Source organism: Nocardia sp. NPDC003979, assembly GCF_053605015.1.
In genome coordinates, this window is the sequence record NZ_JBSGIJ010000028.1 from 1 (window position 1) to 56,938 (window position 56,938).

General features: G+C 67.5%; 54 protein-coding genes (1 of these 54 cut by a window edge). 33 read left to right on the forward strand and 21 right to left on the reverse strand.

The window, feature by feature from the left end; all coding sequences use genetic code 11:
- Positions 1-228 precede the first annotated feature (228 nt).
- A complete protein-coding gene (locus ACWEVR_RS31430) occupies positions 229-1,683 on the forward strand; it encodes a CCA tRNA nucleotidyltransferase (protein ID WP_452469862.1) in 1,455 nt (484 codons plus the stop codon).
- Here ACWEVR_RS31430 and ACWEVR_RS31435 read toward each other — a convergent pair.
- Entirely contained in the window at positions 1,680-2,534 is an 855-nt protein-coding gene (locus ACWEVR_RS31435) for a hypothetical protein (protein ID WP_439266972.1), read from the reverse strand. The genes ACWEVR_RS31430 and ACWEVR_RS31435 overlap by 4 nt on opposite strands.
- A 98-nt stretch (positions 2,535-2,632) precedes the next feature.
- Between ACWEVR_RS31435 and ACWEVR_RS31440 the strand changes: the two genes are divergently transcribed.
- The 7 genes from ACWEVR_RS31440 (at position 2,633) to ACWEVR_RS31470 (ending at position 8,275) form a co-directional block, all read left to right on the forward strand.
- Positions 2,633-3,031, forward strand: a complete 399-nt coding sequence (locus tag ACWEVR_RS31440) for a TOBE domain-containing protein (protein ID WP_452469863.1) — start codon at positions 2,633-2,635, stop codon at positions 3,029-3,031.
- Positions 3,028-3,768, forward strand: coding sequence for a molybdate ABC transporter substrate-binding protein (gene modA / locus ACWEVR_RS31445; RefSeq protein WP_452469864.1), 741 nt, complete (start codon positions 3,028-3,030; stop codon positions 3,766-3,768). Before ACWEVR_RS31440 ends, modA begins: the two co-directional genes overlap by 4 nt.
- A complete protein-coding gene (locus ACWEVR_RS31450; protein ID WP_452469865.1) occupies positions 3,765-4,595 on the forward strand; it encodes an ABC transporter permease in 831 nt (276 codons plus the stop codon). Before modA ends, ACWEVR_RS31450 begins: the two co-directional genes overlap by 4 nt.
- A complete protein-coding gene (locus ACWEVR_RS31455) occupies positions 4,592-5,845 on the forward strand; it encodes a sulfate/molybdate ABC transporter ATP-binding protein (protein WP_452469866.1) in 1,254 nt (417 codons plus the stop codon). The genes ACWEVR_RS31450 and ACWEVR_RS31455 overlap by 4 nt, the downstream gene beginning before the upstream one ends.
- A gap of 65 nt (positions 5,846-5,910) precedes the next feature.
- Entirely contained in the window at positions 5,911-6,666 is a 756-nt protein-coding gene (locus ACWEVR_RS31460) for a LamB/YcsF family protein (RefSeq protein WP_067644304.1), read from the forward strand.
- A gap of 14 nt (positions 6,667-6,680) precedes the next feature.
- The gene (locus tag ACWEVR_RS31465; RefSeq protein WP_067644301.1) at positions 6,681-7,364 is read left to right on the forward strand and encodes a 5-oxoprolinase subunit B family protein; all 684 of its coding nucleotides are present in this window, start codon (positions 6,681-6,683) and stop codon (positions 7,362-7,364) included.
- A gap of 53 nt (positions 7,365-7,417) precedes the next feature.
- A complete protein-coding gene (locus ACWEVR_RS31470) occupies positions 7,418-8,275 on the forward strand; it encodes a 5-oxoprolinase subunit C family protein (RefSeq protein ID WP_452469867.1) in 858 nt (285 codons plus the stop codon).
- A 25-nt stretch (positions 8,276-8,300) separates the two neighbouring features.
- Here the strand turns inward: ACWEVR_RS31470 and ACWEVR_RS31475 are convergent, their stop codons facing one another.
- Entirely contained in the window at positions 8,301-9,557 is a 1,257-nt protein-coding gene (locus ACWEVR_RS31475; RefSeq protein WP_452469900.1) for an MFS transporter, read from the reverse strand.
- Between the two features lie 167 nt (positions 9,558-9,724).
- On the opposite strand from ACWEVR_RS31475, the gene ACWEVR_RS31480 reads away from it, so the two are divergent.
- Complete coding sequence (locus ACWEVR_RS31480; RefSeq protein WP_452469868.1) at positions 9,725-10,498, forward strand: pirin family protein; 774 nt, start codon at positions 9,725-9,727, stop codon at positions 10,496-10,498.
- On the opposite strand, the gene ACWEVR_RS31485 is transcribed toward ACWEVR_RS31480, so the two are convergent.
- Positions 10,495-11,019, reverse strand: a complete 525-nt coding sequence (locus ACWEVR_RS31485; RefSeq protein ID WP_220139377.1) for a hypothetical protein — start codon at positions 11,017-11,019, stop codon at positions 10,495-10,497. The two genes, ACWEVR_RS31480 and ACWEVR_RS31485, sit on opposite strands and share 4 nt — an antisense overlap.
- 134 nt (positions 11,020-11,153) lie before the next feature.
- Here ACWEVR_RS31485 and ACWEVR_RS31490 point away from each other — a divergent pair, with 134 nt between their 5' ends.
- The 3 genes from ACWEVR_RS31490 (at position 11,154) to ACWEVR_RS31500 (ending at position 13,527) form a co-directional block, all read left to right on the forward strand.
- Positions 11,154-12,005, forward strand: a complete 852-nt coding sequence (locus ACWEVR_RS31490; RefSeq protein WP_452469869.1) for a helix-turn-helix domain-containing protein — start codon at positions 11,154-11,156, stop codon at positions 12,003-12,005.
- 10 nt (positions 12,006-12,015) lie between these two features.
- Positions 12,016-12,381 carry a DUF397 domain-containing protein gene (locus ACWEVR_RS31495; protein WP_067495043.1) on the forward strand — a complete coding sequence of 122 codons (366 nt, stop codon included), beginning with the start codon at positions 12,016-12,018 and terminating at the stop codon, positions 12,379-12,381.
- A gap of 84 nt (positions 12,382-12,465) precedes the next feature.
- Complete coding sequence (locus ACWEVR_RS31500; protein WP_452469870.1) at positions 12,466-13,527, forward strand: RNA polymerase subunit sigma-70; 1,062 nt, start codon at positions 12,466-12,468, stop codon at positions 13,525-13,527.
- 90 nt (positions 13,528-13,617) lie between these two features.
- Here ACWEVR_RS31500 and ACWEVR_RS31505 read toward each other — a convergent pair whose 3' ends face one another.
- Entirely contained in the window at positions 13,618-14,202 is a 585-nt protein-coding gene (locus ACWEVR_RS31505) for a dihydrofolate reductase family protein (RefSeq protein ID WP_452469871.1), read from the reverse strand.
- Positions 14,203-14,353: 151 nt separating this feature from the next.
- On the opposite strand from ACWEVR_RS31505, the gene ACWEVR_RS31510 reads away from it, so the two are divergent.
- The 3 genes from ACWEVR_RS31510 to ACWEVR_RS31520 all read left to right on the forward strand — a co-directional run bounded on the left by ACWEVR_RS31510 (position 14,354) and on the right by ACWEVR_RS31520 (position 18,497).
- Entirely contained in the window at positions 14,354-16,369 is a 2,016-nt protein-coding gene (locus ACWEVR_RS31510; protein ID WP_452469872.1) for a M13 family metallopeptidase, read from the forward strand.
- A gap of 61 nt (positions 16,370-16,430) precedes the next feature.
- The gene (locus ACWEVR_RS31515; RefSeq protein ID WP_452469873.1) at positions 16,431-17,183 is read left to right on the forward strand and encodes an MBL fold metallo-hydrolase; all 753 of its coding nucleotides are present in this window, start codon (positions 16,431-16,433) and stop codon (positions 17,181-17,183) included.
- 120 nt (positions 17,184-17,303) lie between these two features.
- The gene (locus ACWEVR_RS31520) at positions 17,304-18,497 is read left to right on the forward strand and encodes a Fic family protein (protein WP_452469874.1); all 1,194 of its coding nucleotides are present in this window, start codon (positions 17,304-17,306) and stop codon (positions 18,495-18,497) included.
- 1 nt (position 18,498) lies between these two features.
- Here ACWEVR_RS31520 and ACWEVR_RS31525 read toward each other — a convergent pair whose 3' ends face one another.
- The 7 genes from ACWEVR_RS31525 to ACWEVR_RS31555 form a co-directional block, all read right to left on the reverse strand.
- Positions 18,499-19,575 (reverse strand): ABC transporter ATP-binding protein, encoded by a 1,077-nt coding sequence (locus tag ACWEVR_RS31525; protein ID WP_452469875.1) that lies wholly within the window; start codon positions 19,573-19,575, stop codon positions 18,499-18,501.
- Between the two features lie 59 nt (positions 19,576-19,634).
- A complete protein-coding gene (locus ACWEVR_RS31530; protein ID WP_452469876.1) occupies positions 19,635-20,963 on the reverse strand; it encodes an ABC transporter substrate-binding protein in 1,329 nt (442 codons plus the stop codon).
- A 20-nt stretch (positions 20,964-20,983) separates the two neighbouring features.
- Positions 20,984-21,850 carry a carbohydrate ABC transporter permease gene (locus ACWEVR_RS31535; protein WP_067643970.1) on the reverse strand — a complete coding sequence of 289 codons (867 nt, stop codon included), beginning with the start codon at positions 21,848-21,850 and terminating at the stop codon, positions 20,984-20,986.
- Positions 21,847-22,797: a carbohydrate ABC transporter permease gene (locus tag ACWEVR_RS31540; RefSeq protein WP_181698606.1), complete on the reverse strand. Its 951-nt coding sequence runs from the start codon at positions 22,795-22,797 to the stop codon at positions 21,847-21,849. Before ACWEVR_RS31540 ends, ACWEVR_RS31535 begins: the two co-directional genes overlap by 4 nt.
- A gap of 148 nt (positions 22,798-22,945) precedes the next feature.
- Positions 22,946-23,815, reverse strand: coding sequence for a L,D-transpeptidase (locus tag ACWEVR_RS31545; RefSeq protein WP_357393299.1), 870 nt, complete (start codon positions 23,813-23,815; stop codon positions 22,946-22,948).
- Positions 23,816-24,101: 286 nt separating this feature from the next.
- The gene (locus tag ACWEVR_RS31550) at positions 24,102-25,427 is read right to left on the reverse strand and encodes a cytochrome P450 (protein WP_452469877.1); all 1,326 of its coding nucleotides are present in this window, start codon (positions 25,425-25,427) and stop codon (positions 24,102-24,104) included.
- Positions 25,428-25,463: 36 nt separating this feature from the next.
- Positions 25,464-26,726, reverse strand: a complete 1,263-nt coding sequence (locus ACWEVR_RS31555) for a serine hydrolase domain-containing protein (protein ID WP_452469878.1) — start codon at positions 26,724-26,726, stop codon at positions 25,464-25,466.
- 83 nt (positions 26,727-26,809) lie between these two features.
- Here ACWEVR_RS31555 and lppU point away from each other — a divergent pair, with 83 nt between their 5' ends.
- A complete protein-coding gene (gene lppU, locus ACWEVR_RS31560) occupies positions 26,810-27,436 on the forward strand; it encodes an LppU family putative lipoprotein (RefSeq protein ID WP_067495011.1) in 627 nt (208 codons plus the stop codon).
- Between the two features lie 63 nt (positions 27,437-27,499).
- Here the strand turns inward: lppU and ACWEVR_RS31565 are convergent, their stop codons facing one another.
- Complete coding sequence (locus tag ACWEVR_RS31565; protein WP_181698550.1) at positions 27,500-28,174, reverse strand: S1 family peptidase; 675 nt, start codon at positions 28,172-28,174, stop codon at positions 27,500-27,502.
- 490 nt (positions 28,175-28,664) lie between these two features.
- Between ACWEVR_RS31565 and ACWEVR_RS31570 the strand changes: the two genes are divergently transcribed.
- The 9 genes from ACWEVR_RS31570 to ACWEVR_RS31610 all read left to right on the forward strand — a co-directional run bounded on the left by ACWEVR_RS31570 (position 28,665) and on the right by ACWEVR_RS31610 (position 38,167).
- A complete protein-coding gene (locus ACWEVR_RS31570) occupies positions 28,665-29,519 on the forward strand; it encodes an MlaE family ABC transporter permease (RefSeq protein WP_067495005.1) in 855 nt (284 codons plus the stop codon).
- Between the two features lie 2 nt (positions 29,520-29,521).
- Complete coding sequence (locus ACWEVR_RS31575; protein WP_067495001.1) at positions 29,522-30,385, forward strand: MlaE family ABC transporter permease; 864 nt, start codon at positions 29,522-29,524, stop codon at positions 30,383-30,385.
- Between the two features lie 6 nt (positions 30,386-30,391).
- Entirely contained in the window at positions 30,392-31,879 is a 1,488-nt protein-coding gene (locus tag ACWEVR_RS31580; RefSeq protein ID WP_452469879.1) for an MlaD family protein, read from the forward strand.
- Entirely contained in the window at positions 31,876-32,901 is a 1,026-nt protein-coding gene (locus ACWEVR_RS31585) for an MCE family protein (protein WP_452469880.1), read from the forward strand. The genes ACWEVR_RS31580 and ACWEVR_RS31585 overlap by 4 nt, the downstream gene beginning before the upstream one ends.
- Entirely contained in the window at positions 32,898-33,893 is a 996-nt protein-coding gene (locus ACWEVR_RS31590; protein ID WP_452469881.1) for an MCE family protein, read from the forward strand. Before ACWEVR_RS31585 ends, ACWEVR_RS31590 begins: the two co-directional genes overlap by 4 nt.
- A complete protein-coding gene (locus tag ACWEVR_RS31595) occupies positions 33,890-34,996 on the forward strand; it encodes an MCE family protein (protein WP_452469882.1) in 1,107 nt (368 codons plus the stop codon). The genes ACWEVR_RS31590 and ACWEVR_RS31595 overlap by 4 nt, the downstream gene beginning before the upstream one ends.
- 8 nt (positions 34,997-35,004) lie before the next feature.
- Positions 35,005-36,096, forward strand: a complete 1,092-nt coding sequence (locus ACWEVR_RS31600) for an MCE family protein (RefSeq protein ID WP_067643948.1) — start codon at positions 35,005-35,007, stop codon at positions 36,094-36,096.
- Positions 36,093-37,271: an MlaD family protein gene (locus ACWEVR_RS31605; protein WP_439266928.1), complete on the forward strand. Its 1,179-nt coding sequence runs from the start codon at positions 36,093-36,095 to the stop codon at positions 37,269-37,271. The genes ACWEVR_RS31600 and ACWEVR_RS31605 overlap by 4 nt, the downstream gene beginning before the upstream one ends.
- A gap of 128 nt (positions 37,272-37,399) precedes the next feature.
- Positions 37,400-38,167, forward strand: coding sequence for a hypothetical protein (locus ACWEVR_RS31610; protein ID WP_452469883.1), 768 nt, complete (start codon positions 37,400-37,402; stop codon positions 38,165-38,167).
- A gap of 82 nt (positions 38,168-38,249) precedes the next feature.
- Here ACWEVR_RS31610 and ACWEVR_RS31615 read toward each other — a convergent pair whose 3' ends face one another.
- The 6 genes from ACWEVR_RS31615 to ACWEVR_RS31640 form a co-directional block, all read right to left on the reverse strand.
- Positions 38,250-38,786: a ribonuclease H family protein gene (locus ACWEVR_RS31615; protein ID WP_067644290.1), complete on the reverse strand. Its 537-nt coding sequence runs from the start codon at positions 38,784-38,786 to the stop codon at positions 38,250-38,252.
- A 10-nt stretch (positions 38,787-38,796) separates the two neighbouring features.
- Positions 38,797-39,273 (reverse strand): SRPBCC family protein, encoded by a 477-nt coding sequence (locus ACWEVR_RS31620; RefSeq protein WP_452469884.1) that lies wholly within the window; start codon positions 39,271-39,273, stop codon positions 38,797-38,799.
- Positions 39,274-39,296: 23 nt separating this feature from the next.
- Positions 39,297-40,520, reverse strand: coding sequence for an L-2-hydroxyglutarate oxidase (gene lhgO, locus ACWEVR_RS31625; RefSeq protein WP_452469885.1), 1,224 nt, complete (start codon positions 40,518-40,520; stop codon positions 39,297-39,299).
- Entirely contained in the window at positions 40,517-41,152 is a 636-nt protein-coding gene (locus ACWEVR_RS31630; RefSeq protein WP_452469886.1) for a hypothetical protein, read from the reverse strand. Before ACWEVR_RS31630 ends, lhgO begins: the two co-directional genes overlap by 4 nt.
- A gap of 319 nt (positions 41,153-41,471) precedes the next feature.
- A complete protein-coding gene (locus ACWEVR_RS31635) occupies positions 41,472-42,263 on the reverse strand; it encodes a TIGR03084 family metal-binding protein (RefSeq protein WP_452469887.1) in 792 nt (263 codons plus the stop codon).
- 102 nt (positions 42,264-42,365) lie between these two features.
- Positions 42,366-43,721, reverse strand: a complete 1,356-nt coding sequence (locus ACWEVR_RS31640) for a hypothetical protein (RefSeq protein WP_452469888.1) — start codon at positions 43,719-43,721, stop codon at positions 42,366-42,368.
- A 206-nt stretch (positions 43,722-43,927) separates the two neighbouring features.
- Here ACWEVR_RS31640 and ACWEVR_RS31645 point away from each other — a divergent pair, with 206 nt between their 5' ends.
- Together ACWEVR_RS31645 and ACWEVR_RS31650 are read left to right on the forward strand one after the other, a co-directional pair.
- A complete protein-coding gene (locus ACWEVR_RS31645; RefSeq protein ID WP_452469889.1) occupies positions 43,928-44,794 on the forward strand; it encodes a 3-hydroxyacyl-CoA dehydrogenase family protein in 867 nt (288 codons plus the stop codon).
- A gap of 3 nt (positions 44,795-44,797) precedes the next feature.
- The gene (locus ACWEVR_RS31650) at positions 44,798-45,685 is read left to right on the forward strand and encodes a hypothetical protein (RefSeq protein WP_452469890.1); all 888 of its coding nucleotides are present in this window, start codon (positions 44,798-44,800) and stop codon (positions 45,683-45,685) included.
- Here the strand turns inward: ACWEVR_RS31650 and ACWEVR_RS31655 are convergent.
- The gene (locus ACWEVR_RS31655) at positions 45,671-46,183 is read right to left on the reverse strand and encodes a YceI family protein (RefSeq protein ID WP_452469891.1); all 513 of its coding nucleotides are present in this window, start codon (positions 46,181-46,183) and stop codon (positions 45,671-45,673) included. The genes ACWEVR_RS31650 and ACWEVR_RS31655 overlap by 15 nt on opposite strands.
- Entirely contained in the window at positions 46,180-46,515 is a 336-nt protein-coding gene (locus ACWEVR_RS31660; protein ID WP_357150766.1) for a hypothetical protein, read from the reverse strand. Before ACWEVR_RS31660 ends, ACWEVR_RS31655 begins: the two co-directional genes overlap by 4 nt.
- Before the next feature lie 121 nt (positions 46,516-46,636).
- On the opposite strand from ACWEVR_RS31660, the gene ACWEVR_RS31665 reads away from it, so the two are divergent.
- The gene (locus tag ACWEVR_RS31665) at positions 46,637-49,597 is read left to right on the forward strand and encodes a helix-turn-helix transcriptional regulator (protein ID WP_452469892.1); all 2,961 of its coding nucleotides are present in this window, start codon (positions 46,637-46,639) and stop codon (positions 49,595-49,597) included.
- A 37-nt stretch (positions 49,598-49,634) separates the two neighbouring features.
- Positions 49,635-51,374 (forward strand): protein kinase domain-containing protein, encoded by a 1,740-nt coding sequence (locus ACWEVR_RS31670; protein WP_452469893.1) that lies wholly within the window; start codon positions 49,635-49,637, stop codon positions 51,372-51,374.
- Positions 51,375-51,675: 301 nt separating this feature from the next.
- Here the strand turns inward: ACWEVR_RS31670 and ACWEVR_RS31675 are convergent, their stop codons facing one another.
- Positions 51,676-52,296 carry a TetR/AcrR family transcriptional regulator gene (locus ACWEVR_RS31675; protein WP_452469894.1) on the reverse strand — a complete coding sequence of 207 codons (621 nt, stop codon included), beginning with the start codon at positions 52,294-52,296 and terminating at the stop codon, positions 51,676-51,678.
- A 92-nt stretch (positions 52,297-52,388) separates the two neighbouring features.
- On the opposite strand from ACWEVR_RS31675, the gene ACWEVR_RS31680 reads away from it, so the two are divergent.
- From ACWEVR_RS31680 to lon, 4 genes are all read left to right on the forward strand, one after another.
- The gene (locus tag ACWEVR_RS31680; protein WP_067497329.1) at positions 52,389-53,165 is read left to right on the forward strand and encodes an Rv1157c family protein; all 777 of its coding nucleotides are present in this window, start codon (positions 52,389-52,391) and stop codon (positions 53,163-53,165) included.
- Between the two features lie 29 nt (positions 53,166-53,194).
- Positions 53,195-53,365 carry a DUF2613 domain-containing protein gene (locus ACWEVR_RS31685; protein WP_084457534.1) on the forward strand — a complete coding sequence of 57 codons (171 nt, stop codon included), beginning with the start codon at positions 53,195-53,197 and terminating at the stop codon, positions 53,363-53,365.
- Positions 53,362-54,423 carry a DUF3068 domain-containing protein gene (locus ACWEVR_RS31690; RefSeq protein WP_452469895.1) on the forward strand — a complete coding sequence of 354 codons (1,062 nt, stop codon included), beginning with the start codon at positions 53,362-53,364 and terminating at the stop codon, positions 54,421-54,423. Before ACWEVR_RS31685 ends, ACWEVR_RS31690 begins: the two co-directional genes overlap by 4 nt.
- Positions 54,424-54,591: 168 nt before the next feature.
- On the forward strand, positions 54,592-56,938 hold the 5' portion of the coding sequence (gene lon / locus ACWEVR_RS31695; protein ID WP_452469896.1) for an endopeptidase La. Its footprint extends 134 nt past the window's final position; 2,347 of the gene's 2,481 nt are visible here — the first part of the coding sequence; its start codon is at positions 54,592-54,594; its stop codon lies beyond the right edge, outside the window.

Consider the following 56,938-nt stretch of genomic DNA (forward strand, 5'->3'; position numbering starts at 1 on the left):
GACTTGCGCTTCGCGCGTGCGCTTCGAGCGCTGTTCGCGCGGCCGGGCCGCTGCGCCGCTTCGCGGCGGACCCTCCTCGAGGTCGGGTCGTGCGGGGCTGGGAATGCTGTCATGGCGGACTTAAGTGGTGCCGTGTGGCCGGGAGCCCGGTAGGTGGCGGACTCGAGTGGTGCGGGGGGGGCTGGGAGCTCGGAAAGTGGTTCGACGGGCTCGGTAAGCTCTGTACTCGTGGTTTCCTCTGATGTTGTCGCGGATCGTCGTGCTCGGCTGCTTGCTGGTGCGGCGGTGACGTTGGGGCAGCTGTCCGAGGTGCTGGTGCCGTTGGGGGCCATGTTCGCCGCGCGGGGGCATTCGCTGTATCTGGTGGGGGGCAGCGTGCGGGACGCGGTGCTCGGGCGGTTGGGCAACGATCTGGATTTCACCACCGATGCGCGGCCGGAGGTCGTGCAGGAGCTGATGCGGGGGTGGGCCGATCAGTTGTGGGACACCGGTGGGCTCGCGTTCGGGACGGTGAGTGCGGCCAAGGGGGATCACCAGCTCGAGATCACCACGTTCCGGGCCGATACCTATGACCGGGTGTCGCGCAATCCGGAGGTGACCTTCGGCGACACGCTGGAGGGCGACCTGGTCCGGCGCGATTTCACGGTGAACGCGATGGCGGTGAAGATCGCCGAGGATGGGTCGCTGGAATTCGTCGACCCGCTCGACGGACTGGATGCCCTGCTCGAAGGCGTGCTCGATACGCCTGCGGCACCGCAGGATTCGTTCGACGACGACCCGTTGCGGATGCTGCGCGCGGCCCGCTTCGTCGCGCAGCTCGGTTTCGAGGTGGCGCCTCGGGTGCGCACGGCGATCGTGGAGATGGCCGAGCAGATCGACCGCATCACCGCCGAACGGGTGCGCACCGAACTCGACAAGCTGATCGGTGCGGAGCATCCGATCGACGGCATCAACCTCATGTGCGATACCGGTCTCGCCCAGCGGGTGCTGCCGGAGGTGCCCGCGATGAAGCTCGAGATCGACGAGCACCACCAGCACAAGGACGTCTACCAGCATTCGCTGACGGTGCTGTCGCAGGCGATCGACCAGGAGGAGGGCGACCCCGACCTGGTGTTGCGCTGGGCGGCGCTGCTGCACGACATCGGCAAGCCCGACACCAAGCGCAACGAGCCGGGCGGTGGCGTGAGCTTCCACCATCACGAGGTGGTCGGCGCGAAGATGGTGCGTAAGCGCATGCGGGCGCTGAAGTATCCGAAGGCGTTCACCGAAGACGTTGCGCGCCTGGTGTTCCTGCACCTGCGGTTCCACGGCTACGGCAAGGGTCAGTGGACCGATTCGGCCGTGCGCCGCTACGTCACCGACGCCGACGACCTGCTCGATCGCCTGCACAAGCTGGTCAAGGCCGACTGCACCACCCGCAACAAGCGGCGGGCGGCGGCGTTGCGCGCCACCTACGACGAGCTCGAGCAGCGCATCGCGGCCCTGCGTGAGCAGGAAGACCTCGCGCGGGTGCGCCCGGATCTGGACGGCAACGCGATCATGGAGCTACTCGGTCTCGAGCCGGGCCCGCAGGTGGGCAAGGCGTGGAAGTACCTCAAGGACCTGCGCCTGGACCGTGGCCCGATGACCCGCGACGAAGCCGAGGCCGCCCTGCGCGAGTGGTGGGCGACCCAGCAGTCCTAGAAGACGATCAGTGTTGTCCCGGCGATGATGGCGTCGCGGATCTGGGTGAGGTCGAACGAACCGGTGGTCTCGGGCAGTTCGATGCGGAATTTCACCACGTCGCCGCGGCGGTGCGCGTAGGAGATGCTCGCCCGGTTGGGTAGGTCGTCGAGCAGCAGCGCGGGCGCTTGGACCACCCGGCGCGGCAAGCGGATGCGGTACCAGCTGGCGCGGCGGATATCGATGGTGAGCAGGTTGTCGTAGACCTGCGCGTCGACGACGGCGCTCATCTTGCGGGTGCGATGGGTGGCGACGATCCGGCCCTGCTCGTCGAGCCGGAGCTTCCAGTCCAGGTTCTGCTCGTCCACCCAGTCGATGAGGGCACCGATGCCGATGCTGCCCTCGATGTCGAGCTGCTGCACGCGAATCTTGGTCGGCACACCGGGAATGAGACGAACGCCGTGCGCGATCACGGTGACGGTATCGAACGGATGCGTGTCCCAGACCAGGTCCGACAGCACCGTCTTGCTCTGGAAGTGGGCACCGCGCCTGCGCACCTTGAACGTGTCGAGGGTGGCGGTGAGGTCGTGGCCGAGCAGGGTGGCCGACACTTCCCGCCCGCCGAAGCGGCTGAAGATGCCCTCGCTGAGCACGGTCATCAGGACGTCGGGCATCAGCGCGGTGACCGTGCCCGAGCCCAGGTCGGCCACCGGGTCGGCCCAGGACGTGGTGAAGCCGAGCCACTGGTCGATCCACGAGGGGTCGAGCAGACGTTTGCCCAGGTCGACAGCGCCCGCCAGTGACCAGGACTTCGGATCGAAATACGTGGCCATGATGGTCCGAGCGTACTTGCCCGCGGCGTCGGCGGCCATGCTCGACGGCGTGTCGAGCGGGCATCACAGCCGGATGTTTCCGCATGTGCGGAGGATTTATCTATGTATCGCCGTATCTGCGGAACTATCCTGGTCGGGTGGCACTACTGCGAATCAAGGAAGCCGCCGATCTGCTCGGCGTCAGCGACGACACCGTGCGCCGGTGGATCGACTCCGGCGCGCTGTCGGCGAGCAAGGACAGCGCGGGCCGGCTGGTCATCGAGGGTCGTGAGCTGGCGGCTCTCGCCGTCGAGCAGGCGCGCACGCCGCACACCGAGGTCGGCAGTGCCAGTTCGGCCCGGAATCGGTTCCCCGGCTTGGTCACTCGCGTCGTGTCCGACAAGGTGATGGCACAGGTGGAGATGCAATGTGGTCCGTTCACGATTGTCTCGTTGATGAGCAGCGAAGCGGTGCGCGAGCTCGGGCTCGAGCCCGGGAGTGTGGCGCTGGCGACTGTGAAGGCCACGACGGTCGTCGTCGAACGGGCCGCCGGATGAAGCGCGCACTCGCCCTGGCGGCCACGCTGACCGTGCTCACCGCCTGTGGTTTCGAAACAGATTCGGCGACAAGCGATTCAACGCTCACCGTGTTCGCCGCCGCCTCGTTGAAGAAGGTCTTCACCGATCTGGAGGACGACTTCGAAACCGCGAATCCCGGTGTGGATGTGCAGTTCTCGTTCGCCGGATCGTCGGATCTGGCCGCCCAGTTGCAGGCCGGTGCGCCCGCCGACGTCTTCGCCTCGGCCGACCAGCCGACGATGGACAAGGTGATCGCCGACGGACGCATCGCCACTTCGCGCCCCTTCGCCACGAACGTCCTCACCATCGTCACCGCGCCCGGCAACCCGAAGGGAATCAACAGTTTCCGCGATCTGAGACGAGACGGGTTGTCCGTGGTGGTGTGTGCGCCGCAGGTGCCGTGTGGCCGGGCGACGCAGAAGGTCGCAGGAGCGGCTCAGGTGACATTGCGGCCGGTGAGTGAGGAATCGTCGGTGGCCGACGTGCTCACCAAAGTGACCTCCGGACAGGCGGATGCGGGCCTGGTGTACGTCACGGATGCGGCGGGTGCAGGCGCGAAGGTGAGTACGGTCGCGATCCCCGAGGCGTCGGCGGCGGTGAACACCTATCCCATCGGGGCGGTCGGGGATTCCGCCGATGCCGGGAAGTTCATCGACCTGGTGACCGGCCCGACGGGTCGGCAGGTGCTGACCGAAGCCGGCTTCGGTGTGCCGTGAGAACCGGCGCCGCAGGGTTCCCCCGCTGGTTGTTGCTGCCCGCGCTGATCGGATTCGCCCTGGTCGTCGTGCCGCTCGGCGCGTTGGCCTGGGGCGTGGAATGGGGTCGGTTCGGTGCGCTGGTGACCACCGAGGCCTCGCGCGACGCACTGTGGTTGAGCCTGCGGACGGCGGCGGGCAGCACGCTGCTGTGTGTGCTGCTCGGTGTGCCGATGGCTGTCGTCCTGGCCAGGGCCCGATGGCGTGGGCTGCCGGTGTTGCGCGCACTTGTGTTGCTGCCCTTGGTACTACCACCGGTGGTCGGCGGTATCGCCCTGCTGTACACCTTCGGGCGGCGTGGGCTGTTGGGAAGCCACCTCGAAGCCCTCGGCGTGCAGATCGCGTTCAGCACGACGGCGGTGGTGCTGGCGCAAACCTTTGTGGCGCTGCCGTTTCTGGTCCTCACGCTCGAGGGTGCGTTGCGGACGGCGGGTCACCGCTACGAGCAGATCGCGGCCACCCTCGGTGCCGGGCCGAGCACGGTGTGGTGGCGGATCACCCTGCCGCTGATGCGCCCCGCGCTCATCTCCGGTGCGGTGCTCGCCTTCGCCCGCGCGCTCGGTGAATTCGGCGCCACCCTCACCTTCGCGGGCAGCCTCCAGGGCCGCACCCGCACCCTGCCCCTGGAGATCTACCTCCAGCGGGAAGCCGATCCCGATGCGGCCGTCGCGCTTTCGGTGGTGCTCATCGTCGTCGCGATCCTGATCGTGCTGCTGGCCTACCGGCGCACCAGTCCCATCCCCGGCACCCAACTCGGCCGCACCCGAAGCGGAGGAAGGGTCGAATGAGCCCGCAGGACGAATCGCCGAGAAGTGTGCCGTCGCCCGCCGATCAGGCGGCACATTCGGCGGGATTCTCCGCGAGCGCACTCGACGAATCGTCGGGGAAGTCGTCGCGTCCGGCGGGCCTTTCGGTGGCCGCACGCATCGCGGATCGCGATCTGGACCTGGCGATCGAGGTCGCACCGGGCGAAGTCCTCGCCGTCCTCGGCCCGAATGGTGCGGGTAAGTCCAGCCTGTTGCAGGTGATCGCGGGCCTGCTCGTCCCCGATGCGGGCCACGTGCGCCTGGGCGCCGATATCCTCACCGAAACCGCGAAACGTGTTGCGCTCCCGCCGCATCGACGCGGCATCTCGCTGCTCGCCCAGGAGCCGTTGCTCTTCCCGCACCTCACCGTCGCCGAGAATGTCGCTTTCGGCCCACGCAGCCGTGGTAACCGCGACGCGAAGACCGTCGCCGCCGAATGGCTGGAGGCCGTCGACGCCACGCACCTGGCCGACCGCTACCCCGCCGCCCTCTCCGGCGGCCAGGCCCAACGCGTCGCCCTGGCCCGTGCCCTCGCCGTCGACCCGCACCTGCTCCTGCTCGACGAACCCATGTCGGCCCTCGACGTCGATGTCGCTCCCGCCATGCGCTCGCTGCTGCGCCGCGTTCTGCGCGACCCAGCCCACCCGCGCTGCGCGGTCCTGGTCACCCACGACATCATCGACGCCATCACCCTCGCCGACCGCCTCGTCATCGTCGAATCCGGCCGCATCGTCGAATCCGGCCAGGTCACCGATGTGATGTCGCACCCACGCAGCCCCTTCGCCGCCCGCATCGCGGGCCTGAACCTCCTGCACGGCACCGCCACCGCGCCGCGCGGGTCCGACCCGGCCCTGGCGGCGGTGTCGATCGGTTCCGACCGACGTGGCGAACCGTCGCCCGGCCCCACAGCGCCGCCCGATGACGAATCGGCGGTCGACGGTTGTGTCGTCGGTGATGTCACCGCGGGCACGCACGCGGCCGCTGTCTTCTCCCCCGCCGCGGTCTCGGTTTTCACCCGGCCTCCCGGCGGCAGCCCACGCAATGTCTTCACCGTCGACATCACCGAGATCACCGATCGGGGCGGCATCGTCCGGGTGCGTGGTGACGCACCGAACGCGCCCGGCCTGTGCGCCGATCTCACCCCGGCCGCCGTGGCCCAGCTCGGCCTCACCGTCGGCGCGCGGGCGTATTTCGCGGTCAAGGCCACAGAGGTGCGGGTGTACTCCTGCTGAAACGTGGCCCCGGTGCACGGCGCACAATGAGGGCGTTCATGCACGCGCGCAAACCGGAGGGCAGCATGCCGCTGGACCTGAACAGTGATCTGGGCGAGGGTTTCGGCCCGTGGCGGATGGGTGAGGACGCCGCCATGCTCGACATCGTCACCAGCGCCAACATCGCGTGCGGTTTCCATGCCGGCGACCCGACGATCATGCGCCGCACCTGCGAATTGGCCGTGGCCAAGGGTGTGCGGATCGGCGCGCACGTCGGCTACCGCGATCTGGTCGGCTTCGGCCGCCGCGATATCGCCATCGCGCCCGCGGAACTGCGCGACGAGGTGCTGTACCAGATCGGCGCCCTCGCGGCGTTCGCGCGCGCGGCGGGCGACCGGGTGCGGTATGTGAAGCCGCACGGCGCCCTCTATCACGCGGCCGCTCGCGATCGTCTGCTCGCCGACGCGGTCGCGACCGCCGTCGCCGAGGCCGAAACCGGTCTCGCCCTGCTCGGCCCGGCCGGAACCGAACTCGAACACGCCGCGAACCGGGCGAAAGTGCGTTTCGTCGGCGAGGGTTTCGCCGACCGCGCCTACACCGCCACCGGCACGTTGGCGCCGCGCGGGGTTGCCGGTGCGGTGCTGACGCCCGACGACGCCGTCGCCCAGGCGGTATCCCTTGCGTTGTCGGGGACCGCGCGTACCGTTGACGGTCCGGGTGCGGTCGCTGTGTCCGTGGCCAGTGTGTGTGTCCATGGTGACTCGCCCGCGGCCGTGGAGATGGCGCGCCGCATCAGGGGGGCGTTGGACGAGGCAGGCGTACCTGTCGAACCATTCGGTTGAGGGTGGGAGGCGCGATGGTGACCGACTGGAGCACGCGGATCAGGCCCGCGGGTGACCGCGCCATGCTCATCACCCTCGACGATCCGCGACCGGTGCAGCGCCTGGCGTCGGCGCTGCGGGTGCATGCCATCGCCGGTGTCCAGGACGTGCTGCCCGCGGCGGAGACCGTGCTGGTCACCCTGCATTCGGTGAACTACGGCACGCAGGTGCGCCGGGAATTGCTCGCGCTGCTCGACCGCCTGGATTCCGAATCCGCACAGCCGGATTCGCTCGATGTTTCCCGTGGAACACTGTCCGACCCGGACTGCCCCGACGAGGTGGTCGAGGTGCCGGTGCGCTACGACGGGGTCGACCTGCCCGAGGTCGCCCGGCTGCTCGACCTGTCTGTCGCGGAGGTGATCGCGGCCCATACCGGTACCGTCTGGCAGTGCGCCTTCGTGGGTTTCGCACCCGGTTTCGGATATCTCGTCTCGCCCGACGGCAGGCTCACCGTGCCGCGCCGGGCCCAGGCCCGCACCGCCATCCCACCGGGTGCGGTGGCACTGGCCGGTGGGTACTCGGCGGTATATCCGCGTGGCACACCGGGCGGATGGCAACTGATCGGAAGTACCGATCTACGCATGTGGGCGGTCGATCGCGACCCACCCGCACTGATCCGGGCGGGAACGGCGGTGCGGTTCGTCGACATCGCGCAATAGGCAAGGGCTGCTCAATGGTGCGCCGCCTCGACAGATAATCGGGGAGAGATCGCATGGTGATCTTCATCGAGCGGGTGGGGCCGCTCGCGACGATCCAGGACCTGGGCAGACCCGGCTGGTTCGATTCCGGCGTGGGTCCGGCCGGCGCCGCCGACCGCGCCTCGCTGCGGCTGGCGAACCGGCTGGTCGGCAATCCGGAGGACCACGCGGGCATCGAGGTACTGCTCGGCGGGCTCGTAGTGCGCACCGATGCGCACGTCACCGTAGCGGTCACCGGCGCACCGGCGACGGCCACGGTGGACAGCACACCCGTCGGCCATGCGAGCGTTCTCGAACTCGAGGCGGGCCAGACCCTTCGCCTCGGCATGGCAGGCACCGGTTTACGCACCTACCTCGGTGTACGTGGCGGCATCGACGTGCCGAAGGTCCTCGGTTCCCGCAGCCGCGACACCCTCTCCGGTATCGGCCCCGACCCGCTGCGACCAGGCATGCAATTGCCCGTCGGTCCCCCGCCGCGCACCTTCCCGACCGTCGAGTTCGCGCCGGTCCCCGTGCCGCCTGAGGTGCTCGTCGTCCGCGCTCGTCCCGGCCCGCGCGAAGACTGGTTCACCGACCCCACCGCCCTGTTCCGGGGCTCGTGGCAGGTGAGCAGTGAGACCGATCGCGTGGGCGCCCGCCTCGACCGGGTCGCCGGGCCGCCGCTCACCCGCTCGATCACCCGCGAACTGCCCGCCGAAGGGGTCGCCCTCGGCTCGGTGCAGGTGCCACCGAGCGGTCAGCCGGTGGTCTTCCTCGCCGACCATCCGATCACCGGCGGCTACCCGGTGATCGCGGTCGTGCTCGACGCCGACGTCGACCGCGTCGCCCAACTCCGTCCGGGTGAAAGCCTGCGCTTCGAACCCGACGACTGACCGCGCGCGGACGCTCTTCGACGGATCAGCGTGCCCGCCGCGAATTCAGCGCGATCGCGACGATGCCGAGCGCGTACACCCCGGCTCCGACCAGCACCACCGGCAGCGAACGCCCGTCGGCCGGGATCACCAGGGCGGTCGCGGCGATGGCCAGCACGAAGGTCATGTTGAAGACCGTGTCCTGCAGGGCGAAGACCTGCCCGCGCCGGTCGTCGTCGATGTCGATCTGCATGCTGGCGTCGCCGGTGAGTTTGATCGTCTGGCCGGCCAGCCCGAGCCCGAACGCGCCGATCAGCAGCAGCCGGTGGGCGTGGTCGGTGGCCGATTCCGAGGACGCGAGCGCGGTCGGTGTCACCAGGGTGAGCTGCACGACGACGGCCGTCGCCAGCCCGACGAGCACGGTCCGCGGCCTGCCGAGCCGGGGAATCAGCACGGGCGCGAGGATCGCGGCGAGCAGCATGCCCGCCGCGGCCGCGCCGATCGCGACCCCGAATCCGACCAGCCCGCCGCTCATTTCGCTCTGCCCCCCGGGCTGACGCAGTACGAGCACCATGATGAGCGTGTTCATCCCGAACACGATGCGATGCGCTCCGATGCCGATCATCGCGGTTGTCACCTGCGTCGATCGCCAGACGGCCCGCGCACCGGTGACCAACCCGGTCGCGATCGCACGCACAGCGCTTTCCGCTCCCGCCGAACCCTTTTCGGGCCCGAGGATGTGCGGTGCGAAACCGACGGCGAGCAGCGCGCCGACCACCGACCCGACCCCGCTGAGCGCGACCGCCACGGCCGAGGCCGAATCCCCCGCCCCCAGCACCGCGATCACCGCCACCGACGCCGCCGCGCCCACACCCGCGCAGGCGGACGCCACCGTAGCCAGCACGGAGTTCATCGGAACCAGCCAGCGCTGTTCGAGCACCCTCGGCAGCGCGGCCGACACCCCGGCAAGCACGAACCGGCTGATTCCGACGGTCGCCAGCGCGAGCACGAGGAGCACGCTCTCGCCCGCCCCGGCGAACAGCGCCAGCGCGGCCGCCGCGATCAGCGTCGCCCGCGCGATGCTCGCCACCAGCAGCACATTGCGTCGATCCCAGCGGTCGAGCAGGGCGCCCGCGTAGGGGCCGAGCACCGAATACGGCAGCAGCAGCACCGCGAAACCGGCGGCGATGGCCAGGGGGTCGGTTTCGCGTTCGGGGTTGAACAGGATGGCGCCCGACAGCGCCGCCTGGAACATGCCGTCACCGAATTGGGCGGCCAGGCGCAGCAGCGCCAACCGCGGCATCCGTGGATTGCGCCGCACCACACCGCGACTTTCGCGCAGCAGATGTCGCAGCGAGATCGGCCGCTCATCCGCCGGATTCGAGCCGTCAGCGCGATGGGTCGACACGTCGTGAGGATAGTGGTGCCAGAATTGAGGTGGCGGTACGGGTGCAGCGCAGGAGGAGGGTCATGTCCACATCGACGACACCGCGCATCGAGGTGCATCGGGCCGGTGACCGGATGAAGACCAGGATCTCCTGGCTCGACTCCAAGCATTCGTTCTCCTTCGGCGAGCACTACGACCCCGACAACACCCATCACGGCCTGCTGCTGGTGAACAACGAGGACGTGGTGCTGCCCGGCGAGGGTTTCGACACCCACCCGCACCGCGACATGGAGATCGTCACCTGGGTGCTCGGCGGCAGCCTGGTGCACCAGGATTCGCTCGGCCACAACGGGGTGATCTATCCCGGTCTGGCTCAGCGGATGAGCGCGGGCACCGGCATCCTGCACTCGGAGAAGAACGACTCCTGGCGCCTGGACGGCAAGCTGCCCGAGCACGACGAGCCGGTGCATTTCGTGCAGATGTGGGTGGTGCCCGACGAGCCCGGTGTCGATCCGGGCTATCAGCAGCTCGAGATCGATGACGAACTCGCCCGCGGCGATCTGGTGACGGTGGCCTCGGGCCTACCGCGCTACCGCGACCGCACCGCCATCTCGATCAATTCCTCGCACGCGGCGATGCACGTGGCCCGGCTGACCGCCGACAGCGCCCCCGTGACGCTGCCCGATGCCCCTTACCTGCATGTTTTCGTCGCACGCGGCGAGGTGGACATGGAGGGCGTCGGCACCTTGGCCCAGGGCGACGCCGTGCGGCTCACCCGCTCGGGTGGTCAGATGATTCGCCCGCACGGTGACGCCGAAGTGCTGGTCTGGGAGATGCACGCCCGGCTGGGCGGTTAGGCCGAGCCGGGTTCGCGCACCAGGGCGGTGGTTCTGGCATTGGCGCGGGTGGCGGCGACGATCTGCGCGAAGTCGGGACGGTAGTCGCCGTCGGGTGGTTGCAGCCAGATGCGGTAGCCGCTGCGTTCGTCGGCCGGGGAGGGCAGCACCACGTCGCTGCCGGGCAGGGCGACCGATGCGCACACCCGGAACATCTCGGCGAACAGTTCGGTGTCGAGGTAGGAATTGTCGGTGGGTCCGGTGAGGAAGGTCCAGCGGCCGGACCGGGGGTGCCCGATGATCGGCCCGCAGCGTTGACCACGGCTGAGCAGCTGACCGCGCACTCGTTCGCCCAGCGTGGAGGGCATCACCACGGCTCCGACGGCCCCGATTTCGAGCACGATGCGCCCGAAGGTGGCTTCGACCACGGCATAGAGACCGTTGTGCTTGCGATAGTGACGACAGCGCGCGAGCGCGTCCTGGGTTTCCGAGTATTCCTCGGCGGCGGCATAGCCGCCCTTGCTGTCAGTGCGCTGGCTCATCACTACCTCGTCTCCGTCGACGGTGTGGAGCTTGCATTCGCTAGATATTTGCCGCTATCTACAGCCTAATGCGACACAACGACGCTGACAATAGTCAGTAGCAGGTGTGTTCACCCGGAGTACGATCAGCGCCCATGGCACCCGTTTCGCCTACCGCCGCGCGCTGGGAGCTGGTCCTGCGCCTGCGTGACCTGCGCGAACAGCGGGGTTTCGACTCCGCGGGTTTTGCCAAGCGGGTCGGTTTCACCCCCGCCAACTGGTCCCATGTGGAAAAAGGCCGACGGGTTCTCACACGCACGACTATCGAACCGGTGCTCGATGTTCTCGACGTGCCCGCCGACGAACGCCGGGAATTGCTCGCGCTGCTCGAGGCCAGCAAACAGCGCGGCTGGTGGTCCACTTCGGCCGCGCTGATCGGCCCCGAACTGCAGCGTTTGTACGGCATGGAGGCGGGGGCGCAGAGCATCCGCAGCTACGACAGCCTGATCGTGCCCGGCCTGTTGCAGACGGAGGCGTACGCGCGGGCGCTCATCAGTGCCGACGTGATGATCCGCCCGGTACAGGTGGACCAATTAGTCGCAATCCGGTTGCGTCGCCAGCGGCGGCTGCGGGAACCGGGACCGCTGGAACTCACGGCCGTACTCGGTGAGGCGACGCTGCGTCAGCAGACCGGTGGCCCCGAAGTGTTGCGCGGGCAGTTGCGTCACCTGGTGGAGCTGATGCGCGAACTCGACACCGTCGACGTCCGGGTGATCCCGTTCAGCGCGCCCGAGGGTGCGGTGCTCGGCGGTTCCAGCTTCCATCTGCTCGACTTCGCAAGCGATCAGCTACCGACCTTCGCATGGGCCGAGAGCGCTGTTTTCGGTGGTCACGTCGACGACGCCGAACAGGTCCGCGATCTCGGTTACGCCTTCCTGCGGGCCAGGGAACAGGCCATGCCGAGATCCGAATCCCTTGCCCTGATCAGCGACTATGCCAGAGTGTAAGATTCGTGTTATGTCGATCACAGCTCGCCGCCGCCCGGCCGATCACGGCTGGTTCACCTCGTCGCGCTCCAACAACGGTAACCAATGTGTCGAGGTTCGCTTCGAAGGTGACGCCGTCCAGATACGAGACAGCAAATTTCGGCGCAACCCGATGAACCGTGGCCTCGACGAGCCGATCATCACCGTCCCCGCCTCCGTGTGGAACGCCTTCCTCGACTGCCTGCTCGCCCAGCGCCCGCACCCGTCCCTCACCACCCAGCACGCAGCCGACGGCGCCACGACCCTGCGCCACGGATCAACCGCCCTGCACTTCACCCCCGCCGAATGGGAGGCCTTCGTCGCCGGCGTCCGCGACGACGAATTCGCCTGCGTCTAAGGCGGATTCGGCCGCCACCGATCAGAAATCCTCCGCCGCGTCGTCAGTTCTGATGTCCCTCGCACCGGTGGAAGGAATGCCGACATGACCGACGCCGGACCGCTGAGCGCCGACGAGGCCACGTTCCTCGACGTCGTCCGCTCAGGCGATCCGGCGCGGTTCGCGGTCCTCACCGAGCGTCACCGGCGTGAGCTGCAGGTGCACTGCTATCGGATGCTCGCGAACTACGAGGACGCGCAGGACATGACGCAGGAGACATTCCTGCGTGCCTGGCACAAGCGGGAGTCGTTCAAGGGCAACGCCGCTCTGCGCACCTGGCTGTACCGGATCGCGACCAACGCCTGTCTCGACTTCCTGGACAAGCGCACGCCCATACCCTCGGAGCTGCCCGGTTCCGAGACAGCGCACCTGCAGCCCTACCCCGACCGGATGCTGCCCGAGGACCCGCAGGAATCGGCGGTCGCGCGGGAGACGATCGAGCTGGCGTTCATCGTCGCCGTCCAGCATCTGCCGCCGCGGCAGCGGGCGGTGTTCATCCTGCGCGACGTTCTCGGCTGGCCCGCGTCGAAGGTGGCCGAGGCCCTCGACATCACCGTCGCCGCGGTGACCAGTGGCCTGCAGCGAGCGCGCGGGACGATACGCGAGCAGCTACCCGACCGCCGCCTCGACTGGCAGATCCCCGCACGTCACGAACTGTCGAACGACGAGCGCGGTGTGGTGCGGTCCTACATCGACGCCCACCAGCGCAACGACCTCGAAGGACTGATCGCCCTGCTGCGCGAGGACCTGCGTTTCGTGATGCTGCCCGACTCGGGCATCGTCACCAGGACAGCGAAGGACGCGGTGGACGGTTGGGTCGCCGGCGGGCTCTTCCAGCCCGGCCACGACGATTGGCGCGGGATCGCCACGACGGTCAACCGCATGCCTGCCGCCGCGCTGTACCTACGCACCCCCGATGCCCCCGAGTACCGATTGTTCGCCGTCGCGGCCCTGCACATCGTCGACGGGAAGATCGCCGAGCTCACCGGGTTCGACGTCACCGGCAAGCCCTGGTTGGACGTGCCGACGACACTGCCCGTCGGCGACGAGTCCCGTGCGCTGGTCGGCCGCACCGAAGGCACCGTGGAACAGACATCCCAGCCCTGACGGAACGCGTCGGTTCGGTGCACGCTGTGGAGCCGACGCCCACACCCAGCAGGCCCGAGCTCGCCACGAGGCGATCGGTGCGGCCCGCGCTCACCGCCTCGTCTCGTATCGGGTCAGCACCACGCCGCCGGAAAATGTCCGGGTCTCCAGCAATTTCAGGTTCACCCAGCTGTCCAGCGCGCTGAAGAACGGCGTACCGCCGCCGACCAGCACCGGGTAGGTGACCAGCAGGTATTCGTCGATCAGCCCTGCCCGCATGGCGGCCCCGGCGAGCGTCGCCCCGCCGATGTCCATCGGACCGCCCTCCTCACCCTTGAGCCGGCCGATCTCACCGACCGCATCGCCGCTGACCAGGCGGGTGTTCCAGTCGACCGCGCCGATGGTCGAGGAGAACACCACCTTCGGCATGTCCCGCCAGCGGCGGGCGAACTCGACCTCCGCCGCTGTGGCGCCCGGCTGCTCGTCGGCGGTGGGCCAATGCGAACTCATCGCCTCCCACAACTTGCGCCCGTACAGCGACAGCTCCGTCGCCGCCACCCGGTCGGACCACCACTGGAACAGTTCGTCGCTCGATGAGGAATCCGGCCCCTCACCCCCGCTCCAGCCGAGGTCGTCCCCGGGTGCGGCGATGTAGCCGTCCAGAGTCACATTCATCCCGAAGATCAATTTCCGCATGTCGTCTGCCTCCTGTGAGTCGATCTCCCATGTACAGACGGCCGCGGAGCGAAAAGCTGATCGGGCGCGATCGGTGAGCGGCCGGTCCGGTCGGTGCGGCGCCGTCCGGCACGCCCCCGGTTCGCAGGGATGTTTCGGCATACTGGAGCGCGTGACTTCGGATCTGAGCAGCCCCTCCGGTATCGACCTGTCCTTCCGTGATCAGGATGTGCGGGTGCAGGACGATCTGTTCGCGCACGTCAACGGGCGGTGGTTGGCCGACTACGAGATTCCGGCCGACCGGGCGGTGGACGGTGCGTTCCGGACGTTGTACGACCAGGCCGAGATCGATGTGCAGACCATCATCACCGAGTGCGCCGATGGCGCGGCCGACAGCGCGGACGCCCGCAAGATCGGTGACCTGTACTCGAGCTTCATGAACACCGAGCTGGTCGCCGCTGCCGGGCTCACCCCGGTGGCCGACGAACTGCGCGCCGTCGCCACCGTCACCGACGCGAGCGCGTTCGCCGCGCTGCTCGGCAGCTTGCAGCGCACCGGCGTGCGCGGCGCGCTCGCCTACTACGTCGACACCGACGACAAGGACTCCACCCGCTACCTGCTGCACGCCACCCAGTCGGGCATCGGCCTGCCCGACGAGTCGTACTACCGGTCCGACGAGTTCGCCGAGATCCGCGACGCCTACCGCGCCCACATCACCAAGATGTTCACCCTCGCCGCGTCCGACCCGGCCCTGGCCGGCCTCGTGCCGACCGATCCGGCCGACGCCGCGAACCGGGTGTTCGAGCTGGAACGCACCCTGGCGGCAGGCCACTGGGACGTGGTGCGCCGCCGCGATGCCGAAAAGAGCTACAACCTCACCACTTTCGACGAGCTCGCCACCGCCCACCCCGAATTCGACTGGGCTGCTTGGGCCGACGCCGTCGCCGAGGGGGTCGACCGTGCGGGCGCCGAGCTGTTCGCCGAACTCGTGATCCGCCAGCCCGGTTACGTCGGTGCCTTCGCGCGCGCGTGGTCGGATGTACCGCAGGCGGATTGGCAGGCGTGGGCCACGTGGCAGGTGCTGCACGCGCGCGCCCCGTACCTCACCGACGAGATCGTCGCCGCGAACTTCGACTTCTACGGCCGCACTCTCACCGGCGCGCAGGAGATCCGGGAACGCTGGAAGCGTGGCGTCGGCCTGGTCCAGGAACTGCTCGGTGAGGCCGTCGGCAAACTGTATGTGGCCAGGCACTTTCCGCCCGAGGCCAAGGCGCGGATGGTGGAGCTGGTCGCCAATCTGCAGGAGGCCTACCGCCGCAATATCGCCGAACTCGAGTGGATGGGCCCCGACACCCGCGCCGCGGCACTGACCAAGCTGGAGAAGTTCACCCCCAAGATCGGCTACCCCGACACCTGGCGCGACTACTCGGCGGTCGAGATCGACGCCGCCGACCTCGTCGGCAACTACCGCCGTGGCTACGCCGCCGACCACGACCGTGACCTGGGCAAACTCGGTGGCCCCGTGGATCGCGGCGAATGGTTCATGACCCCGCAGACGGTGAACGCCTACTACAACCCCGGCATGAACGAGATCGTCTTCCCGGCCGCCATCCTGCAGCCGCCGTTCTTCGACATGAACGCCGACGACGCCGCCAACTACGGCGGGATCGGCGCGGTGATCGGCCACGAGATCGGGCACGGCTTCGACGACCAGGGCGCGAAGTACGACGGCGACGGCAATATGCAGGACTGGTGGACCGACGACGACCGCGCCGAATTCGGCAAGCGGACCAAGGCGCTGATCGACCAGTACAACGTGCTCTCCCCCGCTGACCTGTCCGACGAGCACACCGTGAACGGCGAGTTCACCATCGGCGAGAACATCGGCGATCTCGGTGGCCTGTCCATTGCCCTTGCCGCGTACAAGATCTCGCTCGACGGCGAGGAACCGCCGGTCATCGACGGCCTCACCGGCCTGCAGCGGGTGTTCTACGGCTGGGCGCAGGTGTGGCGCACCAAGGCGCGGCAGGAGGAGGCGATCCGCCGCCTCGCCGTCGACCCGCATTCGCCGCCGGAGTTCCGCTGCAACGCGGTGGTACGCAATATCGACAGCTTCTACGAGGCCTTCGAGGTGACTCCCGAGGACAAGCTGTACCTGGCACCGGAGGAGCGGGTCACCATCTGGTGATCGGGCGCGACCCTGCCGCTGAGCCGGTAGGGTCGAAACCGACTGTCAGGGAGAGGTTTTCATGCGACATCGCCAAGTGGCCGACGACGTGTTCACCATCCGAGGCACGGACGTGAACATGGTCCTGCTGCGCGAGGGCCGCGACCTCACCCTGATCGACGCCGGCTGGTACGGCGACGCGAAGATCATCGAGTCGGCGCTCCGTGCCCTCGGCCACCGCCCCGAAGACGTCGTCGCCGTCCTGCTCACCCACGCCCACCTCGACCACGTCGGCGCCCTGAACCACCTGCACCGCCACTACGGCACTCCCGCCTACACCAGCCCCACCGAGGTAGCGCACGCCCGAGGCGAGGTCCACGAGTCCGCCACTCCCCTCGACGTGATCAAACGCCTCACCGACCCCAGCACCGCGGCCTGGGCACTGCGCATCACCGCCGCCGGCGGCCTCCGCAAGAACCCGGTCCCCCACATCCAGCCCTTCCCCACCGCAGGCCCCCTCGACCTCCCGGGCCACCCAGTCCCCATCTCCTCCCCCGGCCACACCTCCGGCCACACCGCCTTCCACCTCCCCACCCAGGGCGCCATAGCCACCGGCGACGCCCTCATCACCGCCCACCCAACCTCCCCCCACCAGGGCCCCCAACTACTCCCCGAGTTCTTCCACCACAACACCGACCAAACCCTGAAAGCCCTCACCACCCTCGAACCCCTCGACGCCCCCCTCGTCCTCCCCGGCCACGGCCTCCCCTTCCGCAAGGGCATCACCGAAGCGGTAGCCCGAGCCCGCGAACACGCCACCACCCTCCTCCGATGAACTTGCGGCAGATGCTCGTTTTCAGTGCTTCCAACGCGAGTAAGGTCGGAGATAGTCGCGTTTATTGCAACTAAAGTATAGTAAGCAAATGCCTGCTGTACTTTCTGATCGCAGCTGCCGATGACCTGGCCACCGCATCGCCTCGAAGAACGCGCGTGGTCGCCGCGGCAACGCCAGGGCTCGCGTGACGACCGCCTGTTGGACCGTATTACGGTCTCAGTTCCCCCGCGTATCGCCGATCTGGACTATGTGCCGCCATCGCAAGTGGTGACCGCGGGCGAAGCGGCCGTGATCGCGGTGGCGCGGCTGGAAGCAGGATTCGGCCAGTACATGGCTCCGCTCGCCGACTTCCTGCTGCGCAGCGAGTCGGTAGCGTCGTCGAAGATCGAACACATCGACGCCGGCTGGCGGGCCTTCGGAAAGGCCGTCGGCGGCGCGAAGGCGAGCGATGAAGCGAAATCGCAGCTCGCCGCCGTCCAGGCACTCGCCACGATGGTGGATGCGGCAAGCAGCGGCCCGGTCACGACCTCGGATCTGCTTGCGGCACATCGGCTGCTCATGGCTCCGGACTATTACGCCGCTCGTGAGGCCGGCCGGTTCCGCGATGCGCAGAACTGGATCGGTGGTAGCGACTTCACCCCACTGCACGCGTTGTTCGTCCCGCCGCCGCCCGAGCTCGTCGGTGAGCTGATGGACGACCTGCTGACTTTCACCGCCCGAACCGACCTGCCGATCATGGCGCAGGCGGCGATCGCGCACGCGCAGTTCGAGTCCATCCATCCGTTCGTCGACGGCAACGGACGGATCGGGCGCGCGCTGATCAGCGCGATATTCCGCAGGCGTGGCCTGACCAGCCGGGTCACCGTTCCGTTGGCGTCGGTCATGCTGGCGAACACCGCACGCTACTTCGATCAACTCATGGCCTACCGCGCGGGTCGCGTCGACGAATTCGTCGAGTACGTGGCGCTCGCGGCCGTCCACGCCAGCGACGCTGCAATCGAATCCGCCCGGACGTTGGCGGACTTGCCCGCGCAGTGGCGCGCCTCGGCCCGGCCGAGGGCCGGATCTTCGGACGAGGCGCTGATCGCCGGACTGCTCGACCACCCGATCCTCAATATCGACACGGCACAGCGAATCGCCGGAACGACCGACTCCGCCACCTATCGAGCGCTGGATCGCCTGGTCGAGGCGGGCGTGCTCGAGGTGCTTTCGGCAGCGAAGCGGGGTCGAGTATGGGCGGCAACCGACATTCTGGCCGAACTCGACGCTCTCTCGGCAACGATCGGAAAGCGGACCGCCGCCGGACTGAAATAGGTCAGCGGAGGCGGAGTTCGGTTTCGGCGTCGAAGTAGAAGATTTCTTCGGGTTTGGGGCGGAGGTGGAGGGTTTCGCCGAGGGTGGTGTGGAAGCGGCGGTCTACTCGGACGACGATTTTGCCTGCGCGGGTCGACCAGTCGGTGCCTGCGCCGTGGGTGTAGACGAAGGATTCGGCGCCGAGTTCCTCGAGGAGTTCGGCGACCACGGTGATGTCGTCGGGGTCGGTGGTTACTTCCCAGGATTCGGGGCGGATGCCGAGGATCACGCGCTGACCGGAAACGCTGCGGGGCAGTGGGATTCGCAGGCCGTCGAGGACGGCATGACCGTCCGACACAGGCGCTTCGAGCAGGTTCATGCCGGGTGAACCGATGAAACCGGCGACGAAGGTGTTCACGGGGTCGTCGTAGAGTTCGCGCGGTGCGGCGATCTGCTGCAGGGTGCCTTCACGCAGCACGGCGACGCGGTGGCCCATGGTCATGGCCTCGACCTGGTCGTGGGTGACGTACACGGTTGTGGTGCCGAGGCGCTGCTGCAGGGCGGCGATCTGGGAGCGGGTGCTCACCCGCAGTTTCGCGTCCAGGTTGGACAGGGGTTCGTCCATGCAGAACACCTGCGGGCGGCGCACGATCGCCCGGCCCATCGCCACCCGTTGCCGTTGGCCGCCCGACAGTTTCGCCGGTTTGCGGTCGAGCAGCGGCTCGAGTTCCAGCATGGCGGCTGCCTCGCGGACCCGAACCAAGGTGTCGGACTTGGACATTCCCGCGTTGCGCAGGGCGAAGCCCATGTTCTGCGCGACGGTCATGTTCGGGTACAGCGCGTAACTCTGGAACACCATCGCCACATCCCGCGCCCGGGGCGGCAGTCCGGTCACATCACGATCGCCGATGCGAATCGTGCCGTTCTCCACCGATTCCAGTCCGGCGAGCATCCGCAGGCTGGTCGACTTGCCGCAGCCGGACGGTCCGACGAGCACGAGGAATTCGCCGTCGGCGATGTCGAGATCGAGTGCGTCGACCGCGGCGGTCTCGCTGCCGGGGTAGCGGTGGGTGACACCGTCGAACTGCACTGTCGCCATGGACTTCTCCTCGAAAACGGACGAGCGGGCCCGCGGCGGTGACCGCGGGCCAACGGGGACTACTTGGGCAGCTTGGGGGTGATCTGCCGGTCGATGATCGCCTGGATATCAGCGGCGACCTTCGCGAGAACCGTTGCGGGATCCGCGTTCTGCAGACCGATCTGCTCGTATCCGGTGCCGATGATCTGGTCGGCGCCGGGCACGAACACCCGCGCGTAATCCTGTGACTTGGTCACCGCGAGCTGGTCGATGGCGGTCTTGGAGTGCGGGTTCTTGGCGAGGAAGTCGACCTCGGTCGGATCGCTCACCGCCGACTTGCGCACCGGCATGTAACCCGTGTTCTGCGAGAAGTACGCCGTGTTCGCCGCATTGGTCGCGAACTCGATGAACTCGAGCGCGTTCACCTTCCGCTCGGCGGAGATGCGTGACGGCACCGCCAGACCCGCACCACCGGTGGTGACACCGGGCCCGCTGGGATGCGGAAGGAACGCCGTGCCGAGCTCGAACTTGCCGGTCGCGTTCTTCTGGATGCCTTTCAGGTCACCGGTGGAAGCGATGGTCGAGGCGGCGACCCCGGTCCCGAAGTCGACGGCGATCTGCGGACGGATCGCCGCGTACTTCTTCACATTGATCGACTCGCGCAGGTAGGTGGCGGCCGCGATCGAACCGGGATCGGTGAACTTCAGCGCCCACTTGTCGGAGTAGGCGCCGCCGAAGGTCCAGTTCGGGCCCTGGAAGGTCCAGCCGAGGTAGTTCTTGGCATCACCCCAGGCATGCGCGAACTTTTCACCGCCGACCACCGACTGGATCTTGGGGCCCCACTCGTCGAACTCCTGCCACGAGTTCGGCCCACGATCCGGCAGCCCCGCCTTGGCCCACACGTCCTTGTTGTAATAGAACAGCGGCGTCGAGCGCGCATACGGCAGCGCGTAGTGCTTACCGTCGAACAGGTAGTCCGCGGCCAGCGAGTCGACGTAGTCGTCGAGCTTCACCCCGGCCTCACCGAACAGCCCGTCGAGCGGTTCGATGGCACCGGTCAGCGCGTAGTTGAACCACCAGACATCCGACAGCACAACAACATCGGGCAGGTCACCACCGGTGAGCGCGGCATTGAACTTCTGCGCCACCTCCTCGTAGTTCTTGCCCGCGTCGACGAGGTTCACCTTCAGCTCGGGGTGCTGCGCCTGGAACCGGTTGATGAGCTCGAGTTCGAGTTCCTTGGAGGTGCCGGGATGGTTGGACCAGAAGGTGATCGTGTTCGCGTCGCCGCCACCACCGGACCCGCCGCCGGTGCCCGCGCAAGCGGTGAGCGCGAGACCGGCGGCGACACCGCCGGACAGGCCGAGGAAGCCGCGACGGCTCAGCGCCGGAAATCGTGAAGTGGACACGTGGATCTCCTGTTCGAGAATCAACCCTTGACCGCACCGGAGGTGAGGCCTTTGATCATGTGACGTTGCAGCGCGAGGAACACCACGAGAATCGGCAGCATGGTGAGCACGGTCCCCGCCATCACCGGACCCCAGTTGGTGACGCTCGGGTTCTCGGTGTTCTGCAGCAGCGTGAGCCCCACCGGCAGGGTGGCGACATCGGCGGAGTCGGCCATCAGGAACGGCCAGAGGTATTCGTTCCACTCGTTCACCAGCGTGACCACCGCGAATGCCACCATCGTCGGACCCGACATCGGCAGCACCACACGCGTGAGCAGCCGCCACCAGTTGGCGCCGTCCATCCGGGCGGCCTCGATCACCTCACCGGGCAGCGACAGGAAGTGGTTGCGCATGAGGAAGGTTCCGAAGGCCACGCCGCAGAGCGGAATGATGATGCCCTGGAAGGTGTTGCGCCAGCCGAGCTGCGCGATGAGCGCGTAGTTGGAGATGACGGTGATCTGGTTGGGCACCATCAGCGCGGCGATGATCGCCAGGAACACGATGTTCTTGCCGGGGAAGCGCAGGAACACCAGGCCGTAGGCGCTGAACACCCCGAGCGTGAACTTCACCGCCGACACCACCCCGGTGACGATCAGCGAGTTGCGCAGGAACGTCCAGAACGGGACGGTGGTCGTGGCGTGCCCGTAGTTCTCCGGGTGCCAGCTGTGCGGCCAGTACACCGCGGGCTGGGTGTAGATGTCGGCGCGGTCCTTGAACGAGGTGATGAGGATCCAGAACAGCGGAACCCCGACCATGACGAGCACGCACAGCATCGCCGCGTAACCGAGCAGGGTGATCGCGCGTTCGCGCCTGCGGTACGAAACAGTCTCGGGACCAACGTGTTTCATCGTTCGCCTCGATCCATCACGCGCACCTGGATCAGGGTCACCACGAGCAGCACGGCGAACATGATCGTGGCGACAGTCGCGCCGTAGCCCGCGCGGAAATTGCGGAACGATTCCTCGTACACCTGGAACACCATGGTCGTTGTGCCGTTGCCGAGCGGCCCGCCACGTGTCATCACATTGATGATGTCGAATACCTGAAGCGAGTTCAGCAATACCGTGATCGAAAGAAAGAATGTCGTCGGACGGAGTTGCGGCAGAAGCACTTTGGTGAATGTCGTCCACCGGCTCGCGCCATCCATTTCGGCGGCTTCCAACAGTTCGCTCCGCACGCCCTGCAATGCCGCCAGATAGATGACGAAGGTGTATCCGAGATTCTTCCAGATATAAGTGATCGTCACCATGAACAACGCCCACTGCGGATCCTGGTAGAAATCCGGCACATTCGTCACGCCGAGGCGGTGCAGCACATCTTGCACGAGCCCGAAACTGGGGTCGAAGATGAATTGGAATGCCACGCCGATCGCCGCACCGGAGATCACGAACGGCGCGAAGATGGCGGACCGAACCACATTGCGCCCGAACAACTTCCGGTCGAGCAACATCGCCAGCGCCAGCCCGAGCGCCATGCTCACCACCACCGCCGCCACGGTGAAGATCACCGTGTTGCCGACGACCTTCCAGGAGTCGTCGCGCTGCCACCACTCCACATAGTTGGCGAAACCGATGGGCGTGGCGACGGGGTCGGCGATGTTCCAGTCGGTGAACGAGAGCCGGATGTTGTCGGCCAGCGGCCGATAGACGAACATCCCGAGCAGAACCAAGTTCGGGACTACGAGTAACAGAAACAACGCGTAGTCCTGCCACGGCCGATTCCTCAGGCCGCGACCTCGCTGCACGGGAAGAACCCGCTCCGGACTGCTACGCACCGCGGCAGCTTTACGGCGCATGGCGAACCGCTGGTTAACCCTGCCCGCCGATTTCCTGAACATCGGGCGCACAACGACGAGTACAGCAAAAAGCCGAACAACACGACCGGGTTTGATCGTATTGTTCGGCTTTTGTTCAGTGCCGCTGGGGAATCAGTGGCGCCGGGTTTCAGTTCCAGTCGCCGAGGCCGTCGCCCGCGCTCAGGGTGGGGCCCTGGGTGCCGGTGACGATCACGGCATCACCGCGACGCGAGTTCTCCAGGAACCACTTGGCATCCTCGGTGCTCACGTTCAGGCAGCCGTGGCTGGCGTTGGAGTAGCCCTGCTGACCCACCGACCACGGCGCGGCGTGGATGAAGATGCCGCTGTTGGACAGGCGGGTGGCGTACTCGACCTCGAGCTTGTAGCCCTCGGGGTCGGTGACCGGCACACCGTAGGTGGACGAGTCCATCGTCATCTTCTCGAGCCGCTCGCCGACGATGTAGGTGCCGTTGGGGGTCTCGTAGCCGGGCTTGCCGAGCGAGGTCGGCATCTCGCGCACCACTTCACCGTTGCGGGTAACGGTGATGACCTTGGTGGCGTCGTCCACGGTGGCGACGAAGGCGTCACCGATATGGAACGAGCTGGTGGTGCCGCCGGCCACGACGGTCACGTCGGTGTTGGCGGGCCAGAACTCGGTGGGCTTCCAGCGCACCTGCTTGTCGCCGGTCCAGTAGAAGTTGCCGGGCACGTTGGCGCTCGAGGTGACCTTGATGGCCCGCTCGGCGGCCGCACGATCCTCGATCGGCTCCTTGAAGGTGATGATGATCGGCTGCGCGACGCCGACCGTCTCGCCGTCGGCGATGTTGATGTTCGGCGGCGCGAAGCTCGCCTGCGGCGCGGGCTGCTCGACCACGGGGTTGCTGGAACCCGCGCCGGGAAGCGCGGGCTGAGCCTGCGCGGGAACAGCGATGAGCGCGCCGGTGGCGGCGATCGCCGCCGTCAGCAGCAGACCACGGCGAAGCCGATGTGATTGCTGCCGGTTTGCCTCGTAGTGCATTAGGTTTCCTCGTCTATATCTTCGAATGACGCGGAGTCCGCATGGGGTCTCCACGGGGTAACGACGCCCCGACCCTGACCGCTCATTCCTACCCGTCCGGGGTGACAACGTGCCAGCTCCGTTGCATCGCGATCACGGAACGGCAACGGTGTGCGCTGTGTCACATAACAACCTGTGACTCAGCGGCTTTCGTCAAACGCCACGCTCAGGGCGGCGAGTCGGAGAGGCATCGGCACCGCGGTCCGGAAGCACACGCATGTGAGTCTCAAACCTGGAGTGAGGGAGATCACGCCGTGCGTGTGAAGTGGATCGCCCGGTTCGGCGCGGTCGCGAGATTGTGCGGCACCGTGCGCGGCCGGTGGCCGAGGGCCAGCGCGGGGTCCAGACGCAGCCGGGCGCTCGTGAGCAGGGTGGCGAGCACGACGCGCAACTCGTATTCGGCCAGCGTGGCGCCGATACACCGGCGATGACCGCCGCCGAAGGGCGCGTACTGGAACGGTGTGTATTTGCGGCCGAGGAACCGGTCCGGGTGGAACAGCCGGGGTGCGGGCCAGATCGACGCCTGGCTGTGCAGTACACCGACCGCCAACCCGATCGTCTGCCCGGCGGCCACGTCCACCCCACGCCAGCGCCACGGTTCGCGCAGCTGCCGCAGCACGATGGGCACGGCGGGGTGCAGGCGAAGCGTCTCCTGGCAGACGGCGTCGAGCAGCGGCGCGGTGGCCTGTTCGGCAGGGTCGTCGCCCGTCTGGGCCAGCTCGTCGGTGAGCCTGGCGAGCAGACCGGGTTCACGGTGCAGGTGGTACAACGCCCAGGTGAGTGAGGTCGCGGTGGTCTCGTGCCCGGCGACGAGCAGGGTGCGCAACTGTTCGCACAGTTCGGCATCGGTCAGCGCGGAACCGTCCTCGTAACGGGTGGCGAGCAGCAGATCGAGCAGATCGCCCGCGGCCGGGCCCTCGGCGCGACGGCGCGCGATGCCCGCGAGCAGCCGCCGATCGAGCCGGTCCCTGGCCGCGACGAAGCGGTCCCACGGCCCGAAACCGCCGGTGGCACGGCGCAAGGCGGGCGCTACGAGCAGGGGCGTGGTGAACGTCGAGAGGAAATCGTCGACCGCGTCGCCGTATGCACTGTCGGCACCCGCGCCGAACACCGCCCCGAGGATCGTGCGCAGGGTGATGGATCGTGCCTTCGTCAGCACGTCGACCCGGCTGCCGACCGGCCAGGAAACGCGTGCACCACTGTCGGATTCGAGTTCACTCAGCGTCGATGCCCGGATCACCTCGCCCAGTGTCCGCACCTTCGCGCGGTGGAAAGCGGGCGCGAGCATCGCCCGATCCGTGCGGTGGCGCGGCCCCGAGCTGAGGATCAGCGACGCCGTGCCGACCATCGGCTCGATCGGATTCGGCCGCGGCGGGTCGACGAGCTCGACCGGCGCCCGGAACAGTTCGCGCGCACCCTCGGCGGTCCCGGTGAACAACACCGGCGGAAACCCCGGAAACCCGACCGCGAACGGGTCACCGCTCGCGGCACGTCGACGCAGGTAGCCCTCGAAATCGAGGCCTGCGGCCAAGCCGTGCAGCAGGGCGGGGCGTGGTGGGCGCTGACACTTCATGTCAGGTATTACGGCGTGCGCCCGCGCCCGGTTCGACTACCGCTCGGCGCGGGTGCGCCGCACGGTGCCCTGGGCGATGGCCGCGAGCTTGGCCAGCCGCGCGTCCCCGAGCGCGGTCACCGCATTGCCGAGCCGGTTGGTGACGAACGCGATCGACATTCCCAGATCGGGATCGGCGTAGGCGCCCGAGCCGCCGACTCCGTAGTGGCCGAAGGCATGTCGCGGTTGCTGCTTGGTCATCAGCACGGGCCGGTGGTAGCCGAGGGTGAACCGCAACGGCAATCCGAGTACATAGTCACGGCTTTCGGTCTGCTGTGTGCGGTTGATCTGCTCGATCGTCTCCGGCCGCAGGAACTGCACCGGTGAATCACCTTCGCCCGTAGCGTTTTCCGCGTCACCCGTATAGACGACGCCTCCGTTGGCCAACGCGCCGTACATCCGTGCCAGCGCCCGCGCCGAGAACACCCCGTTCCAGCCGGGCATCACCGCGTCGTGCACGCGCGGATCGCGCACCAGTTCGTCGAAACTCTCCGGCATCCCGGCCTCCGCGAGCCCGCGCACGGGCCGCACCCACGACAACACCGACGACGCGGTGTTCCAGCGAATACCCGGCGGTGCGAGATGCGGGAAGATCTTCGCGATCCGGCGGCGCTGCGCGACGGGCACCTGGAACCAGAACTCGTCGGTTCCCAAGGGCTGGGCCACTTCTCGGCGCAACAGCTCGGTGAAGGATTCGCCGGTCGCGCGCTGCAGGATCTCCGAGACCAGCCAGCCGAAGGTGATCGCGTGGTACCCGGAGGTGCGGATGCGGCGCGGGTCGGCCGGGCTCTCGGCCAGGGCGGTCACCACCGCGCCGTAGTCGAGAATCCCCTCGCGGCCCGGCACCAGTCCGCGTACCCGATGCAACCCGGCCCGGTGCGACAGCACATCGCGCACGGTGATGTCGTGCTTGCCGTGCGCGGCGAACTCGGGCCAGTACTCGGCGACCGGCGCCTCGTAGTCGATGAGCCCCCGCTCCGCGACCCGGTGCAGCACGGTGGCGGCCACACCCTTGCCGGTGGAGAAGGTGAGCGCCACATGCCCGCCGTTCCACCGCTGATCCTTGGCCGCCCACCCGGCCCAGACATCGACGACCGGGCGCCCGTCGAGGTAGACCGCCAGCGCACCGCCCCCGCGGCTCGGCTGCTGGAACATCCCGAAGAAGTGGTCGGCCAGCCGGATGAACCTCGGATCGATGCGCATCTGCCGTGGCGCGGTCGGCGTACCCGCGCCCGGCTCGCCCGCCGTTGCTGACACCATCTGCCCGACCTCCTGATGCTGCGTAGCGATCCGCCGACCGGATCGGGTCGACGCCGGTGGCTTCGGTGGTGTATTCACAGTAGGTGTTTGCAGATCTGTCCATCCGCCGGTTGGCCGGCGCGCTCGCCATCACGGCGGTCGCGTTCGGTTCGAGCGCGTGCGGCGGCACCATCGACGGCTACGCCCAGCCGGCGATCGACGTGGTCCCCGCCACCAGTAGCGCCGCACCGACCACCAAGAAACCGGGCAAGTCGACGACGAGCAAACCGGCACCCACCACCAAGAAGGGTGGAACCACCGACTTCCAGGCCAGTGTCGGTGACTGTGTGAATCTCGGCGGCACCGCCGAGGACGCCACCATCGAGAAGGCCTCGTGCGGCAGCCGCTCGGCCAACTACAAGGTGATCGGCAAGGCGCCCAACCGCGACGGTTGTATCGCCGACAGCGACCAGAACTACTTCGAAACCCTCGACGGCGTCGAGACCGGCGCCCTGTGCCTCGACATCGACTGGGTGGTCGGTGGCTGCATGGATGTGGCCGCCGAACAACTCGTCGCGCGCCGGATCGACTGCAACGCCTCGGGCAACGAGCCGGTCCGGGTCGTCACCATCAAGAGCGATGCCACCAGCGCCAACGACTGCCCCGACGACGCCGACGTGGGCTATGTCTACGACACGCGCCGCTTCGTCGTCTGCGCGCAGACGCTGTAACCACCGACGACGAGACGGGCCGCACGGTGTGACCGCGCGGCCCGTTGTCTGTGCACTCGCCGATCAGATCGGGTGGAACCCGGATCCGTGACCGCCGCGCGCGTTCATGTCGTTCATGATCGCGGACATGTTCGTGCCGACCTCGGGGCCGAAGCAGGCCACCGCGAGATAGGCGTTCACCATCCCGACCAGCGTCGAGCCGACCACCACCGGCGCACCGGAATCGCCTTCCACGACGCACATCTGCGACCACGTCTCCACATTGGTCGCGAACACGTCGCCCCAGGTGATCCCGCAGGTGTTGCCGGTGGTCCGGCCCTCCTTGCACACGATGGTCGGGAACTGGGCGGGCCCGCCGACACCGGTGATGGTGACATTGCCGATCCGGTTCACCGGGGTGATCCGGCCGGGAGTGAATTCGATGACGGCGTAGTCGAGTTCGGTATTGCTGTAGACGAACCTGCCGATCTCGCCGTATCCGCGATCGACCTCGGCGGCCACCGGTGCGCCCGCGTCACCGCAGTGCCCGGCGGTGAGGCCGACGAGCCTGCCCGCGCCGTCGTGGCCGACCGTGGTGAGGGTGCATTCGAAGGTGTTGTCGATGACGATCCCGGATCCGCCGCCGATCACCGGTGGACCGGGTTGTGCCTGCGAGGTGCCCGCGCCGGTGCCGAGTAGAGCCGCACCGAGGGTGAGCGCGAAGGCGGCCGTGGCCACACGCGCGAGTTTGCTGAACATGTCCCTCCAGATGTCGGAAGTTCGCACGATATCAATACGGTCTGTCTATAGCCGCGGTATTCGATCCCGGGCGCGCCAGAGCGAAGCCCTCGGATTGCTGCTTACCAGGCGCCGCGACACCCCGCGTGGTGATAGCGATTCTCTATCGAAATCGTGATGAAGCCGGGCCTGGCGAGTTATACCCGTGATCTGTGCGGGAAATCGGACGTGTCATTCGTTATGTATGACAGTTTTCCGCAATATTCTTTCCGGCAGCCGCAGACGCTGGGAGTCCGCGCCTGGAAACGACATCCGGCGCAAACTCCGAAGCCGGACAATTCAGGGCTGTATGGTCCGTCATGGCAGTGGTCATAAGGGCCATCGACAGTGATATCCATCTATGACAGCGCTCACATGTCGGTGGTGTGTTCTGCACTACTCCGTAGTAAGGTGCGTCAAGCAAACAAGTCGTCGGGGTGTTGATGGCCTGGCGTCGAGAGGGGTAATAGCAGTGCAGTCGACCAAGAGTCCGCCCGAACGTTCACGGGTCAGTGAAGCTGTGGACTGGACCAAGGGCCTTTGGGAAGACCATCCGAAGAAGTCCCTCGAAACCTTCGGTCGACAGATCACGATGGGTATCGAAGCCATCACGGAGCTGGTCGTCGCGATCTTCCGTAAGCGCTTCCCCTTCGACGAATTCGTGCGTCAGTGCGCGTTCATGGCAAGCGTCGCCGCCGCTCCGACGCTGCTGGTCGCCATCCCGATCGCGGTCATCGTGTCCATCCAGGTCGGCGCGGTCGCCGGTCAGGTCGGCGCGACCTCGTTCATCGGCGCCGCCAACGGCCTCGGCATCATCCAGCAGGGCGCGCCGCTGGTCACCTCGATCATGATCGCCGGTGCCGTCGGCTCCGCGGTGTGCGCCGACCTCGGCTCACGAACCATCCGCGAAGAGATCGACGCCATGAAGGTGATGGGTGTCGACCCGCTGCGCAGGCTCGTCGCTCCCCGGCTCGGCGCCGCCATGCTGGTGAGCTTCCTGCTCTGCGGTTTCGTCGTGTTCGTCGGCTTCATCACCGGCTACATGTTCAACATCTTCGCCCAGGCGGGCACGCCCGGTTCCTACATGAGCACCTTCGCCTCGTTCGCGGTCACCCGTGACCTCGCGGTGGCGCTGCTCAAGTCGGTCATCTTCGGCATCATCGCCGCGATCATCGCCTGCGACTCGGGCCTCAACGCTCGTGGCGGCCCCGGCGGTGTCGCCAACGCGGTGAACTCGGCGGTCGTGAGTTCCATGGTCATGCTGCTCGGCGTCAACGTCGCGATCACGCAGATCTACGCCGCTGTCTTCCCCCCACAGGTGGTCTGACCATGTCATCGACTTATGTACCTCCGCTGCTGCGGCCGATACGCCAGCTCAAGGCGGCGGGCAAAGCGCCCGTCGACGCGCTCGCCCGCCTCGGCCACCAGGTCTTCTTCTTCCTGCGGTCCGTCGGCTCCATTCCGCTGGCGTTCAAGCAGTACCCGAAGGAGATCTGGCGCCTGCTCTCCGACGTCACGTGGGGAAACGGCAACATCGTCGTCGGTGGTGGAACCATCGGCGTCATCCTCATCATCAGCGCCTTCGGCGGCATGACCGTCGCCATCCAGGGCCACACCTCGCTCGACCTGCTCGGCCTGAGCCCGATCACCGGTGCCATCTCGGCCTTCGCCACCACCCGTGAACTCGGCCCGCTGCTCGCGGCGCTGGCGTTCGCGGCCCAGGCGGGCTGTCGGTTCACCGCGCAATTGGGCGCCATGCGCATCTCCGAGGAGATCGACGCGCTCGACTCCATCGCCATCCGCCCGCTGCCCTACCTGGTCAGCACCCGGATGATGGCCGCGGTCATCGCGATCGTTCCGCTGTACTGCATCGGCCTGGTGATGGCATATCTGTCCTGCTCGGTCACCGTGCAGCTCATCGGTGGCACCGCGGCGGGCACGTACTCGCACTACTTCTACCAATTCCTGGTACCGACGGACGTGCTGTACTCGCTGCTCAAGGCGGTCATCTTCGTCATGATCACCACGTTCATCCAGTGCTACTACGGCTTCTTCGCCTCGGGTGGTCCCGAGGGCGTCGGCGTGGCCGCGGGCCGGGCGATCAAGATGTGCATCATCCTGGTCGTGTTCGCCGACCTGTTCATGACATTGGCGATCTGGGGCGTCGACCCCGGCATCAGGATCTCGGGGTAGGGCCAGATGATCATCGATCCCAGTGGGCGCGGTCCCACCATGAAACAGCTGTACGTCGCGGGCCTGTGCGGCCTGGTCGTCTTCGCTGTGATTCTCGCTTTCCTCATGGCCAGGTACCAGGGCTACTTCGTACCCAAGGTGAACGTGGCCGCGAACCTGTCGACCACCGGTGACGGGCTCCCGTCCAACGCCGACGTGAAGTTCCGCGGTGTGCTCGTCGGCACCGTGAAGGACGTCGACATCGTCGACCAGGGCGCCGTGCAGAAGGTGAACATCGAGCTCAAGCCCGAGTTCGCCAAGGGCGTCCCGAGCAATGTCACCGCCCGCATCGTGCCGAGCAACCTGTTCGCGGTCACCTCGGTGGAACTGGTCTTCAACGGTGCCTCCAACGACTACCTCGAAGAGGGTTCGGTCATCCAGGAGGACCGCAGCGAGGGCACCATCGCGCTGCAGGACACGCTCACCACGGTGCGCGACATCCTCAACGAGGTCGACCCGGTGCAGCTGGGCCGCGTGCTCGGCACCCTCACCCAGGCCCTCGACGGCAGCGGCCGCGTGCCCGGTTCGACCATCCAGCGCCTGGACGAGTGGATCACCACCGTCTCCGACGCGGGCCCGAACCTGGCAGGCATGCTCGACGACTTCTCCGCCTCGGCCAACGCGCTGAACCAGTCGGCGCCGGAACTGCTCGACGTGCTCGGCAGCTCGGTGCAGACCGCCAACACCATCGCGAGCAAGCGCGACCAGCTCGTCGCCCTGCTGATGGGGTCGAGCGCGACCACCGACCGGGTCAACGACCTGTTCGCGAGCAACCCCGACGTGGGTAAGGAAGTCACCGTCGGCATGAACGCCACCCTCGGTGCCGTCGCCCACGAACCGAGCTCGATCACCAAGACCTTCCAGGTGTTCGGACCCGGACTCGCCGCGCTGAACACCACCTTCCACGGCGGTCCCAGCGGTAAGCAGATGGTCTGGAACGCGGGCCTCACGTTCACCCCGTACCAGCCCAACACCGTCGCGGACTGCCCGCGCTACGGCGATCTGCTCGGTCCGAGCTGCTTCACCGCGCCCGCCGAGGTGAGCCTGCCGCCGCTCCCGGAGAAGCTGCGTCCCCGGGCGCTCGACTCCGCCGCGGGTCTGCCGCCGCTGGTGAACATCCCCGGGCTACCGCAGATTCCGGGCCTCACCATCCCGGCCGCACCGCTGCAGGCGGCGGCCGGAACCGAGATCACGCCGTTCGCCGGTACTCCGCTCGAGGGGCTCGTCCCGTCGTTCCAGATCCCGGGCCTGCCCGGTGCGGCGCCCGCCGCCGCACCCGCGCCCGCGCCCGAGCAGGCACCCGCGGTGCCGTCGGGTACGCCCATCTCCTACCAGGGCAACGACGCCATCGTCGAACTCCTCGGCCGCAAACCGACGGTCTCCGAGCTGCTGCTGCTCGGTCCGATCATGAAGGGCGGAACTCTGACCGTGTACGACAACGAGGGTGGCGCATGAGTATCCGCAAGCCACTGATCGGATTCGGCATCTTCGCGATCGTCTCGATGCTCGTCATCGTGGTCGTGTGGAATACGCTCGCCCGTTCGGTAGACGGTGACACCCGCAAGTACACCGCCATCTTCACCGACGTCCTCGGGCTGCGTCCCGGCGACGACGTCCGGATGGCCGGTGTGCGTGTGGGCAAGGTCGAGAAGATCGAGCTCGACGGCAAGAACGACGCCAAGGTGTCGTTCATCGTGCAGAGCGACCAGGACGTCTTCGACGACACCAAAGCCCTTGTCCGCTACCAGAACCTGATCGGCCAGCGCTATGTGGCGCTCACCCCGGGCAAGTCGCCGAGCCCGCAGGTGCTGGCCAGCGGTTCGGTGATCCCGCTCGAGCGCACCGAGCCCTCGTTCGATATCTCCGCGCTGCTCAACGGTTTCCAGCCGCTGTTCCAGGCGCTGGAGCCGGCCCAGGTGAACGCGATGTCGGAAACGCTGATCCAGGCGTTGCAGGGTGACGGAGTCTCGTTGTCCTCCTTCATCATCCAGGCGGCGCAGCTGGCCACCGACTTCCAGCGCCGCGACGCCATCCTGAGCGATGTCATCACCAACCTGTCGGCGGTGATGGCCGGTCTGGCCAAGCGCGGTGACGAACTGGAGACCCTGGTGACCCAGACCCGCGCGCTGATCGGCGGGCTCTACGACCAGGGCCAGTCACTGCAGAACTCGACGGCGACGCTGGCCGACGCCACTACCTCGCTGGTGGCGATGATGAGCAAGATCCAGCCGCAGCTGGCCGCTACGCAGAACTCCACCACCGCGGCGCTGAACCTGTTGCTCGCCAACGGTGCCAAGCTCGACCAGGTGGCCATCGACATGCCGTCGATGCTCGCCGACCTCGGCCGCATGACGTCCGAAGGCACGCACGCCAACGCCTACCTGTGTGGCCTCGATGTCTCGCTGTACGGGGTGCTCTTCCCGCGCGGCCTGTTCAGCCAGATCGGTGGCACGTCGCACTCGGAGGTGTGCCGATGAGCAAGCTCAAGAAAACATTCCTCGGCAACCGCAACTTCTGGCTCGGCGTCATCGGTTCGCTGGTGGTCGTGCTGTTGCTGGTCGGCTCGAGCATCCTGCAGTTCATCGGGATCGGTAAGCAGAGCATCGAGGCCGAGTTCGTGCAGGCCGCGGGCATCAGCACCGGCGACAAGGTCGCCGTGTCCGGCGTCCAGGTCGGTACGGTGTCGGGCGCCAAGATCGAGGGCGACCACGTGGTCATCACCCTCGACGTGGACTCGGGCATCAAGTTCGGACCCGACGCGCACGCCTCGATCAAGATGGCGACCCTGCTCGGTGCCCGCTACGTCGACCTGAAGCCGGGCGACGGCACGGGCCTGAAGGACGACACCATCCCGCGCTCCAACACCGATGTCCCCTACGACATCGCCGATGTGGTGCAGGTCGGTACCCCGAAGTTCGAGGCGCTGGACACCAAGAAGCTGGCCGCCTCGCTCAACACCATCAGCGGCGAGCTCGGTGACTCGCCGCAGCTGGTCGCCCAGGCGCTCGACAGCGTCGGCGCCCTGGCCAAGGTCGTCGACAAGCGCAAGGGCGAGGTCGACAGCCTGCTCAAGGATCTGGACCGCGTCACCCAGCTGCTCGCCGACAACCGCAACAGCGTGCTGCTCGTCATCACCCAGGGCGAGGCCATCGCCAGCCGGGTGATGGAACGGCAGAACCTGCTGCGTCAGCTGCTCGACAACATCGCCACCCTCACCCGTCAGCTCGAACAGATCGGCGGGGAGAACGGCAACCAGTTCGCGGGCACCATCGGCCAGCTCAACACCATGGCCCAGGGTCTGCAGAAGAACAAGGACAACCTCGACAAGCTGTTGCAGATCGGTGCGCCGACCGCGCGCTACTTCAACAACGCGCTCGGCAACGGTAACTACGGCTCGGTCTCGCTGCCGTGGTTGCTCCCCGACAACTGGCTGTGCTTCGCACAGGTGATCCAAGGGTGCGCAGGATGACACTGAATTTCGGACGCGGAAAGGCGCTGGTCCGGGCCGTACTGATCGGCGCGACCGCACTGACCATCGGCAGCTGCTCACTGCTGCCGAGCCAGGTCGACGACGCCCTCGGCCGCTCGACCAAGATCACCGCGGACTTCGAGAACATCGCGGGCATGTACGAGGGCAACCAGATCATGGTCCTCGGCTTGCCGGTGGGCAAGGTCGACAAGATCGTGCCCAAGGGCACCTATGTCGAGGTCCACATGACCATCGAGTCGGGGGTGAAGATCCCCAAGGAGGCGATCGCCGCGATCATCTCCCCCTCGATCGTCACCGACCGCCACATCGAGATCACCCCGCCCTACACCGGCGGGGAGACCCTCGAGTCGGGTGACCATCTGCCCAAGGCGCGCACCAGGACCCCGGTCGAACTGGACACGATGATCAAGACCATCGACCAGTTCGCCGCCGCGCTCAAGCCCGAAGAGGGCCAGGAAGGGCTCGGCCCGCTCTCGGGCCGGGTGCTGTACCCGGTGCTCAACGGCAACGGCCAGAAGATCCGCGAAACCCTCGACGCCCTGTCGTCGGCGCTGAAGATCGGTGTCGACAACAAGGACGCGATCTCCAACATCATCATCAAGCTCAACGAGCTCACCACCATGCTGGCCGACAATGACCAGTCGGTGCGCGACTTCAGCAACCAGGTCACCCAGATGTCGGGGCTGCTCGCCGAACAGGCCCCCGGCCTGCAGGCCACCCTCGACCAGCTCAACGGGTTCCTGGCCAACACCTCGACCACCTTCGGCGAGCACGCCGACGAGCTGTCGGCGTCGCTGACCGGGCTCACCACCGTCACCAACCAGCTGCGGGCCAACTCCCGCGACATGGTGGAGATCGTCGACGTCGTCCCGCTGCTGATGCAGAACATCGACGGCGCGATGAACAAGGAGAAGGGTTTCGTCCGGCTGCACGGCCTGATCGGTACGGCCCTGTCCGGCGAAATGATCAGCCTGTTCTGCGAGCGCATCCAGATGCGCTCGGACGGCTGCCGCACCGGCAAGGTCGAGGATTTCGGTCCCGACTACGGGTTCACCGCCGCACTGCTTGGACTCACAGAATGACCGGACCCATGACGAACAAGCTCCGCCGCACCCTGCTCGCGGCCACCGCGCTTGCCACCGTGACCATCACCACCGGTTGCGGTTTCACCGTGGAAGACCTGCCGCTGCCCAAGCCGGGCGCCGAAGGCGACACCTACACCATCCACGCCGAGTTCGACAACGCGCTGAACCTGCCCGACCAGGCCAAGGTGAAGATCGGTGGTTCCGATGTCGGGGTGGTGTCCTCGATCAAGACCAAGAACTTCACGGCCGTGGTGGACCTGCAGATCCGCTCCGACATCGACCTGCCCAAGGGCAGCACCGCCGAGCTGCGTCAGGCGACGCCTCTCGGTGACGTGTTCATCGCCCTGAACCGGCCGAAGAACAACACCGGCACCGGCGGCAACCTGGCCGAGGGCGACACTCTCACCCAGGAGTTCACCTCCGCGGGCGCCACCGTCGAGGAACTGCTGATCTCGGTGTCGATGCTGTTCAACGGCGGCGGTGTGGCCAGCCTCAGCCGGCTCGGCACCGAACTCGGGTCCATCCTCAACGGCCAGGGCGGCAACCTGGCGCACCTCATCACCCAGATGACCGGTGTGATCGGCGAATTGAACAACAACAGCGCCCGGGTCGACTCGGTGCTCTCAGAGTTCAACACCCTCGCCAACACCATCGAGGCCAACAAGGCCCAGCTCGGTCAGGTGGCCGACACCCTGCCGCAGGCCATCGGCGCGATCGCCGAGAACAACCGGGCCATCGGTGACCTGCTCACCAAGGTGTCCACGGCAAGCGCCGCGATCGGCGACTACGCCAACACCACCGGTGACCAGCTCTCCGAGCTGCTCACCAACCTCGACAACCTGATGAACGCCCTCGCGGCCTCCGGCGACAGCTTCGGTTACGTCATGGATCAGCTGATCGACATCAAGCCGAAGGTCACCCAGACCTTCCTCGGCAAGTCGCTCGCACCGTACGCGACGCTGACGAACCTCGATGTCGGCCTGCTGACCGACCCGGCCAACAGCAAGTTCCCCGATATGAAGGACGTGAACGACTTCGTCGGCAGCTTCATCCAGGTGCTGCAGATCGTTCAGGGCCGAGTGGGAGGCCACCGATGAACAGGGTCAAGAAGTTCTTCAGCAGCAAGATCGTGCTCGCGAACTCCGCGCTGGTCGTGGTGCTGATCATCGGTGCCAGCTACCTGCTGGTCAATGTGATGCGGGTGAACCCGCTGCGGTCGGAGTACGACGTCACTGTGACGCTCGACCGCTCCGGTGGCCTACAGCCGGGCAACGACGTGACGCTGCGCGGACACCGGATCGGCAAGATCGACACGGTGGACCTGATCGACGAGGGCCAGGCCATCGCGGTCAAGGCCGTGATCGACAAGAGCTACAAGATCCCCGTCGACACCATGATCCAGGTGGCGGCGCTGTCGGCGGCCGGTGAGCAGTACATCGACTTCCGGCCCAACAGCGACGCGGGCCCGTTCCTGCGCGACGGCGCGGTTATCGAGTACAACCCGGAGCAGATCAAGACGCCCGTCCCCGTGTGGGCGGTGCTCGACGATACTAGCGCGCTGATCGGCTCGGTGAATCCGCAGCAGTTCAAGACCATCCTCGCCGAACTCGACATCGCGCTCGGCGCGGGCCCGGATCGGCTGCGCGGCCTGATCAACGGCACGAGTCTCGCGGTGGCGGGTCTGCACAACCTGCTGCCACAGACGGTGAATCTCATCGCCAACCTGCGGGTGATCGCCGACACCACCTCCAACGCCCAGCCGGATCTGCAGACCCTGACCCGCAACTCGGGCTCGTTGCTGACGCAGTTCAACAACGCCAATGCCGAGCTGCAGGCGGTGCTCGACAACGCGCCGGCACAGTTCGAGGCGCTCGGCGCGGTGCTGGACAAGACCGCCGATCCGATCAGCGGGCTCGCGGCGAACTTCGTCGCGATCACCCGGGCGGCACAGTTGCGTCAGCCGGCCCTCCGGATGCTGTTCCCTTCGCTTGCGCAGGGCCTCGGGTCCATCGCGGTTCCCGCCCACGACGGTGAGTTCCACACCATCATCGATATCTGGCCGCGCCCGACGTGTAACTACAACACCGAGTACCGGCGCAACGAAGAGGTGCAGGACGGGTCGATCCCGAAGTGGAACTACTGCATCAACCCGCCCGCTGACCTGCAGATCCGTGGTTCGGCCAATGCGCCGCGCCCGAATGTGCCCGACAACGGCGCGCAGATGCCGGCGGGTGTGGATCCGAACGAACGGACCCCGATTCCGGCCAAGTGAGACCATGCCCGGTCCTACGCTCCGGCGTAGGACCGGGCATACTCGGCGGGGGACACTGTGGCCCGCCTCACGGGCCAACGAACGAAGTCGGTGCGAGTGTGTGCCGGGAAAGAGCAGGATTGATCTAGATGACCAGCGACGACGCCGAGAGCAAGAAGGACGCTACCCCGGCGGAAAAGCCCGAATCGGCCGCTACCGAGACCACCGCCGACGAGACGGTGAAGCTCGACAAGGCCGAGTCCGAGACGCCGAAGGCGGCCGAGCCCGCCGCCACGGCGGCAGCGGCCCCCGCGGAGCCCGCCGCGTCGTCCGGGGCCGAACGCCCGGTCGGCTGGCTGGTCGCGGCGGGTACGGGTGTTGTCGCGGTCGGCGCGATCACCGCCGCGGTGGTGTTCTTCCTGCAGAGCAGCGACCGGGGCGACAAGCTCGACGCCATCGAGGAGTCGACCAAGGCGGCCTGCGCCTACGGCCGGGTGGCCACCAACTACGACTACTCGAACAACATCGACCAGTACTTCGAGGACATGCGCTCGGGTGCCACCGGCGACATCAACGAGCAGTTCACCCAGGCCGGTGACATGCTCAAGGGCCTGATGGTCGAGCGTCAGGTGAAGTCGCGCGGCGAGGACATCCAGTGCGCGTATCTCAGCGGCGGCGAAAACCAGGCCAAGGCCATGGTGACGCTGGCGCAGTACACCTCCAATGCGGCCGCTCCCGAGAGCGAGCCGATGAACATCGCCATCGAGATGACCCTCGACCGCGAGGGCGACAAGTGGCTGGTGAGCAAGATGGAGTCGCCGGTGCTCAAGAACGGTGGCGGCCTGATGGGTGGCGTGCCGGGAGGGGCTCCGCAGCAGCCCGCACCGGAGACGCCTGCTCCGGCGCCCGGCAATTGATTCGCTAGTACGACAGTGCCTCCGGCGGAAGTGATTCCGCCGGAGGCACTGTCGGTTGCGGACACACTCCGGTCGCGCCGCGTCAGAACAGGGTGAGTGTTCCCGACGCTGTCGGCGCGACCGGCTTCCCCGTGGTCCGCGGCTGGGTGGTTCGGGTGGCAACGGGTGTGGCGGCGTGTTCGTGGCCGTGTGCCGCGGCGTCGCGTGCGGCGATGCCCGCCAGTTTGTCGGCCTGCTCGTTGAAGTAGTTGCCCACGTGCCCGCGGACCCAGCGGAATCGCACGGGCCCTTCGCGGGTGGTGATGGCGCGGTCGATCTGCTTGATGATCTCGACGTTCTTCACCGCGCCGCCGGTGGAGGTGCGCCAGCCGTTGCGCCGCCAGCTGCCGATCCATTCCGAGGCGCATTTGATGGCGTATTGGGAGTCGCTCTCGATGAGCATCGGTTCGGTGCCGGGGTGGGCGAGGATGGCTTCGAGGACCGCGCGTAGTTCCGCGATCTGGTTGGTTCCGCTGGCCGCTCCCCCGCTGGCCACCGGTCCTTGATGATTCACCCAGGCCCAGCCGATGGCACCACCGGGATTGCGCAGGCAGGACCCGTCGGTGCTCACGATGATCATGACCGCCACCCTAGGCGATGCGGCCGACAAGATCGGTACCGTGGAATGCCTCTATCTCCCTTCGCAACCGCGATTCTGTGCGGCGCAGTGCCGATCTCGCGGCCGCGTCGACGAGGCCCTGGCACATGCGGCCGAACGCACCGCGTGGTGGTGGATAGCCGGCTTCGGCGGTCAGTACCGACCGTTCGTAGCCGAGTGGGTCGAACCGTAGTGTCACGGTTCCGTATACCCGCCCCCGCAGGGTATACCCGATCACCGCGCCGCGCCGGTATTCGGTGATCTCGCAGGTGAGTGTCATCGGGATCACTCCGCCCAGGCGAACTTTCAGCGAACAGCTCGCGCCGAGCCCCTGTGCCGGTGCCGCGCCCTGTGCGGTGACGGAGGTGACGCCAGCCATCCAGTGTGCGAGATGCTGGAGATTCTCCGTATAGGCGAAGGCCGCGTCGGTGGGCGCGCCGACGTCGCTCGCGTACCTGATGTGGCCCACAGGCCAAAAATACTACAAGAATCCTATTTATTTGCTGGAAGCTGGATCTGATCCACCAGGTATCGGGCGATCGGCATGGCCGAGGTGGCGGCGGGTGAGGGCGCGTTGAGCACGTGGATGGACCGTGGTGTGCGCTCGATCAGAAAATCGTGCACGAGGGTGCCGTCGTGCAGGACGGCCTGGGCCCGGATGCCCGCGCGATGGGGCAGCAGGTCGGCGGTGTCGAGTTCCGGGCAGTATCGGCGGCATTCGGCCAGGTAGCCGCGCTTGAACAGCGAGTTGCGCAACTCGCGCACGCCGGTGCGCAGGTGGGTGCGGGCCACCCGGTGCACGCCGGGGAAGCGCAGCACGTCGAGGGCGTCGCGCCCGTTCACGCTGCCCTTGCGGTAGCCCTCCCTGGCCAGCCCGAGTACCGCGTTGGGGCCGACGGTCAGGTCGCCGTCGATGGTCGGGCTCAGGTGCACGCCGAGGAACGGCAGGGCCGGATCGGGCACCGGATAGATCAGAGTCCGTACCAGTCCGGCACGTTCGGCGGGCAGGCGGTAGTACTCGCCCCGGAACGGCACGATGCGGAAGTCGTTGCGGATCCCCGCCATTCGGGCCAGGCGATCGGCCTGTAGACCGGCGCAGACCACGAGAGTCTTCGCGACGACCGCACCACCATGGCCGGAAACCGTGACAGCCGAGTCTGTTTCGACGATCGACTCGACGGTCGTGCCGAGCAGGATCCGGCCACCCATGTCCTGTACCTGCGCGGCCAGCGCGGCGGTGACCTTCGCATAGTCGATGATGCCGGTGGCGGGCACGAAAAGCGCGCCGACACCACGAATTCCGGGTTCACGGCGGGACAGTTCCGCGGCATCGATGGCCTCCACCTCCACACCGTTGGCGATGGAGCGCTCGAAGAGATCGAGCATCCGGGCGTGTTCGGTGGCATCGGTTGCCACCAGCAGCTTTCCGCACACCTCGAACGGAATGTCGTTGGCGGCGGCGAACTCCTTGGTCCACTGCGCGCCCGCGCGGCACAACCGGGCCTTGAGGCTGTCGGGCGGATAGTAGATGCCGGAGTGGATCACGCCGCTGTTGTGCCCGGTCTGATGGGCGCCGAGCGAGTGTTCCTTCTCGATCAGCACCAGGCTCGCGCCGGGGTAGGCGCTCAGCAGGCGATGCGCGGTGGCGACACCGACGATGCCGCCACCGATCACGCAGAAGTCGTACACCCCGTCCTGGGTACCGCCGGAAATCACACGCCGACGGTAGTCGGCTCTTCGACGGTCTCGGATCCGGGCTGGTCGCCGGGCGCTTCGATGCGCACGGTGTGCTGGCCGAGCGTGGGGTCCGAGAGCACGAATTCCACCGCGCCCTTGCGGGTGTCGACCTCGGTGTGCAGTGAGGTGACCCCCACCGGCTCGGTGGTGATGCCGAGATACTTGCCCGCCTTGTTCAGCGCGTTCGTATCGACGGTGAAGCTGACGATGTCGGTGCGCGGCGTCGCGGCCTGGGCGCCGACATAGGTGGTGCCGATGCGGAGTCGGCCCTCCAGTGCCCTGCCGTCCAGTGCCTGGTTGCTCTGCGGTGTCGCGGCAGTGGCGGTCTGGTGCTTGACGGCCGGTGCCCGGCCTGCCTCGGGGACGAAGCGTTCGGTGGTCCAGGCCAGTTCGACCACCTCGTCGGCGACGGCGCGGACGGAGTCGTCGGCCCGGTGGTGTTGCCCCGGGTCGGCGACGTCGGCGGGGGTCGGGTCGTCGTGCGGCGGCACGAGCTGGGGCATGTTGTTGACGATGTAGGCACCCGCGGCCACGGTGAGGCAGAGGCTGGCGGCCCCGGCGGCCACCGTCGCGGACAGCCGCGCGATCTGTGCAGGTCGATGTGCGGTCACGATGCAGTCCTCCCGGTGGGTGTGGATCTACCCGAGCGCTGTGCTCGCATCGTTGAAAGCCACGCGCTGATCCCCACGTTACGCCGGTGCTAGCTGGAGTTAGCACCCCTGACGCTGAGATCAGGGTCACATCTGAAACGTGCGTGTATCGCACCTGGTCGGCGCGCGTGTCGACGGCGTGGTTGTTTTCCTCACGTCGCACGGGGTACTCCGGGAGTGCAGGCGAGCGTCATTCACGACTGCCACGGGCCTACCCCGGCCAACGTCGTCCGGGGCAGTCAAGAATGGCGCTCAGGGAAAGACGCTCGCCTGTACCCGCTCAGCTGAACTGGTTGGGTTCCCGGCCCGGGCCAGGAGGACCCGCGAAGGCTTGGGCGATGGTGAGCCAGTGGTCGGCGTCGGGGCCCTCGGTGGTGAGGGCGGTGTCTTCGCGGTGGCGGCGCTGGGTGGCTACCAGGCAGAAGTCGAGGGCTGGGCCCGATACTTTTTGTTTCGCGTCTTCGGGGCCCCAGGTCCAGAGGGTGCCGTCGGGGGCGGTGAGTTCTACGCGGAATTCGTCGGCCGGGCCGGATTCGCCGTGGACGGTGTAGGCGTAGTTCCTGGCTCGCACGCTGATGTGGGCGACGGTGCGCAGGCGGTGGGTGGGGGTTCGGGTGACGCCGAGTGCGTCGGCCACGTCCTGACCGTGCGCCCAGGTTTCCATGATGCGGGCCGAGATCATCGAGGCGGCACTCATGGGCGGGCCGAACCAGGGCAGTTTGGTGCCGGGCGGGACGGCGGCCAGGGCGGCGATGAGCTGTTCGCGGCCCGCGCGCCAGCGGGGCAGCAGGTCGGCGGGCGGAGTCTTGGCCAGTTCCTCGGCGGCCTCGTCGACGAAGGTGAACATCTTCGCGGCGGCCTCGGTGAGCAGTTCGGTGAACGCCGCGTTGTCGGTGGCGGCCAGGACGGACACCTCGTCGGTCCAGGTCAGGTGGGCGATCTGGGTGGCGATGTCCCAGCCGGGAGCCGGTGTGGGGGTCTGCCACTGTTCGGGGGCGAGCGGGGCGACGAGTTTCTCCAGGTCCGCGCATTCGGCGGCGAAATCGTCGAGCAGCGCTGCGAGGTCAGCCATGTGGTTCCTTGGGGCGAAGCGTCGCGCCACCGGTCGGGTGCGCCGTCGTCACCAGAATCGCAGCGCCACCACAAAAATGCAAGCACGCGTGCTTGTTATTGCCTACCAGCCGAAGATGAGCAGGTGAATCGCCCCGACGGCGATCCCGAGCGCCCCACCGTGCAGGTACAGCAACCAGGCGTCCTGCTCCACCGACGCGTAGAACATCTCCATGAATTCGCCAGGCGTGAGCGTGCGCAACTTGCGGGCCGCGAAGTCATCGATCTTCTTGGCCTGCTCCCGCACGAACTGCTCGTCCTCGACCATGCCCGGCGCCATGCTCAGCCCGGCCCCCGCACCCGAGACGGCGAGGTTCTCGAACTGCTTCTTGCCCATCGCCGCGCGCACCATGAACGCGGTCGGCCCCAGCTGACGGTGGATCTCCTCCGACACCACCCGCTCGATGAGCTGGCGCGTCTTGTCCCCGTTCGGTCCATCGAGCAACTCGTTGGACAGGTTTTCCACCGTGAGCACCTGGTAGGCCAGGATGTGGGCCAGGTCGGTCGCTGCCTGCGGCTGGCGCTTGGCCAGCAACGCCTGGCGCCACAGGTACTTGTACCGCGGCTGCGGGTCGCCCGGCTCGAACACCATCTTGATGGCGATGACGTTCACCGTCACGCCGATCATCGCCGAGGCGAACAGCACGATCACCCAGGCCGGGATGGCGCCCCAATACGGGATCTGCGAGTGCACGTGCAGGTACAGCGCGAGGATCAGGCCGAAGGGCGCACCGAGCAGACCGATGCGCGCCATGAACTTCAGCTCCGGCGCGGCGATGGTCGTGGTGAGGTCCTTGAGGATCTGCGGGTTCTTCTCCAGGTACCGGATCACGAAGTTCTTCACGTCCAGCAACTGATCGATATTGTCGCCGAGGCTCTCGAACGCGCGCCGCGACAAGGTCGGCAGCTGCCGGTCCACCCGCTGATAGACCGCCTGCTTCATCTGCCGGGGCAGCGAGCGCCACAGGTCGGGGTTCTCCCGGTACATGATCTCGTCGACGATCGACTGCACCTGGGGACGGGCATGTTCGGCCAGGTAGTCGCCGATGCCGTCGAGGTCGAGTTCGTGGATGAAGTCGCGCGGGCTGCCGATGCGCATCAGCGCCTTGTCCACGCAGATGCTCGCCATCTTCTCGGCGCGCGCGGGAATGAAGCCCTGGAAACCGAGCATCCGCCCGTCGCCGGAGAACGTCGGAAGCACCTGCACCCGGCGGGGCAGGTACGGGTAGAGGATGTGCAGCATCGGCACCCGGAAACCCTTGAAATGCAAGGGCCAGAAGAGCATCAGCACGCCGGTCCAGTTGGTGAGCCAGCCGGCCAGGGCGCTGAAGATCGGGAAGCTCACGAGATCGACCACGAATTTCGACTGGCCGGTGAGCTCTTCCCAATCGATGAAGAGTCCGGAGGCCAGTGTGGTCATCGAGGAGCCCCCTAGAGCTGACGCGCGAATTTCGTGAAGAACGTGAGAATAAGGCAACCACATTCTGACCGGTCATGACGGGGTGTCAACGAACTGAACACCCCCCGTCAGCGGCGCAGCAACCATCCGGCAGCCGGTTGGCGATAGGCTTGATCCGCGCTTGACGACGAGTTCTTCCCACCACCACCTGTGTAGAGGGAGTCACCGTGAGTGTTCCGCAGGATCATCTGAATCGTCCGGTCGCCGTGATCGGCGCGGGCACGCTCGGCAGGCGGATCGCGCTGATGTTCGCCACCCGGGGCGGCAAGGTCCACATCGTCGACCCGACCGCACAGGCCGGTGCCGAGGCGGTGGAGTACGTGCGCGAACAATTGCCCACCGTTGCCGCGTCGGTGACGAGTGGGTCGCCGGGTTCGGTGGAGTACATCCAGGACCAGGCGAGTGCGGTGCGCGGCGCCTGGCTGGTCGTCGAGGCCGTGCCCGAGATCCTCGACCTGAAGAAGAAGGTGTTCGCCCAGCTCGACACGCAGGCCGACGCCGACGCGATCGTCGCCTCGAACTCGTCCTCGTACGCCAGCCGCTTGTTCACCGAGGACTGCGAGACCCGCGACCGCATGCTGAACACGCACTTCTACATGCCGCCCGCGTCCACGGCACTCGATGTGATGTCGAACGGGCACACCTCGCAAGAGGTGCTCGATTTCGTGCTGCGCACCTTCCCCGAATACGGCTTGCACCCCTTCCTGTGCCGCAAGGAGAGCACCGGTTTCATCTTCAATCGCATCTGGGCCGCGATCAAACGCGAAGCACTCGAGGTGGTCGCCGAGGGCGTCTCGGTGCCCGAGGACATCGATCAGATGTTCGTCCTGAATTTCGGGACCAAGGCGGGACCGTTCCGGATGATGGATCAGGTCGGACTCGATGTGGTGCTCGATATCGAGGAGCACTATCGGAAAGAGAACCCGAATCTGCCCGAGGGCCCGATCACGGTGCTGCGCAAGTATGTCGACGCGGGCAAACTCGGCGTGAAATCCGGGGCGGGTTTCTACGACGACTACCCGAAGCAGGGCTGAGCGGTGACCGAGTTGCTGGCCCTCGATCTCGCCGCCGGTGCCGTCCTCGCCGTCTCACTCGACGGCAGCGAGGTCCGCACGCTGGTGAGCGGGCTCGATCAGACACCGGACGGCATCGTCGTCGACCAGCTGCGCGGCCATATCTACTGGACCAACATGGGCCGCCCCGATCCCGGCGGTCGGCCGGGGATCGAACCGGAGTTCTTCTCCCGCAACGGTTCTCTCGAACGAGTCGACCTCGACGGCGGCAATCGCACGACCGTCCTCGCGCCCGGGTCGTTCACCACGGGCAAACAGCTCACCGCCGATTTCGAAGCGGGCCGGTTGTATTGGTGTGACCGCGAAGGCATGTCGGTGCTCACCTGCGACCTCAACGGTGACGACCTGCGACCACTCGTCATCGCTGGCGACGACGCACAGCTGCAGACCAATTGGTGCGTAGGTATTTGCCTCGACACCGATCGCCGCCTCGTCTACTGGTCGCAGAAAGGCTCTCCCGACGCGGGCGAGGGCCGGATCTTTCGCGCCCCGATCGACCTGCCCGCCGGCATGGACCCGGCCGCCCGCACCGATATCGAGATGCTGTGGGCGGGATTGCCGGAGCCGATCGATCTGGAACTGCGCGGCACCCACACCCTGATGTGGACCGATCGCGGCGCCGAACCCGACGGCAACTCGCTCAACGAGGCTCTTGTCCAACCCGACGTGGGCCGGCCGAATATCTTGTCGCGCGGGTATCGGGAGGCCATCGGGTTGGCCGGGTTCGACGCCCATTTCTATGTGAGCGATCTCGGCGGCTCGATCCGCCTGGTCGACCTGGGCGCGGGCACCGACACCGAATTGGTCCGCATCGGTAACCCGCTCACCGGTCTCGCCCTAGCCGACCTGTAGCGCGGGGCGCAACACCACCCGGACGGTGATGTCGATCCACCGCCCGATCAGCAGCGACGGCGCGCGCAGACCGAGCTGGACGCGGTCGAGGACCGTGGTGGCAGTGACGGTGACGGTCGTGTCGGTGACGTCGAAGGCGTCGACGGTGAAGATCAGCGGCACGGTCCGTCCGCGCGCCGAGGCGACCCCGGCCACGCGCCACCGGCCGTCCTCGGCGGTGATGTCCTCGGCGGTGAATGTCATCCGTGGGTGACGGTCCAGGTCGAGCAGGCGTGGTTTGGCCAGGTCACGGTCGCGCCGGGGATGGCCGGTGTCGATCGCGGCGAGGTCGATCACGCCGGTGGCGGTGACCGGTCGGCCGTCCGGCGCCAGCGTGAGCAGGCCTGCCATCACCGGCGCCTCGCCACGGACGTGGCGGCCGAAATGGCCAACCCGGAAGGCGGCGGTGCTGTGTTCGGTATCGGCCACCCAATCGGTGGCCGTCATGATCGGGTTCACGACCGTGCTCCTTCGGCGTAGATGGTCGCCCGGTCGCGGTGCACGTGGACCGGGTAGATCTCCACCCGGTCGGGGCCGGGCAGCAGGGCCGGATCCTCACCCGGCAGCAGTTCGGTGGCGAGGATGGCCGCGCGCACGGCGTGGATGGCGGCCTCGGTTTCGGCGATGCCGATCACCAGCCCCGATCCGTCGTCGCGGCGCAATTCGTAGAAGTCGAGCAGGCCGGGCACGGTGGCGACGGCGGGCTGGATGCGGTGGGTGGCGGCGAAGTCGGCGGCCGCCAGTTCCGCGGCGCCGCGCGGACGGTCGAACCAGACGAGGTGTGCGTACATGATGTGCTCCTGACCTGCGATGACGTGGTGATCTCAGGATCGCTGCGGGCGGGCTCGCGCGGATCAGTGCCGGTACGTATTCGCGGTACTGAACTTCGGCCGATGCGCGGATACTGGGACGATGCAGACTCCGGTCGTCGGGCGGCACGAGGAGCTCGCCCGGTTGCGGGCCGCGGTGCTGACCGCACAGTCGGGTTCGGGTCGTTTCGTGCTGGTGAGCGGGCCCGCCGGGATCGGCAAATCGTGGCTGGCCGACCGGGCGGCCGAGCTCGCCGCCGAAGCGGATATGCCGGTGGCGCGCGGCAATGCCGTCGACGACGCGGGTATGCCGCCGCTGTGGTTGTGGCGGCGCGCGGCCCGTTCCGTGCCCGGCCTGGCCGCCGCGCTGGACACGGTCGCCGAGCCGGGCGCCGCGGCCGAACGCCGGTTCCGGATGTTCGCCGAGGTCGCCGACGTCCTCACCGCCGCGTCCTCGGGCCCCGGTCTGCTGCTGATCCTCGAGGACCTGCACTGGGCCGATCCCACCTCGCTCGCCCTGCTCGGCCACGTCGCCGCCCAGACCGAGCGCACCGGACTGCTCATCGTCGCCACCGCCCGCGAACCCGCGGGCGACAACCTCCTCGCCGTCCAGCCCGACTGGCTACGCCTTCCCCACGCCCACTTCCTTTCCGTCCCAGCCCTTTCCGAGCCCGAGGTCCGCTACTGGCTCGAATGCCACCACCTCCCTGCGGAATACGCTTCCCGCGTCCACGAGCGCACCGACGGAAATCCCCTCCTGGTCCGCCTGGTCATCGACTCCGACCCCGCCCGCTCCGGCGATCCGTTGATCGAGGTCCCCGGCTTCCGCCGCCTCGTCCTCACCCGTCTCGATCACCTCTCCCCCGAACAGATCGACATCCTCGGCACCGCTAGCGTCCTCGGCGAACGCATAGACGTGGATCTCCTTGTCCGCGTGTACGAGTCGACCTGCGCGGAGTCTGTGCGGGAGCGGGTGCTGCGGGCGCTCGACGCGGCGACGGCGGCGGGAATCGTGCGCCGTTTCGCCGAGGGGGCGACCGGGTTCGCGCACGCGTTGATCCGGGATGCGGTGTATGCCGATCTGACGCCGTCGCGCCGGGCGGTGCTGCATCGGGCGGCGGCGGTCACCTTGGCCGAGGGCTGCGGGGACGGGCTTGCGGGACTGATCGCGACGCATTGGCGGCAGGCGAGTGGATGCGGGGAGTCTTCGTCGTGTCTGTACTGGTCGCGGGTGGCGGCGCGGTCCGCTCGCGCGGCGGCAGCATATGCGGAGGCGATTCGGTTCGGGCAGTGGGCCATCGACGCGGCGGGGTCGGCTGCCGAGGAGCGGGCCGAGTTGCTGATCGACCTCGCGCGCGACGAGTTCGCGGACGGACGGATCACCGACAGCCTCGAGCATTGCGTGCGGGCGAGCGACCTGGCCGAGCAGGTGGGCCGCCCCGATCTGCTCGCCGAAGCGGGTCTCGTCGTCCACGGCGTCACGACGCCGACCGTCATGACACAGCTGGATCACCTGTGTGGCAGAGCCTTACAGCAGTTGGATCCCGCCGAGCACGCCGACCTGATCGCCCGGATACTTGCCCAACGAGCACTGTCGGCGGCCGATCGCGGTGCGGGTGCCGAGGCCAGACGCCTGTCGGAGCAGGCCATGCGCGCCGCCGAGGGTTCCACCGATCCCGACGTCGCACTCGACGTCATCCATGCCCGCCACCTCTCGCTTGCCACCACCGAATACCTCGACGAGAGAACGGCACTGGCCGCCCGCGCGATCGAGATCGCGGTCGATGCCGAACAACCACTGGCGCAGCTCTGGGGATATGTGTGGACAGCCGACGCCGCCCTGCAACGCGGCGACCTCCCCGCCTTCGACAATGCCCTCGACCACATCGAACTCCTGGCCGACCGCCGCAAACTCCCGGTGGCCCGCTGGCACCTGCTGCGCTTGCGCGCCACCCGCGCGGCCCTGGTCGGCGAACTCGACGCGGCGCTCGAATTCGATGCCGCCGCCTATGAATTGGCCCTCGGCATCGGTGACTATTCCCTCGCCGGGCTGCACCACGCCTTCCGGGGAATGCACGCGGTGATCGTCGGCCACGTCGACCGCACCGCCATGAACGAAGCCGTCGCCGCGCTGGCCTTCGCCCCGAAAATACCCATCGCACAACTGTTCTCCCCGATGATGCACGCCTTGGCAGGCGACCTCGACGAGGCACGCGCACTGTTCGAACCGTTCCGCTCGCTCCCCGACACGCTCGGGATCGGTCCACGCTGGAACGGAACGGTGTACTCGGTCGGCCTGGTAGCCGAACTGCTCGACGACGCCGACACCGCCGACCGGGTCTACCGTGTCCTGGCAGGCCGCGAGCACAACTACGCCGCCGACGGCACGGGCGCCCTGATCTGCGTCGGCTCCCTGGCCCGCGTCCGCGCCGACAACGCCAGGGTGGCAGGCCACCTGAACGCCGCCATCGACCTCTACCGCCTCGGCCTCACCATGGACACCGAAATAGGCGCCCACCCCTTCATCGCCCTCGGCCACCTCGGTCTTGCCCGCACCCACCTGGCCCGCGCCACCAGCGTTCCCAGCGACCCCGCCCGGAGCGACGACGCCGACCCTCTTGCCGGGCGCGCCACCGGCCCGCGTGCCGATCCCACCGCCGCCTCCTCCGCCGACCTGAACGGTGGTGGCCGGCCCGCCGGCCCGCGTGCCGCCCACACCAGCCCCGGCGCGGACCGCATCACCGACCTCTCCTCGGCTCGCGCAGCCGCCGAGCAGGCCGCCACCGCATTCCGGCGTCTCCGGATGCCCCATCGCCTGCGGCAAGCCGACGACCTGCTCGCCGCGATCACCGCCGCTACCCGCATCGCCGACCCTTTGACCGCCCGCGAACGGGAGGTACACGACCTCGTCGCGGCGGGCGCGACCAACCGTGAGATCGCCCATCGCCTGGTGCTTTCCGAGCGGACCGTCGAAACGCACGTCCGACATATCCTCGCCAAACTCGGCATCACCACCCGCACCGAGATCCCTCGCCGCCCCGCCGAGCGCCCGCATTCCGGATAACCTCGCGAGGTAGTTCGTTCGAAGGGGACCTCACGCGATGCAGCCGTTGAACGCCGACGACCCGCGCCGGATCGGGGACTACCGGCTACTCGGTGTCCTCGGTGCGGGCGGTATGGGCAAGGTGTATCTGGGCCGTAATTCCGGTGGTCGCACGGTGGCGGTGAAGGTGATCCGGCCGGACCTGCTCGGCGATCCGGAACTGCGCGCGAGGTTCCGCCGGGAGGTCGCGGCCGCCCGGCGCGTGGCAGGCGCTTTCACCGCACCCGTCCTGGACGCCGAAGTCGACGCTCATCCACCCTGGCTGGCAACGGGTTACGTGGCCGGTATCTCCCTGTCGGACGCCGTCACCGAGTACGGCCCTTTCCCCGAGCGTTCCTTGCTCGCCCTCGCGCACGGTCTGGCCGAGGCGCTGGTCGCGGTACATTCGGTCGGCATCGTGCATCGCGACCTGAAACCGTCGAACGTGCTGCTCGCCGTCGACGGCCCCAAGGTGATCGACTTCGGTATCGCCCGCGCCACGGAGGACACGGCGCTCACCACCACCGGAAGAGTCATCGGCTCACCGGGTTTCATGTGTCCCGAACAGATCACCGGCGAACCGCTCGGTCCCGCCTGCGATGTCTTCGCCCTCGGCGGCGTCCTGACCTTCGCCGCCTGCGGGCACGGCCCGTTCGGCGCGGCCGACATGGTGCAACTGCTCTACCGCATCGTCTACGAGCAGCCGAGCCTCGACGCCGTGCCACCGAGCTTCCGGCCGCTGATCGAAGCGTGCCTGGCCAAGAACCCCGCCGACCGCCCGACTCCACAACAGGCGCTTGCCGAGCTGAGGAAGATCGGCGCCCCCGACGGCGCGGGCTGGCTCCCACCCCTGGTCATGCAGGACGTGAGCATGCGCGCGGTGCGACTGCTCGACCTCGACACCGACCCAGGCGCCCGCCCCACAGCGGTTCCCCCGAGCCACCGCACGGACCCGACTGCCCTCGCGGGCATCACCACGCCCGGTCGACCGCAGACCGTGTCGTACCCGCCTCCGGACGCACGGACAACGACGCAAGGCGGCCACGCGCCGCCCCCGGGTCACCACGCCCAGCCCCCGGGCGGGCACACCTTCCCACCGGGCGGTCATACCTCGCCACCGGGCGGGCACACCTTCCCACCGGGCGGTCATACCTCGCCACCGGGCGGGCATACCGGACCACCTAGCGGGCACACCTCGGCGCCGCATGGGCACGCCGCGTCACCGAGGAACGCCCCTCATCGCACCCGAACCCGCACCCTTCTGATCGCGGCCGTCTCCGTGACAGCGGTCGTCGCGGCCGTCATGGCCTCGTTGATCGGCATCCGGCTCGGCGATCAATCGGGCACCGCCACGCTGACGATCCCACCGGGCACGCCGCCGACCGGCACCGAGACCAGCAACCGATCGATATCGACCGTCCCGGATTCCTTCATCGGCACCTGGACCGGACAGGCTGCCGACGGCCTCGTCACCTTCGACATCGTGCTGACCATCCGTCCGGGCGAGGTCGGCCAGGAGCTGGCCACGGCGTCCAATACGGGCCAGATCTCGCAGACGCGCTGCGAACGGGCCGAGACGCTCACCCAGGCGACCGCCGACCGCCTCGTCTTCCGCGCTCGCCTCACGGGCGATACCCACGGCGACTGCGTCGACGACGGCAACACCTCCACCGTCACCCGTCAGCCGGACGGCACCCTTCGGTACAGCACGCCGGGAGTGTTCGGCGGTTCCATCGCGGGCACCCTGCACAAGAAGTAGGTAGAACAGGTTGCTGTTCAATTGCCAGAAGTCCGCCGAACGCGCCCCTAATCGGGCGACTGACCAGTAACCTGAGGCCCTGTCGGACGTCCTCGAATGGCCGATATCGCGATAGTGACAATCTACAAACGCACAGGTGATACCCGTCTCAGAAATTCTGCCGTTGCGACCTGAGTCACTCCTGTGCCAGACTCTCGTCCCACACTGTGAAGCCGTTCGGTCTCACAATGTCCGGAAAGGGAGTTGATTGAGTAGGCGGCAGGCGCACGTATTTGCCACCCTCTCGTCGGCTGCGCGCGAATCAATCGAAATCGACAAGTGCCAAGGCGGCACCGGTCAGCAGATCCACCAGTTCGCTGACCGGCGGCCGGGACTCGCGCAACAGCCACTCGTGAGCGACTCCCGTCACCGCACCGGTGAGCAGGGCGGTGGTGAGTTCGGCGTCGCCACGCAGGCGCAAACCGATATCCACGAGCGCCGAACCGATGAGTACCGACCACGCGTGTCTGCGCGAGCGTCGGTGGTTCTCCATCCGATCGCTCACCCCGACCACCTCGATCAGCGCGACCTGGGCCCGGTACGGGTCGGAGCCGAGCGATTCGAGGTACGCGCCGAACCCCGCGTGCAGCGCGAGTTTGGGATCGTTCGGCGTGGTGAGTTCGGCCAGCGCGGCGGCAACCGCCGCGGCGGCGTCGTCCTGGATGCGGTCGTAGGCCGCGACCAGCACGTCTTCGCGGGTCTCGAACTCCTCGTAGAACTGCCGCTTGGACAGCCCGGCGGCCGCGCACACCTCGGCAAGCGAGCACGTGGCGTACCCGCGTTCGGCGAAGATTCGCGTCGCTGCTTCCAGGAACCGCTGTCGGCGCTCGGCTTTACGCGCGACGACCGTACGACCCCCATACCGTCTGTCCGCTGTAGTCACCTCTCCAAAGTATCTGAAACTCCGGATAACACAGACATTCCTGTGAATTCCGGGTCGCTCCATTTATCCACCGAACGAAGGACGGCCGACCAGTGCTGAGCACCCGAGGATCGCGGACCGCAGTGTCTGCTTTCGTACTAGCGGCGAGTGCTGTACTCGTGGCGCCCACGCCAACCCTGGCCGCACCGCAGCACGCGGCGCAGCAGAGCGTTCCCGCCATCGCGGAGAACGTGCCCTCCGAGACGCTGGCAGCGCTGGCACCGACGATCGTAGGCGCCATCTCCGGCCCCGGCCTCATCGCCGACGGCGGACAGGCCGCGATCCTGGCCCAGGCGCGCCTGCTGCTGGCGACCCCCGGCATCCCCGCGCAGGTCAAGTCGACCCTCGAGCGGATCATCAAGTTCCTCGACGGCAGCGGCGGTGGCGGCCCCGAGTTGCCGCCCGCGGACGGCCCGCGCATCGCGCAGTTCCTGTACCCGACCATCGGCAAGGGCTGCATCGGCCCCACCTCCGATTCGGTCGGTACCGCGCTCGCGGTCCCCGGACCGGCCGAACTGCCCCCGCCCGGACCGGGCGCGGGCCAGACCGGCTTCGTGTTCACCGCGCTCGGCACCAAAACCCCCACGGTCGAGCAGAACCCGCCGATGACCGTGCAGTGGGTCAACCTGGACAACCGCCGCACCGGCACCCAGGTGCTCACCAACGCGGCGGGCATCAACCCCGACGGCCCCGCCACCCTCTCGGCCATCGCCGACACCGGTGCGGGACGGGTCGTCGCGGTCGTCACCGGCTCGCTCACCACCGAAACCGCCGACGGTAACCGGACCTGCTCGTTCGCCCCGACCATCGGGTTCTTCTCCGTCGCCTGAACCGGCACAACGCAATTGGAGTTCGATCTATGAAGTTTGCCGTCCCCGGCCTGATCAGCGGGCTAGCGGGCGCGATTCTCGGGGTGATTGCCGTGTTGGGCATCACCGCTGGCGCGCAACAGAATTCGATTCCCGAGCCGGAGACGACCGGTGATCCGGGTTCGTCGCTGCTCGGTAACGTCACGTACGGCAGCCGATGAGCAACGTGCGCAGGATCATCGCCTGCATCCTCGTCGGTCTCGGTGCGCTGCTGCTCGCGTGCGCCGCCATGATTCCCACCTACACCGTCGGCAAGGTGGCCAAGACGCCACTGGACCTGCGGATCACCACCATCGCCAAGAGCGTCCCCGGCGAGGAAAGCCTCGTGCTCGACGCGAAGTCGCTCACCTCGCCCGAGGGTGCGGCGACGGTGCACACCAATGTGCCGCTCTTCTCGCAGCGCTTCCTGACGGTCGAGGAGCCCTCGGACGCCGATCAGATGACCGTCCAGGCCGGTCAGACGCTGCGTCGCGACGACCTCGATCCGCAAGCCGGCCTGCTCACCGCCTCGGTCGACCGCGTCACCATCGACCGCGTCACCGGCGAGCCGATCGACGCCTCGCCCAACGGGTCGATCGCCGTGGCTCAGGACCCCAAGTCGGGCGGCGACATTCCCACCGAGTTGCAGCGTCGTGGCCTGCAGTACCGCTTCCCGATCGGCACCGAGAAGAAGTCGTACCCGTACTTCGACCTCAACGCCCGCGCCACCTACGACATCGATTTCGTCGAGGAGTCGGAGATCAAGGGCGTGCCGGTTTACCACTTCCGGCAGACCATCCCGGTGACGAACATGTGGGACGTCGTCAAGCACCCCTCGTATCAGCTCGCCCTGCCCGCCGCCAAGTGGGGCCTCGAGGGCACCGATCCGGTCACCATGACCCGCTACTACACCAACACCCGCGACGTGTGGGTGGAGCCGAGGACCGGAGCCGTCCTCAAGGGTGGTGAGAGCATCCACATGTTCTACGGCCGCAGCGCGGACAAGGTCGACGTCACCGTGCTGAAGTCGCACCTGGTCTTCGACGAGGAGACCATCGACGCCCAGCTCGCCGTCACCCAGGAGAGCCTCGACAAGCTCGACCTCTTCGGTAAGACCCTGCCGGTGATCCTCGGCATCCTCGGCGCGATCTTCGTGATCGCGGGCATCGTCCTCGGTGTGTTGAGCAGCCGTGGCCGCACGATTGATCCTCCGACCGAAAGGCTCCGGCGCAACCTCTAGAACCCTCGAAACACCATCAACGCACGAACGCCCTCGGCTCCCACCTACCCCTCGGGAGCCGGGGGCGTTCGGCGTTTCGTTCGCCGTGAGTGAACGGTTGCCGAGGTCGGAACAAAGTGCGATCTTCTGTAGTTGAGTCAGCAAAGCTCAACTTTTGGAAGGGTCGATATGACTACAGCTCAGAACCTGCCGGTTCTGTTCCTGACCGATCCGATCGTGCTGCCGGGCATGGTCGTGCCCATCGAACTGGACGAGTCCGCGCAGGCCGCCATCGACGCCGCGCAGGCAGGCAAGACCGGCGCCGTGCTCGTGGCGCCGCGGCTGGACGAGGGCTACGCCTCCTACGGCGTGGTCGCCACCATCGAACAGATCGGCCGGATGCGCGGTGGCGCGCCCGCGGCCGTGCTCAAGGCCGAGCGCCGGGCGCGGATCGGGCACGGTGTCACCGGGCCGGGTGCTGCGCTGTGGGTCGAGGCCGAACCCGTCGAGGCGCCCGCGCCCGACGAACGGACCACCGAACTCGCCGCCGAGTACCGCAAGCTGGTGATCGCCGTCCTGCAGCGCCGTGAGGCCTGGCAGATCATCGACATCGTCAACCAGCTCGACAACCCTGAAACCATCTCCGACACAGCCGGTTACGCGCCGTACCTGTCCAACGAGCAGAAGCGCGAACTGCTCGAGACCCCTGATGTCGCGCAGCGGCTGACCAAGCAGATCGAGTGGATCAAGGCGCATATCGCCGAGGTCGAGGTCACCGAGAAGATCAGCGAAGAAGTGCGCGACGGCATGGAGAAGAGCCAGCGCGAATTCCTGCTCCGCCAGCAGCTCAACGCCATTCGCAAGGAACTCGGCGAGGACGAACCCGATGGCGCCGACGACTACCGCACCCGCGTGGAGAACGCCGACCTGCCCGAGAACGTGCGTGCCGAGGCGCTGCGCGAGGTCGGCAGGCTCGAACGCGCCAGCGACCAGAGCCCCGAGTCGGGCTGGATCCGCACCTGGCTCGACACCGTCCTCGACCTGCCGTGGACGGTGAAAACCGAGGACAACACCGATGTTTCGGGTGCCCGCGCGATCCTCGACGCCGATCACCACGGGCTCGACGAGGTGAAGGACCGCATGGTCGAGTACCTCGCGGTGCGTTCGCGTCGCGCGGCGCGTGGGCTCGAGGTCGTCGGTGGCCGCGGCTCGGGTGCGGTGATGGTGCTCGTCGGCCCGCCCGGTGTCGGTAAGACCTCGCTCGGTGAGTCGGTCGCGAAGGCCTTGGGCCGCAAGTTCGTTCGCGTCGCCCTCGGTGGTGTGCGCGACGAGGCCGAGATCCGTGGCCACCGGCGCACCTACGTCGGTGCCATGCCGGGCCGCATCGTGCGCGCGGTGAAGGAGGCGGGGTCTATGAATCCCGTTGTCCTGCTGGACGAGATCGACAAGGTCGGCTCCGACTTCCGCGGTGATCCGGCGGCGGCGCTGCTCGAGGTGCTCGACCCCGCGCAGAACCACACCTTCCGCGATCACTACCTCGACCTGGACCTCGACCTGTCCAACGTGCTGTTCATCGCGACCGCCAACGTCATGGACACCATCCCCGGCCCGCTGCTCGACCGCATGGAACTCATCACGGTCGACGGCTACACCGAGGCCGACAAGGTGGCCATCGCGCGCGACTTCCTCGTCCCGCGGCAGTTGGAGCGCAATGCGCTGACGGCGCAGGAGGTCTCGATCACCGAAGAGGCGCTGCGGGAGGTCGCGGCGAACTACACCCGGGAGGCCGGGGTTCGCCAGATGGAGCGTTTGGTCGCGAAAGCCCTGCGCAAGGCGGCAACCCGCCTGGTGACCGGTGATGCGGAGCCGAGCAGTGCGGCGTCCACGGACAAGGCGCAGGTCAGCGCTGCGACGGACGGCGAGGCGACGCTCGGGTACGACCCCGAACTCGGCTACGACAATGTCATCGACATCAGCACCGGTCCGCAGCCGGCAGGCCAGGCGCAGAGCCTGGTGATCGATGTGGACAACTTGACCGACTACCTCGGCCGCCCACGCTTCACCCCGGACTCGGTGGAACGCACCGCCGTCCCCGGAGTGGCGACGGGCCTCGCGGTGACCGGCGCCGGTGGCGATGTCCTCTACATCGAGGCCAATGCCGCCGAGGGCGAGCGTTCGCTCACCCTCACCGGCCAGTTGGGTGACGTGATGAAGGAGTCGGCGCAGATCGCCCTCACCTACGTGCGTTCGCACCTGGAGGAGATCGGGATCGAGCCGAAGGTGCTCGACCGCAACATCCACATCCACTTCCCGGCGGGCGCGGTCCCCAAGGACGGTCCGTCGGCGGGTGTCACCATGGTCACCGCCCTGGTGTCGTTGGCGCTGGATCGTCAGGTGCGTGCCGATGTGGGGATGACCGGCGAGGTCACCCTCAACGGCCGGGTGCTGCCGATCGGCGGCGTGAAGCAGAAGCTGCTCGCCGCGCAGCGAGCCGGCCTGAAGACGGTCTTCATCCCGGCCCGCAACGAACCGGACC

Bases quoted from the DNA above. Each gene is read 5' to 3' on its own strand.
- ACWEVR_RS31435 (WP_439266972.1), bottom strand. From the start codon at position 2,534: ATGGCCGCCGACGCCGCGGGCAAGTACGCTCGGACCATCATGGCCACG.
- modA (WP_452469864.1), top strand. From the start codon at position 3,028: ATGAAGCGCGCACTCGCCCTGGCGGCCACGCTGACCGTGCTCACCGCC.
- ACWEVR_RS31455 (WP_452469866.1), top strand. From the start codon at position 4,592: ATGAGCCCGCAGGACGAATCGCCGAGAAGTGTGCCGTCGCCCGCCGAT.
- ACWEVR_RS31460 (WP_067644304.1), top strand. From the start codon at position 5,911: ATGCCGCTGGACCTGAACAGTGATCTGGGCGAGGGTTTCGGCCCGTGG.
- ACWEVR_RS31465 (WP_067644301.1), top strand. From the start codon at position 6,681: ATGGTGACCGACTGGAGCACGCGGATCAGGCCCGCGGGTGACCGCGCC.
- ACWEVR_RS31470 (WP_452469867.1), top strand. From the start codon at position 7,418: ATGGTGATCTTCATCGAGCGGGTGGGGCCGCTCGCGACGATCCAGGAC.
- ACWEVR_RS31475 (WP_452469900.1), bottom strand. From the start codon at position 9,557: ATGCCGCGGTTGGCGCTGCTGCGCCTGGCCGCCCAATTCGGTGACGGC.
- ACWEVR_RS31480 (WP_452469868.1), top strand. From the start codon at position 9,725: ATGTCCACATCGACGACACCGCGCATCGAGGTGCATCGGGCCGGTGAC.
- ACWEVR_RS31485 (WP_220139377.1), bottom strand. From the start codon at position 11,019: ATGAGCCAGCGCACTGACAGCAAGGGCGGCTATGCCGCCGCCGAGGAA.
- ACWEVR_RS31490 (WP_452469869.1), top strand. From the start codon at position 11,154: ATGGCACCCGTTTCGCCTACCGCCGCGCGCTGGGAGCTGGTCCTGCGC.
- ACWEVR_RS31495 (WP_067495043.1), top strand. From the start codon at position 12,016: ATGTCGATCACAGCTCGCCGCCGCCCGGCCGATCACGGCTGGTTCACC.
- ACWEVR_RS31500 (WP_452469870.1), top strand. From the start codon at position 12,466: ATGACCGACGCCGGACCGCTGAGCGCCGACGAGGCCACGTTCCTCGAC.
- ACWEVR_RS31505 (WP_452469871.1), bottom strand. From the start codon at position 14,202: ATGCGGAAATTGATCTTCGGGATGAATGTGACTCTGGACGGCTACATC.
- ACWEVR_RS31515 (WP_452469873.1), top strand. From the start codon at position 16,431: ATGCGACATCGCCAAGTGGCCGACGACGTGTTCACCATCCGAGGCACG.
- ACWEVR_RS31520 (WP_452469874.1), top strand. From the start codon at position 17,304: ATGACCTGGCCACCGCATCGCCTCGAAGAACGCGCGTGGTCGCCGCGG.
- ACWEVR_RS31525 (WP_452469875.1), bottom strand. From the start codon at position 19,575: ATGGCGACAGTGCAGTTCGACGGTGTCACCCACCGCTACCCCGGCAGC.
- ACWEVR_RS31535 (WP_067643970.1), bottom strand. From the start codon at position 21,850: ATGAAACACGTTGGTCCCGAGACTGTTTCGTACCGCAGGCGCGAACGC.
- ACWEVR_RS31540 (WP_181698606.1), bottom strand. From the start codon at position 22,797: ATGCGCCGTAAAGCTGCCGCGGTGCGTAGCAGTCCGGAGCGGGTTCTT.
- ACWEVR_RS31545 (WP_357393299.1), bottom strand. From the start codon at position 23,815: ATGCACTACGAGGCAAACCGGCAGCAATCACATCGGCTTCGCCGTGGT.
- ACWEVR_RS31550 (WP_452469877.1), bottom strand. From the start codon at position 25,427: ATGAAGTGTCAGCGCCCACCACGCCCCGCCCTGCTGCACGGCTTGGCC.
- ACWEVR_RS31555 (WP_452469878.1), bottom strand. From the start codon at position 26,726: ATGGTGTCAGCAACGGCGGGCGAGCCGGGCGCGGGTACGCCGACCGCG.
- ACWEVR_RS31565 (WP_181698550.1), bottom strand. From the start codon at position 28,174: ATGTTCAGCAAACTCGCGCGTGTGGCCACGGCCGCCTTCGCGCTCACC.
- ACWEVR_RS31575 (WP_067495001.1), top strand. From the start codon at position 29,522: ATGTCATCGACTTATGTACCTCCGCTGCTGCGGCCGATACGCCAGCTC.
- ACWEVR_RS31580 (WP_452469879.1), top strand. From the start codon at position 30,392: ATGATCATCGATCCCAGTGGGCGCGGTCCCACCATGAAACAGCTGTAC.
- ACWEVR_RS31585 (WP_452469880.1), top strand. From the start codon at position 31,876: ATGAGTATCCGCAAGCCACTGATCGGATTCGGCATCTTCGCGATCGTC.
- ACWEVR_RS31590 (WP_452469881.1), top strand. From the start codon at position 32,898: ATGAGCAAGCTCAAGAAAACATTCCTCGGCAACCGCAACTTCTGGCTC.
- ACWEVR_RS31595 (WP_452469882.1), top strand. From the start codon at position 33,890: ATGACACTGAATTTCGGACGCGGAAAGGCGCTGGTCCGGGCCGTACTG.
- ACWEVR_RS31600 (WP_067643948.1), top strand. From the start codon at position 35,005: ATGACGAACAAGCTCCGCCGCACCCTGCTCGCGGCCACCGCGCTTGCC.
- ACWEVR_RS31605 (WP_439266928.1), top strand. From the start codon at position 36,093: ATGAACAGGGTCAAGAAGTTCTTCAGCAGCAAGATCGTGCTCGCGAAC.
- ACWEVR_RS31610 (WP_452469883.1), top strand. From the start codon at position 37,400: ATGACCAGCGACGACGCCGAGAGCAAGAAGGACGCTACCCCGGCGGAA.
- ACWEVR_RS31615 (WP_067644290.1), bottom strand. From the start codon at position 38,786: ATGATCATCGTGAGCACCGACGGGTCCTGCCTGCGCAATCCCGGTGGT.
- ACWEVR_RS31635 (WP_452469887.1), bottom strand. From the start codon at position 42,263: ATGGCTGACCTCGCAGCGCTGCTCGACGATTTCGCCGCCGAATGCGCG.
- ACWEVR_RS31640 (WP_452469888.1), bottom strand. From the start codon at position 43,721: ATGACCACACTGGCCTCCGGACTCTTCATCGATTGGGAAGAGCTCACC.
- ACWEVR_RS31660 (WP_357150766.1), bottom strand. From the start codon at position 46,515: ATGTACGCACACCTCGTCTGGTTCGACCGTCCGCGCGGCGCCGCGGAA.
- ACWEVR_RS31665 (WP_452469892.1), top strand. From the start codon at position 46,637: ATGCAGACTCCGGTCGTCGGGCGGCACGAGGAGCTCGCCCGGTTGCGG.
- ACWEVR_RS31670 (WP_452469893.1), top strand. From the start codon at position 49,635: ATGCAGCCGTTGAACGCCGACGACCCGCGCCGGATCGGGGACTACCGG.
- ACWEVR_RS31685 (WP_084457534.1), top strand. From the start codon at position 53,195: ATGAAGTTTGCCGTCCCCGGCCTGATCAGCGGGCTAGCGGGCGCGATT.
- ACWEVR_RS31690 (WP_452469895.1), top strand. From the start codon at position 53,362: ATGAGCAACGTGCGCAGGATCATCGCCTGCATCCTCGTCGGTCTCGGT.